The sequence below is a fragment of the Streptomyces solicavernae genome (assembly GCF_029968095.1).
Lineage (GTDB): Bacteria > Actinomycetota > Actinomycetes > Streptomycetales > Streptomycetaceae > Streptomyces > Streptomyces solicavernae.
In genome coordinates this window covers 1-57,671 of sequence record NZ_JASCIR010000029.1, presented here as the reverse complement: position 1 = coordinate 57,671, position 57,671 = coordinate 1, and the positions used below count along the sequence as shown (strand labels likewise).

Genomic DNA, 57,671 nt, shown 5'->3' with positions numbered 1-57,671 from the left:
GGCGTGATGGGCATCGGCATGGGCTACGCGATCGCCGCAGCGGTCGAGACCGGTGACCCTGTTGTCGCCATCGAGGGCGACAGCGCCTTCGGGTTCAGCGGCATGGAGATCGAAGCGATCTGCCGCTACGACCTGCCGATCGTCACCGTGGTCCTCAACAACAGCGGTGTCTATCGCGGTGACGACCCCTCCGCCTCCGACGACCCGGCGCCGACGGCTCTGAAGGCCCGACACGACCTCATGATCCAGGCGTTCGGCGGCAAGGGCTACCAGGCGACGACGCCCGCGGAGGTTGCCACCGCTCTCCGTGAGGCCCTGGCCTCCGGCCGCCCGGCGCTCATCGACTGCGTGATCGACCCGACGGACGGCACGGAGAGCGGCAACATCGCGCACCTCAACCCCAAGGGCATCACTGTCCAGCGCTGAAGACATCCACACAGCGCCCAGAGACGATCCATCATCGAAAAAGGGAAAGCAATCATGACAGAACTGCCTCTCTCCGGGATCAAGGTCATCGACTTCACCGGTGTCCAGGCAGGCCCGGCGTGCACCCAGATGCTCGCGTGGTTCGGGGCCGACGTCCTGAAGGTCGAGCGCACCACCGGTGGTGATGTGACGCGCAATCAGCTGCGTGACGTTCCCGACGTCGACGCGCTGTACTTCACCATGCTGAACAGCAACAAGCGCTCCCTGGCCATCGACACCAAGTCCCCCGAGGGCCGGGAGGTCATGGAGAAGCTGATCCGCCAGGCCGACGTGCTGGTGGAGAACTTCGCGCCGGGCGCCATGGACCGCATGGGCCTGGGCTGGGAGACGCTCCAGGAGTGGAACCCGCGGCTGATCTTCGGCTCCGTCAAGGGCTTCAACGAGGACTCGCCGTGGAACGACCTCAAGGTCTACGAGAACGTGGCCCAGTGCGCCGGCGGTGCCGCGTCGACGACCGGATTCTGGGACGGGCCGCCGACTGTCAGCGGCGCCGCCCTCGGTGACAGCAACACCGGTATGCACCTGCTCATCGGGCTGCTGCTGGCGGTGATCGACCGTGACAGGACCGGGAAGGGCCAGAAGGTGGCGGTGTCCATGCAGGACGCCGTGCTCAACCTGTCCCGGGTCAAGCTGCGCGACCAGCAGCGCCTGGACCGAGTGGGCTACCTGGAGGAGTACCCGCAGTACCCCGACGGGGAGTTCGGGGAGGCCGTGCCGCGCGGCGGCAACGCGGGCGGCGGCGGCCAGCCCGGCTGGGTGCTGAAGTGCAAGGGCTGGGAAGACGACCCCAACGCGTACATCTACTTCACCCTCCAGGAGCAGAACTGGAAGCGGACCGCCGAGGCCATCGGCCACCCCGAGTGGATCGACGACCCGGACTACAGCACTCCGATCGCTCGGCAGCCGCGTATCTTCGAGATCTTCGAGGCGATCGAGAAGTGGCTCGCCGACAAGACGAAGTACGAAGCGGTCGACATCCTTCGCGAGTTCGAGGTGCCTTGCGCGCCCGTGCTGAGCATGAAGGAGATCGCGAACGACCCCGCGCTGCGCAAGAGCGGAACCGTCGTGGAGGTCGAGCAGAAGGGGCGCGGCAAGTACCTGACCGTCGGAAGCCCCATCAAGTTCTCCCGGTTCAAGCCCGAGATCCAGGGCGCCCCGCTGCTCGGCGAACACACCGAGCAGGTCTTGCACGAGCTGGGCTACGACGCGAGTGCCATCGCCGGACTGCGCGCCAACAAGATCGTCGCCTGACCCCGGCACCTCTGAACGCCTCGCGCTGACCTCCCCCTGAGCGAGGTACTGCCAGACGTGCCCACCGCATGGAACCGGCCCCGGGTCAACGGCCCGGGGCCGGTTCCATGGAGCGTCCTGCTCGGAAGCCCGTCGCTCGCAGACTCCGATCTTCCGCTCCAGCCGAACAGCGGCTTCGGGGGGCCGCCCTCGGCACACACACCACCTTCTACCGGTCGCTTGACGACCCATCAGAGCTTGTGTTCGAACCCACGTCCAAGAAGGCAGGGCAACCTCGTGAGCCAAACGGCAGTGCCTCCCGCCGGCACATCGGAGCAGACCCGCGAGCAGGCATGGTACGAGAGCAGGGCGCCGCGCTCGGCCGGCCCCCGTGCCGTCCTCACCTCCACCGCGATCAGCGTCGTCGCCCTCACAGTCCTCGCCGCCATCGGCATATGGATGGACCAGGCCGTACTCATCCCCCCTCTCGCGGCGAGCATGGCCCTGATCGCCGGAGCGAGCACCACCCCTCTTGCCCAGCCCCGTAACGTGGTCGGCGGCCACATCATCGCCGCTCTGACCGGCTACCTCGTCATCGCCATTGCCGGCTCCGGGTTCTGGAGTTCTGCTGTGGCAGGCGGTCTCGCGTTGGGCGTCATGCTTCTCTGCCGCGTCAGCCATTCTCCGGCGGCGGCCACCGCGGTCATCGTCGGCCTCGATCACCCTCCAGCTGCACAGTTCCTTTCGCTCTTGGTGCTGGCTTCGGTGATCCTCGTCGCAATCGGCGTGCTCGGAAACCGTATGAACCACCATCGCTACCCCGTCTACTGGTGGTGACTGCTCTCCCGGGGAAGCCTCATGGGCGTGAGCACATGTCCGGGTGAGCACGTTTCTTGTTCCAGATCGCTTTTGGCCCCACCGGTAGACCTGGCGGGGCCAAAAGCGTGCGCTACATCGAATTTTTATGGTTGTTGACCGCGTCTATCAGCCGAGTCCCAGCCTGGGAATCTCCCGCCCCGGCGAGCGGTCCATCACCATCAGCAGTCCGGATTCACGAGTCCGCTGATAAGCGGACTCATCGATGACGTCCAACTGGAACCACACCGCCTTGGCTCCTACGGCTACGGCTTGGTCAGCTATTTCACCGGCCAGTGCGGAATTGACGAACACGTCCACCACATCCACCGGGAAGGGAATATCGGTGAGCGAGCGGTAGCCCTGCTCACCGTGGACCGTCTCCGACTTGGGGTGGACGGGAACGATCCTTTTTCCTATGCGCTGCAGCTTCTCCGCCACCCGGTAGGCAGCCCGGTCCGGATTATTTGACAGGCCGACGACGGCCCAGACGTCTCCGGCTTTGGTCAGAATTTCGGTCATTGTCGCATCATCGCTATAGAGTGCCATTAAGGCATCATCAACGAATGGCAGAGAAAATGGAACCGTTTCCCGAGAAATGAACCAGGGGCGATGCCACCGGTGCGCCCAGTCTCGATCTCCCAGCCCTGAAGGCACCCGGCTGAAGGCACCCGGACCGGCAAAGCCTCAGCAACCTCCGCACCACACGAGAGTGTACTGTATACAGTATCCCTTGTTGCTGCTGACTCCAGCGGCGAGGAAGGAGAAGCATCATGGGCGATGTCAGGAGTGCGCAATCCGCCGACTGGCTGGCGCAGTTGGTCGTGCAGGAGGCGTCCGAGGCCATCGTGGTGACCGACCCGGAGGGGATCATCCGGTTGTGGAACCCTGGGGCGGAACGCGTGTTCGGCCATACTGCGGCCGAGGCGCTGGGCCGGAGCCTCGACCTGATCATCCCGGAGAAGCTGCGGGAGCGGCACTGGGAGGGCTATCACAGAACGATGGCCACCGGACAAACCCGTTACGGGGACGCGCCGTTGAACGTGCCTGCCACCCACCGGGACGGCCACCGCCTGTCGATCGAGTTCAGCGTGGCCCTGCTGCGTGACGACACAGGCCGTCTCGCCGGGATCTCCGCGATCATGCGTGAGGTCTCGGACCGCCGCAAGGCCGAGCAGGAACTGCGGACCAGGCTCGCCGAGGTCGAGCAGCGCCTCGCCCGCGAGTCACAGATGCACGTGACCGTCGACGAGGACAAGTGCTGTGGCGCGGGCCAGTGCACGCTCCTCGCGCCGACGGTGTTCGACCAACGGGACGACGACGGGACCGTAGTACTGCTGAACGCAGTGCCGGGCAGGTCTGAGCACACCGTTGTCCAGGAGGCGGCCGGCAGGTGCCCCTCCGGTGCGATCCGCGTGAGCAAGTCGGCGTGAGCGCATCGGGAAGCGTCCTGGTGGCCGGTGCCTCGGCCGCAGGCCCGGCCACGGTCGAGGCGCTGCGCCGAGGAGGCCACCAGGGCCGGGTGACGGTGCTCGGAGCCGGGCATGACCATCCTTACGACCGCCCACCGCTGTCCAAGCAGATCCTCTCCGGGGCATGGCAGCCCGAACGCTCGCGGATGCGGGACGACGTCGAAATCGCCGGCCTGGCCGCCGAGTTCATGCTCGGGGACACGGCCGTGGGCCTCGATGTGGCGACTCGTACGGTCGAGACCGCCTCCGGCCGCCGTCCGGGATCGGACACCATCGTCGTGGCCACCGGACTGGAGCCCCGGATGTTTCCGGGGCAGGCCGACCTGCAAGGTGTGCACGTGCTGCGCACTGGACGGTGATCCAGCCGACGGCCGCTTCGTCGCCCTCTACGCCCGTTGCGGCATCGTCACCGGCGTACTCGGCTGGAACATGCCGAAGCAGATCCGTTCCTTTCCGGCACCACGTCGTCTCCGCGACTCCCTGGAACGCGCTCGGCCTGTCCGCACGGCAGGCGAGCTGAGGCGATCACAGGCGCCGGGCGGCGGTGGGCTGTTTCCCTCCACCACACGTAGCCAGGGTGCATTTCGAAGCAGGAGACACGATGTCGGATCCGATTCAGCTCAGGACGTTCCTGACGGTGGCACGGACGCTCAGCTTCACCCACGCGGCCGCCGAACTCGGCGTACAGCAATCGACCGTGAGCCAGCGCATCCGCAAACTGGAACAGTCGCTGGGGCGAGAGTTCTTCACCCGAGACACCCCTACTGTGAGCCTCACTCCCGACGGCGAGAGCCTGGTCGGCCTGGCTCAGCAGATACTCAGGGAACACCTGCGAGCTGCGGAGCACTTCGCCGCCCCGCCGCTGTGCGGGCCGTTGCGCTTCGGCCTGGCGGAAGAGCTCTCGGAGACCGGCACGACGGAGATGCTCGCGGAATTCGTCGAGGACAACCCGGCCATCCGCATAGAACTCACCGTCAGGTCCAGCAGGCAGCTGACGACCATGCTTCACAACGGCGCACTCGACCTCGTGTACAGCGAACGGGCACACGGCGACGACGGGAGCACGAGCAGGCTCGCCTGGCAGGACGAGCTGGTGCTGGTCGGCCAGCCCCACACGCCCATCGACCCCCAGCGCCCCTTGCCCCTCGTTCTCCCGTCGTACCCGAACAGGGCAGTGATGCGCGGCCTTCGCACCCTCAGCGGTCGAGGCCGGCCATGGTCCCCCACGGCGACGAGCAGTGACACCAACGGCGTGTGGGCAGCGGTCCGGGCAGGCCTGGGCCTGGCCGTTTCCGCGCGCAGGCTCGTGCCGTACGGACTGAGCGATCTCACCGGAATCGGCCGGCTCCCTGCCTTGGGGGAGATCGAGTTCGTCATCGCGACGGTGCCGGGTGGTGACCGGGACCTCAAGGCGTCGTTCATCGAGGAACTCCTGCTGTACGTTGCCGATGCACCACACAGGCTGGTCCTACGGCCCGACCGCTCAGGTGCATGCAGCCCGTCGGCCCGCCGTCGTCCGTACCCCTGAACTCCTTTGGCGGGCAGGCGACTTGTGCCGTCGTGTTGACCCGCTCGGGCGCACGCCCGAACGGACACTGAGGCAGGCGGCATGGAGCGACCGTGCCGGTCGTCGCCACTCGTGTCGAGGGCTGCGATCAGCACGGTCGCTCCGATCGGCGGAATCAGCGTGGTGCTGCGACGTCGGGTCCGCCCGCCGCCTCGATGCTGGAGCTCTCGGTTCTGGCTGTCTCGGCCGGCTGGGGAAGGAATCGCGGCGTGAGACTCCCCAGCAGGGCTGCCGTAAAGGTGACCAGCCCGATGACGGAGAGCGGCAACATGTGGTGGACACCACCGACATACAGCAGTGGCAGGCCCATCACGGCCACGAGAGTCGCCCAGGTCTGGATGCGCGCGTTCCGGTTCATCTCGACTACCTCCGGTGCGTTGCCGTCAGTTCAGCAGAAATGTGGTGATCAACCCGACGACGAGGGTGACGCCCACCGCGAACGGCAGCAGGAGCCGTAGCACCTTGCCCTCCTGCCCGGCGATGGCTGCGGTGGTCGTGCCGAGAAGGATCTTGCTGGGCGCGATGGCGCTGGCGGTCGCCGCGCCTGCGGTCTGCGCGCTGAGAACAGCTGAAGTGCTCAGCCCGCCCGCTTGGGCGGTGGCTTGCTGGAAGTTTCCGAACAGCAGGTTGCTGGACATGTTGGAGCCGGTGATGAAGGTGCCGAACAGCCCGACCATGGGCGCCAACAGGAGGTAGATCCCGCCGGTCCACACCGCGACCTGGGTGGCCAGCACGGCCGCCTGCCCTGATGCCTGCATCACCTCGGCCATCCCGACCAGCGTGATGACCGCGATGGTGGGTGCCACCGACTTCTCCACCGTGCTGCTGAGGACGCGGCGCCAGGTGCCGCGGTCGAGGTGCCCGCGCTTGCGGTAGACGACGTAGCTGATCACCGCGGTCACCAGGAGCAGCGTTCCGGCATGCGTGGCGAACTCGAATCGCTCAGTCGATCCCTCGGTGACCACCCCGAGCCCGGTGTTGGTCGATGGGAAGCTCAATCCCACACTCGGCCGTGACAGCACCTCGTTGAGCGGGCCGACCAGCAGAACCACACAGGTGACCACGAGCAGGGTGCCGTACGGGATGAACGCGGCCGACAGTGTCATCGGCATCGCGCCTCCCGGGGCGGCGGCGGGCGCAGGAGGTGACGTGTGTCGTCCGCCCGAGACCGTGTCCGCTGCGCGTGGCGCCGCCACCATGGCGTCGGCCTGGTGCGCCGGCTCCAGTACGCGACTGTTCGTCACGCGCGACGGCCGGCGGTACATCGGCAACCGCGCAAGGCCGGCGGCCACGAGCAGCGCCGCGAGGCCTGCAGCGAATCCGTTGAGGGTCGGATTCCACTTCGCGAGGGCTATCGTGACCCCGCCCTGCGCCACGGATATCGAGAGCACCGCCACGAGACCCTCGCGCAGGCCGCGGAATCCGCCGTACATCCAAGAAATCACGAACCCGCTCGCGACCACGACGACCAAGATCAGCAACGCGGTTTGCCACGCGGTGGTGGCGCTCTGGTCCGCCGACAGCTTGGTGACCTGCTCCAACCCGAGCCAGGCGGCTCCCAGGGTGCCGAACGTGTTGTTCCACGCCTGCCCGATGAGTGCGATGGCCACTGCGTAGGCCGGGCGTACTCCGATGCCGATCAGCAGGGGTGCACACACTGCGACCGGCACGCCGAATCCGGTGATCCCTTGCAGGAATCCTCCGAACACCCAGCCGATTGCCATGATCTGCAGCAGCGGGTGGGCGAAGATGCGCGTCATTCCCCGCTGGAGCGGTTCAAACGCATTGGCCTCCTTCGCCACGTCATAGATCAAGATCGCGGCCAGGATGATGTAGATGATGGTGATCGATTCGAAGAAGCCTTTCACGCTCTTCAATCCGATTGCGTCGACGGGCAACTTGAACACCGTCAGCGCGATCAGCGCGGTCACCATCCAGCCCACGACGCCTGCCTCGGCGGCTCCCCAGCGGCGAAACAGCATGAGGAAGAGCAGCAGTCCCAGCGGCACGAAGGCTATGAGCCAGAGCCAGATGTTCGGTTCGAGCTTCATGGCCGTGCTCCTTTCGCCTGTGTTCCGGTCACCGTCACCAGCCGAGCGCCAGGCCCTCTCCACGCGGGTCTGCGCCGCCCGCGAGTACGCCGTCGGTGATGCGGATGGCTTGGGCATGGCCCATCGTGTCGTCCCAGGCACCGGCCTGTCGGACGGGATGTCCCAGGTTTCCGAGGGTGTCGAGGGTGGCTGCGGAGAATCGGCTCTCCATCCGCAGGTCGCGCCGGGCCTCGCCCCAGGTGCGCCCGTACAGCCAGCGCGGCGCGTCGATGGCGGTCTGCACATCGCAACCGAAATCCACGATCCGGGTGACCAGCGCGGTCGACGTCTGCGGCTGCCCTTCGCCGCCCATCGTTCCGTACACCAGGTACGGCTGTCCGTCGCGGAAGAGCATGCCGGGCATCAGCGTGTGGAAGGTGCGCTTGCCCGGTTCCAGCCGGTTCGGGTGCTCGTCGTCGAGTGAGAAGAACGAGCCGCGGTTCTGGAGGAGGACGCCGGTCTCCCCGCCGATGTATCCGGAGCCGAACTCGTGGTACAGGCTCTGGATCACCGATACCGCGTTGCCCTGGGCGTCCACCACGACACTGCAGGTGGTGTCGCCTCCCAGTCGCGTGGCCGGCATCAGCGGGCTCCCTGGTGCGTCCGTGATCCGGCCGGCCATGTCCGCCGCGTACTCCGCAGACAGCAGCCGGTCCAGTGGGATGTCGGCGAATTCGGGGTCGGTGAGGTAGCGGTCGCGGTCGCCGAACGCCTGCTTGGTGGCTTCGACCAGCAGGTGTACGTAACCGGGTCCGTGGTGGTCCATCCCTGAGATGTTGAAATTCTCCAGGATGTTCAGCGCCATGAGGTGCGCGAATCCCTGAGAGTTCGGTCCGTGCTGGTAGGCGCGGTAGCCGCGATACGTCGTGCTGATCGGCTCGGTCCAGTCGGAGGAGTGCGCGGCGAAATCGGCGGTGGTGAGCAGGCCGCCCTGGCTCTGCAGGGCACGGGTGATTTCATCGGCCACCGGGCCTTGGTAGAAGCCGTCCCGGCCCTTCTGCGCGACCGCTTCCAACGTCTCGGCGAGTTTCGGCAGTGAGAGGACTTCCCCCATGAGCGACGCGCTGCCGCCGGGCAGCATCGTGCTGCGGGTGGCCTCATGGGTACTGAGCATGTCGGTCAACTCGGCCGTGCACGAGGCAAGTCCGGCGCAGACCGCGAACCCGCTCCGGGCGTAGGTGATGGCAGGTGCCAGCAACCGCTCCAGCGGCAGCTTGCCGTACCGATCGTGTGCGGTGCACCAGCTGTCCACGGCGCCGGGCACGGTCACTACCGCCCGTGGACCCCGGGTGGGAATTTCGTGATGCCCCTGTCGGCGGTAGAAGTCGCGGGTGGCGGCCGCGCCGGCCCGACCACTGCCGTTGAGCGCGTGGACGCGCCGTGACTCCGCGTCGTAGATCAACCAGAACGCATCGCCGCCCGGACCGGTCATGTGGGGATAGACCACACCGAGCGTGGCGTTGATCGCGACCGCCGCGTCCACCGCGGAGCCACCCTCCTGGAGGACCTGCAGGCCCGCTGTGGAGGCCAGGTAATGCGGTGAACTCACCATGCCGTTACGGGCAAGCGCCACGGGGCGTGTCGTGCGAGACATAATTCGGACTCCTGATCAGGTCGTTCTAGCCTTTAGCCCGCAATTCACCTCTTAGCGCTGTGCAGTGAGCAGCACAGCAACTATTACGGGAGAGCGCGCGGCCCGGATTAATGCCGAAACGGTAGGAGCTATTTTCGGACAACACAAGGGCTCGCACGACAATTTTTCGACGGAGGAGCATTCATGCATGTAGGCGCGACCTCGCCGGATTCGACGTCGCCATATCACCAGGAGAACGAGGGTATGCCGGTAGTGGAGCCTGGTACATAAATACGCCCCAGCAGGCAGCCTGCCGTTATTGGTCTTTTGTCAGGCGCGGGCAGTGTCTGCTGTCGACGCCGACTGACGCCCACCGTCCGAAAAAACTGAATCATAAATGTGGAATGCCGTGCCCAGAATGCTGACGTCGACTTTGCAGCCGCTGTTCGCCAGAATTTGCTCGATGTCCGGGCCGGCCTCCTCTGCACGCCCCGACCCGCCCGGGGCCCCGCCGGCGCCGGTCTTGTGGGGGATGTGGCCGGGCGGTCGCGTCGACCGCTCCCGAGGGCGACTGGATTTCGGGTCGCGTTGAAGATCGAGCCACCGGAACACTCCCTCTACCTGTGCAGCGTTCGTGTCCCGCCCAAGGCTGCGGCATCAGCGGCCTCCTTGTGCGTCGTAGCGCCCCCGTCCTCCGGTCAGAGTGCGCCGGCGCCCCGGAGCTCCTCGATCTCCTGTGGCGCGTAGCCGAGGGCGCCCAGCACCTCCTCCGTGTGCTCGCCCAGCAGTGGCGAACGTTCCACCTCCACGGGGGAGTCGGACAGTCGCAGTGGACATCCGACCGTCTTGAAGCTGCCCCGCTCGGGGTGGTCCACTTCGACCACGGTGCCCAGCTCGGCCAGGGTGGGGTCGGCGATGAGTTCCTTCGTCGAGAGGATCGGGCCGCACGGGATGTCGTGAGCGTTGAGCCGGTCCATGACCTCCCACTTGGTGAGCCCGGAGGTCCACTCCTCGATGAGCGAGAAGACCTTGTCCAGCCTGGCGACACGAGCCTCGGGGGTGGCCCACTCCGGGTCGTCGGCGAGTTCCGGGCGGCCGATCAGCTCGGTGATCGGCTTCCAGCCGACGGGTTGGACGACGATGTAGACGTAGTCGTTGGGTCCGCCCGGCGCGCACCTCACGGCCCAGCCGGGCTGGCCGCCGCCGGACGCGTTTCCCGAGCGCGGCACCTCGTCGTCGAACGTCTTGTTGGGGTACTCGGCCAGCGGACCGTGCGTCAGCCGTTGCTGGTCGCGGAGCTTGACCCGGCACAGGTTGAGGACGGCGTCCTGCATGGCCACCATGACGCGCTGGCCGCGCCCGGTGTGCGTGCGCTGGTAAAGGGCGGCGAGAATGCCGGCCACAAGGTGAATGCCGCTGCCGGAGTCGCCGATCTGGGCGCCCGTCGCGGTGGGCGGCCCGTCTTCGAATCCGGTGGTGCTCATGGCACCGCCCATGGCCTGGGCCACCACTTCGTACGCCTTGAGGTCCGCGTACCGCCCGGGCCCGAATCCCTTGATGGACGCGTAGATGAGCCGCTCGTTCAGCTCCTGCAGCCGCTCCCAGCTGAATCCGAAACGATCCATCACACCCGGACCGAAGTTCTCCACGAGAAGGTCGGCCTCCTGGACGAGCCTGGTGAACACGTCCTTGCCCTGATCGGACTTCATGTTCACCGTGATGCTGCGCTTGTTGCAGTTCAGCATCGTGAAGTAGAGGCTGTCCGCGTCGGGCACGTCTCGCAGCTGCCCCCGGGTGATGTCACCGCGGCCGGGCGCCTCCACCTTGATCACGTCAGCACCGAGCCAGGCGAGGATCTGCGTAGTCGAGGGCCCTGACTGGACGTGCGTCATGTCGACGACGCGGACTCCCTCAAGTGCTTTGGCCATGGTTCCTCCGTAAGTTGTCAGGCGGCCCGGGAGGGCCGGATGTGGCTTATGGGTCTCTGCCGGTGGTGGCTTCTCAGGAGTGGCCGTCCGGCTCTCCGGGGCGCCCTGGTCCTGCTGACCGGCTACCAGACCCCGGCGGCGATCCGCCGCCGCGGGCGAGCACGGCTGACGGCCTGGCAGGCCAACCGCAGCGTCGGGGGTGCCGACACGGTTGCCACGACCGCTCCGGAGGCAGCACAGGCCCAAGCGCCACAGCCGCCGCCTGCGACGGGTGTTCCACATGTCCGCCCAGACCATCCGCGACGGGCCGAACCGCGACATCTACCTGAAGAAGTGCGACGAGGGCTGCAAGCACGTCCAGGCCGTCATCGCTCTGGCTCGCCGACGCGCCGGCGTCCTGTGGGCCTTGCTGCGCGACAACCGGGTCTTCACCCCCGTCCTGCCGGTCGCGCAGGCGGCTTGACTTCGTCATGGAGACTCCTGAGTGCCGCAATCCCTGCTGATGCGGGATTGCATACGGTATGTGTTCTAGGCCAACCATGGGCCCGCGTTCAGCCCCTGGAGGCGGGGCCCCATTCCGCGGCGTATCGGCTCCGGCCGGATGTCGTGGGGGTCGCCTGACCTGTCCGCCTGTCCGCCAGTCCGCCTGTTTCCGTGACACCCTCACGGCGAAATCTCCGTATACTGTATGCAGTCTTAGTTTCGGTGTCCAGAGGGACTTGTGTCGGGGAGGCAGGAGGCGACGTGGAGGTCCTGCCGCTGCCCGGACCCTGATCCGGGCCACAGACGGCCGTTGACAGGCCACTGCAGATGCCGGGGGTCAGCAACTGCTCCGCTGTCATCCCTCCACGCGCAACACGCGCAGCGAGTCTGTCGAACCCGGCACGCCACTGATGCTCCCCGACACCACCACGACAACATCGCCTGGACGGCACGCGCGCATGGAGAGCAGCAGTCGGCTTACTTCGGCCGGCATCGTCTCCGCGGTGGTGGCGGGTGCCAGCACCGCGGACGCGACCCCCCAGGAGAGCGACAGCTGCACCCGGACAGAGTCGTCGTGGGTGAGCGCATAGAGCGGCAGCGGCGGCCGTCGGCGTGCCAGGCGCCGGGCGGTGTCGCCGGTTCGGGTGAGGCAACACAGGGCAACTGCGCCAAGACGCCTGCCGACCGCGCACGCCGCCGCTGCGATCGCGTCACCAGCGCCGGATGCGGCTTGCCCTTGTACGTCAGTGCCCCATTCCGGCCCGTCGGCCGGGAGCGTCTGCGGCACGGCGAACTCTGCTTCTTCGACGATCCGCGCCATCGTGGCCACCGTGTGTGCGGGATGGGCGCCCACACTCGTCTCCGCGGACAGCATCACGGCGTCCGCTCCGTCGAGGACCGCATTGGCGACATCCGACACCTCTGCCCGGGTGGGTCGACGGTCGCTGACCATCGAGTCGAGCATCTGGGTCGCGACGATCACCGGCTTCGCCGCGTCGCGGCACAGGCGGACGGCCCGTTTCTGCACGGTGGGTATCTGCTCCATCGGCATTTCCACACCCAGGTCGCCGCGCGCCACCATCAGGCCGTCGAAGGCCTCCACGATCTCTGGGAGGTCTGTGACGGCCTCCGGCTTCTCCAGCTTGGCGATGACGGGCACCCGTCTGCCGACCTCGTCCATGACTGCGCGTGGGAGCTCCACCTCGTGCGGAGCGCGGACGAAAGACATGGCAACCATGTCGACCCCCGCGCGCAGCGCGAACCTCAGGTCCTCGGTGTCCTTGTCCGACAGCGCGGGAACGCTGACGGCGCCCCCTGGCAGCGTGATGCCCTTGTGGTTGCTGACCGGGCCGCCGTGCACGACACGGCATCGGATGTCGCTCCCGGCGGTGTCGAGCACGCACAGTTCGACCCTTCCGTCGTCGACCAGCAGGCGATCGCCCGGCTGCACGTCGGCCGCCAGATGACGGTACGTGGTGGAGACGCGGTCATGGTCGCCCGGGCAGTCGGCCGTTGTGATCACGATCCGCTCGCCGGTCGCCCAGACAACCGGGCCGGCGGCGAACCGCCCCAGCCGGATCTTCGGGCCCTGCAGGTCCGCAAGTACGCCGACGGCGCGGCCGCGTTCGGTGGAGACCTGGCGGACCATGTCGTAACGGGCCTGGTGGTCGGAGCGCGTGCCGTGACTGAAGTTGAGCCGCGCCACGTCCATTCCGGCGTCGATGAGCTGTGCGAGCAGCGGCGCCTTGTCAGTGGCAGGCCCAAGGGTGCATACGATCTTTGCTCGGCGGTTCACCGTGCTCCCTGGGTTGTGGGTGCCTGCCGGGCCCGGGAGCGTCCCACTCTCGGGGCCCGGCAGGCGGTTCAGGAGAGGAGGTTCGGAAGATGCTCATGACCGAACCGGTCCTTGGTTTCGGAGGTTTCCGCGGACGGTGCTGCCGTGCAGCCAAGGTGATCGCGAAGAGTGCCCGCTGGGGCCGTGAGGGCGAAGGTGGTCGGCTACCACTGGCCAGCATGGAGGTGGACGACGAGACACCAGGTCACGACCTGCTGCACGTCTGAGCAGCGATCAGCAGAACACCTGCCGGTGGGCTGCTAAGCGGATACGGTCTGCGCCTCCTTGCCGGCAACTCCCTTGTCCCGCGTGACCGCTGGCGCGCAGGTCCGCGCGAGGAGGTCTGTAGCCGCGTGCACGGCACGCAGCGTCGGGGCATCAGCGCCCGTGATGTCCGCCATTTCCACCACGGCCGTCACGATGGCGTCGAGCTCCAACTGCTTGCCGGCCTCAAGATCCTGCAGCATCGAGGTTTTGTGGTGTCCGACGTTCTCCGCGCCGCGCAGCCGCTTCTCGATGGAGATGTCCGGGGCGCTGCCGACCCTGGCGGCGATGTCGAGGGTCTCCTCCATCATCTGCACCACGAGTTGTTTGGTGTGCGGGTTCTGGCAGATCTCGACCATCGTCGCCCTCGTCAGCGCGCTGAGCGGATTGAAGGCAACGTTTCCCATCAGCTTGATCCAGATGTCGTCGCGCAGGTCAGCCTCGACCGGGCTCTTCAGTCCTCCAGCGATCATCGCCTCGCTCAGCGCTGTGCAGCGCCCGGAGATCTCGCCCGATGGCTCGCCGATAGAGAAGCGTGTGCCCTCCAGATGCCGGATGACGCCGGGCGCCTCGATGACCGTGGCCGGGTAGACCACGCAGCCGATGGCCCGCTCTGGTGGCAGCACGGCGCTGGTGGCACCGCCAGGGTCGACCGTCTCGATGCGGTGGCCCCGGTACGGCCCGGGAAGGTCGTGGAAGTACCACCACGGGATTCCGTTCTGTGCCGCGACCACGGCCGTGTGCTCACCGAGCAGGGGTTCCACGAGGGGGGCGCAGGAAGGGTAACTGTGCGCTTTCAACCCGAGAAAGACGTAATCGACAGGCCCGACCTCGGCCGGGTCGTGCGTTGCGTTCGGGCGTGCCACGAAGTCGCCGCGCGGACTGATCACGCGCACTCCGCTCTCTCGCATCACACGCAGGTGCTCTCCTCGCGCGATGAGGTGCACTTCGGCTCCACCCCGGTGCAATGCGGCGCCCCAGTAGGCGCCGATCGCTCCGGCGCCGACGACTGCGATCTTCACTGTGGCTCCTCCCTGTAGGTATTTGGATACTGTATACACTTCGTTTTTGCGTGTCCAGCCCTGCCGCAGGGCACGATGCCAACCTCGGCACATCCGGCCGTATCTCAACTTCTGTCTTTCGTCGACCGTATACTCAAACCAATCGGGCCCCGGTCTTCGCGTCCGGGCCGAATCGACCAAACCGGGGAGTTGGGCATGACGAATGGAGGCCGCTCAGTGGCGGCCGGGCGCAAGGCGCCCGCAGGGACAGCCGTACGCCGCGAAGTGCGCGCGGTGGAGCGGCCAGTGCCTCTGAGGCAGGCCGTCTACGACGCCATTGCCGACATGATCATCAAGCGGGTGCTGCAGCCCGGCGAGCACATCGTGGAGGCCGAACTCGCCGCCCAGCTCGGGGTGAGCCGGCAACCCGTAAGGGAAGCACTGCAACGCCTCTGCACCGAGGGGTGGGTGGACCTGAGGCCGGCGCAGGGAGCGTTCGTCCACGTGCCCACGAAGGAGGAAGCCGACCACCTGATGGCAGTGCGCGCCCTGTTGGAGTCGGAGTCCGCTCTACTGGCGGCGGAGCGAGCCACACCGAAGGACATCGAGCGCCTGTGGGAGCTGCAGGAGGCCGGCGAGAGGGCTCTCGCCGCCGATGATTCCGAGGGCCTCGTCGCAGCCAACGCAAACCTGCACGCCGAGCTGATGCAGATCGCGGGCAACTCCGTACTCATTGAGCACATCGCCATGGTCGACCGGCGCATGCGCTGGTACTACGCGCCGATCGCCCTCGTACGCGGGCGCAAGGCCTGGGACGAGCACGCCTCCCTCATCAGGGCCGTCGCCGCTCACAATGCCCAGCACGCCTGCGAGCTGATGCGCCGTCATACGGAGACGACGCGCACGATGTACGCCGAGCAGCACGAGGCCTCAGTCTGACGCCTCCGGTCAGGCGTCTCCGTCTTCTTGACCGGGTCGACCGGACCGTTCACAGGGTTGGGCCCCAGGGGTGCTGCCTCCCTCTTGCGGGCCCTCCTCCGCTACCGATGCTGCTGCTCAGCCCGTCCAGTGCCCGGGTGGCCGCTGCCGCGACGGCCCTGTTCTCCCGGAGCTGCCGCGAAGTGTAAGTAGCTCTCTGCAGCGGATCTGGGGTGCGGTTGTCAGCGTTTTCGATCTTCTGGGGTCATCGGGGGCCGTGCTCGGCGACGTTGGTCCGGTCATGAGGACCGGAAGGAGCTTGGGGTGCGGCAGGAGTGGGAGCCGGAGGACACGGGCGAGGGTCTGCACCATGAACTTCACGGTGAACAGCAGTTCTCCGGTGCGCGGGTGGCGTGCGGTGAGGTCCATGCCGGAGAACGCGCCGTCGTGGATGCGCAGGGCGAGATGGTCTCGGTGCAGGACGTCGAGCACGTCAAGGATGTGTCCGGTGCCGCGCACCAGGCGGAGCATCTCGGAGATGTGCACGGTGTCGCCCGGCCGCGCGTACGCCAGCAGTTCGCCGAACTTCGGCCGCTGAAGCGGGTGAAGGCGGCTGGACGTTCCGGCATCCTCCTCGAAGACAACCGGGTCCTCGATCCCGGCCTCGTCCAGGACAAGGTCCTGACGGTCGGTCGACTGCTGGTCGGTCGACACTCGCTTGTAGACGAGATTGGCCGACAGGCAGCGCCCCGTCGGCACCGCTAAACCGTCGAGGTCTTTTCCCGGTCAGGTGGGAGACCACCCTTCGCTGCTCGTCGGTCCCTCCCGATGCGCGGGAATGCTCCATGAAACTTGTCAGTTTCCCTGATGATATGTATATTGCAAGTATGTCGAATGCCGTGGATCCTGCCGAGCTGTCCGAGGACATACGTGCCCTGATATGGGCATACACCCGCCGCCTGAGTGGTGAGTCGCAGGCCGTCGGCGATCTCACCCTGTCGCAGCAGACCGTGCTGGCCCGGCTGCATCAGGCACCAGGTGCGACCAGTGCCGAGCTGGCCCGGGCGGAGTACGTGAGCCCCCAGTCGATGAGCAGCACGGTCTCCACTCTGGTCGACGCGGGTCTGGTCGCCGTGTCGCCTGATCCGCGCGACGGCCGTCGCCGCAGGCTGGACCTGACGGACGAGGGGACCGCCGCCATCGAGGCGGTGCGCGCCCACAAGGCGGACTGGCTGCGCGGCCGGCTCGTCGCCGAGCTCACCCCGGCCGAGCAGCGGCAGCTGGCCGACGCGGTCGTCCTGCTGCGGCGTCTCCTCGGCCCCGATACGACCCCGACCACCCCGTCATCGAAGGGACCATCATGAGCATCACCAGGATCGACCCCGTCAGTGCGCTGATCGCGATCGACCTCCAGAACGGCATCCTCGCGCTGGCCGGGGCCGAGGACGCCCGGCGGATCGTCGAGCGGACCGCGGAGCTGGCCGACGCCTTCCACGCGGCCGGGCTGCCGGTCATCTGGGTGACCGCCCTCGGGCGTCCCGCAGGGCGCACCGAGGTGCCGCTGCCCGGCGGCGAGCCCCCGGCCGACTTCGCCGTCCTGGACGAGCGGCTGCCGGTCGCCGAGAAGGACCTGCAGGTGGCGAAGAAGGCCCTGAGCGCCTTCACCTCCGCAGAGGTCACCGGGCTGCTGGCCGACCGGGCCGTGACGAACGTCGTGGTCACCGGCATCGCGACCGGGATGGGTGTGGAGTCCACGGCCAGGGCGGCCTACGACGCGGGGTACTCCGTCACCGTCCCCACGGACGCGGTCACGGACCTGAGCGTCGAACGCGGCCGGCTCAGCCTCACGCTCGCGCTGCCGGCCATCGCCGAGACCGGCACCACCGCGGACGTCCTCGCGGCCCTGCGCCGGACGCGGGACTGAGCCATGCCGCGCACCACCACCCCGGAAAGCCGCGTCTTCAGCCGCGGGTTCACCTGGACCCTCCTGTTCGGAGTCACCCTCAACCCGATCAACTCGTCCATCATCGCCACCGCGCTGGTGAGCATCGCGGACGACCTCGGCGTGACCGCGGTCCAGACAGCCCTGCTCGTGTCCGCGCTGTACCTGGTCAGCGCGATCTGCCAGCCGCTGATGGGGAGGCTGGCCACCCGCTACGGGGCACGGTCGGTGTTCATGGCCGGCATCGTGCTGGTCGGGATCGGCGGTGCGGTCGGCTGGGTGGCGCCGAACATCTCCTGGCTGGTGGTCTCCCGCCTGATCATCGGTCTGGGAACCTCCGCGGCCTATCCGACGGCGATGATGATGATCAACCTCAAGGCCGAGGCTGCGGGGGTTCCCCTCCCCAGCCGGATCCTCAGCCTGGTCGCGGCCGCCGGCCAGGTGACAGCGGCCATCGGGCTGCCGCTCGGCGGAGCCCTGGTCTCCGGCTTCGGCTGGCGGTCGGTGTTCGTCATCAACGTGCCGCTGGCCGTGGTGAGCCTCATCGCCACCCTGGTGTTCGTACCTCGGGGCGCTCTCGACCGCCGGGACCACAGCGCCTCGTTCACCCAGCACATGGATCCGGTCGGAATCCTGCTGTTCGCCGTCCTGATGACCGCCCTGCTCGGCTTTCTCAGCGACCTGGCCGATCCCCGCTGGTGGCTGCTCGCCGTCTTCGCGGGAGTCGCTCTCGCGCTGACGTACTGGGAGCGGCGGCAGCGTTCCCCCCTCGTGGATGTGCGGATGCTCGCGAGCAACGGAGCCCTGCGGCGCACCTACGTGCGTCTGATCATGACCTTCACCGTCATGTACGGCGCGCTGTACGGCGTGGGGCAGTGGCTGGAGGAGGCCCGCGGCGTCGATCCGGGCAGGATCGGCCTGCTGATGCTGCCGATGTCGGTCATGAGCGCCGTGGTCGCCCTGATGCTCGGCAAGAGCCACTCGATCCGGCTGATGCTCGTGGGCACGGCTGTCTTCGTCGTGGCCGGCGGGGGATGCCTGTGGCTGTCCGGCGCCCAGGACTGGCTCGTCTGGCCCGTGATCGCGATGACCTTCCTGGGCGTCGCGATGGGACTGGGAAACGTCGGCAATCAGGCCATGCTCTACCTGAAGAGCGCACCCGACCAGATCGGCGTGAACAGCGGGTTCTACCGGACCGCCTCCTACATCGGAGGGTTCATCGCCACCGGCCTCATCGGCGCCACCTTCGCCGGCGGCGCGACCAACGGCGGCATCATCCTGTTCGCGATCGTCTTCGCCGCCCTGGGCGCGGCACTCCTCCTGATCAGCCTCGCCGACCCCCGCATCCCCAGGACCTCGCCCACGGCCAACAAACCCGCGGACTCCATGCAGAGCTGAGGCAAAGCTCCCGCACGGTGCGGCGAGCACATCACCGCACCAGCCCACCAAGCACCCCGGCCTCGAACCCGGAACCCCACACCCCCTCGAAGGATCAGCACCATGACGACATACGCTGTCACCGCTGCGACCGGACAGCTCGGCACCCTGGTCACCGACCAGCTGCTGGCCAAGAACGTCGAGTCCGCCTCGATCACCGCCGTCGCACGCGACGCGGACAAGGCTGCCCCGTTCGCCGCACGCGGCGTCACCGTCCGCACCGCGGACTACGACGACCGGGAAGCACTCGAAGCCGCCTTCGACGGCGTGGACCGCCTGCTGTTCATCTCCGGCAGCGAGGTGGGGAGGCGTGTACCCCAGCACCGCAACGTCATCGAAGCGGCGAAGGCCGCCGGTGTCGGCCGCGTCTACTACACATCGGTCCTGCGCGCGACGGACAACCCGATGGTTCTCGCGCCCGAGCACAAGGCCACGGAGGAGATGCTGGCCGAATCCGGTATCGCCCACACGATTCTGCGGCACGGCTGGTACACCGAGAACTACACCGCCGAGGTACCCCGCCACATCGCTCGTGGAGTACTCCTGCACGCCGGCGGCGACGGACGCATCGCGGCCGCGACGCGGGCGGACTTCGCCGAGGCCGACGCCCAGGCCCTGCTGACCGACTACGAGGCCAACGTGACGCTGGAGTTGGGCGGCGTCTCATTCACCTACGCCGACCTGGCGCGCACCATTTCCGAGGTGTCGGGCACGGCGGTCGAGCCCCAGCCCGTCACGCCGCAGGAGTTCCGGCAGATCCTCCTCCAAGGCGGCATGGACGAGAACACTGCCGGTTTCCTCGCGCGCCTGGAGAGCGATGTCGCCGCCGACAGGCTCGACGGCGACTCGACGAACCTCACCGATCTCCTCGCCCGCCCGGTGACCCCCCTCAGCATCGCGGTGCGAGCGGCCTTGTGAACTGACCCGGCCCCGTGGCTCGCACCGTCAGCACGGGCGGCCGATCCCCGGGTTGTCTTGCCAGGTGCCATGGCCCCGATAGTCAGTTGAGTTCAACTCACCGTCCAGGCGGACAATGACGACGGGTTGCTGTGCGCTGCCGCCGAGGAACTCGCGGCGGCCGGACAGCTCGAGGTGGCGGCCGTGGCCCGCAGGGCCGGGGTCAGTGTCGGCCTGCCCTACCGCTACTTCGGCACCCGCAGAGGCCTGCTCATCGCCCTGGCGGAGGACTTCCACGAGCGCCTTGGCAAGGCCAGCGCGCTGAGCAGTTACCTTCGACAACGGCGCCACGGTGGTCCTGCCCGGCAGTCACCGCTGGAACGAAGGACGCCGCCCCACCGACAGCGACCCGCGGCTGCCCGCGACCATGCCCGCGGGATCCTGCGTGTTCTTCCTCGGCACCCTCCGGCACGGCGGCGGAGCCAACCGCTCCGACACCGACCAGCTCGCCGTCACCGCCCAGCACTGCGGGCGGTGGCTACGCCCCCAGGAGACCTACACCCTCTCCACCGACCGCGACACCGCCAGGGCGTCTCCGAGGACATCCGCCGCATGCTCGGCTACAGCATCCACCCCCCTTCGTCGGCGCCGTCAACGGCATGCACACCAGGCGCCTCCTCGAAACGCGGATGCCGTCAACGCCGGACCCGGCCGCCGCCGGCGCCATCAAAGCGGCAGGCGGAGAACACTGACGCACCGCCACCCGTCAGCTCCACGAGCACGTTCACTCGCGGCGAGGGCCGAATGGGCGGCCAGCCGAACTGTTCGAAGGCGCCCCCGCGCGAGGACAGGCGCGCACGGCACCGAACCGGTCACGACTTCGGACCGGCCAAGGCGGGCCGGGGGCCTCTGCGGTCCCCCGAAGCAACGAGGGCCATCAGCGTCGAGGTGGCTACCGTGCACCGTGTCAGAGATAGGGGGCACCGACGGTCGTCGCTGGCATGCCGCTCGACGTAGTAACCCGGGATCCTGCGAGCCTGCTCACTCACTCCTCTTTCGAAGGCACCCGGTAGAGGCTGTCAGCGTTGCCGGAAAGGATGGCACGGATGTCCTCGGCGGGCAGGCGGGCGTTGCGGATGTAGTCGAATGCCCTGACGTACTTCTCCTCCTGGAAGTAGGGGTGGTCTGAGCCGGCCAGGACGCGGTCGGCACCGAAGGTCTCGACGGTGAGCCGGAGCGAGGGTTCGTGGAAATTCGCGGCGTCGAACCACATGGTGCGCAGGGTGCCGAGGGGCGATGCCGGGAAGGCCTGCCAGTCGGTGTAGTTGTCCTCGATCCGCTGGACGAGGAAGGGGAGATCTCCGCCGAGGTGGGCGATGTGGAAGCGCAGGTTCGGGTAGCGGCGCGGGATGTCTGCCTTGAGTAGGTGGAGCACTGCCGTGGCGTCCTCCACGGGGGCGCCGTTCACCCATTCCAGATGACGCGAGTTGATCATCGGGGACAGGGCGCCGGAGCCGGTGGGGTGCACGTTCACTGTCGCCGCGCGCTCGTCGAGCGCTTCCCATATCGGGTCGAACCTCTTGTCTGCCGGTGAGAGCCCACCGGGCAGCACCGTCGTCAGGGAGATGCCGATGCATCCGAGTTCGTCGAACAGGCGCGGAATCTCGGCGAGGGACTCCTCCACATGGGGGAGGGGGACGGCACCGTAGGCGAGGAAGCGGCCGGGGTGGCGTCTTACGAGCGTGGCGTATTCGTCGTTGATGCGGCGCGCGGCGGCCAGTGACGAACTGCTCTGGGGGCCCGACGGCGACTGGGGTGTCACGGCGATGATCTGGGTCTCGACGTTCGCGCGGTCCATCCAGCGCAGCCGGGCCGAGAGGTCCGCATCGGTCGAGTCGGCGGCGATCCCGCGGGCGATCGCGGTGCTGGCCGCGGGGACGCCGCTCTCCTCCAGCAGGTCGAGATACCCCGCCGGGTAGATGTGCGCGTGGGTGTCGATAGCGCGCCCGCCCGGACCGGACACGGTGGCGGTGGTCGCTGCCCGGGCGGGGGCGGCTGCGGCAGAGGGGACGAGGAACCCTCCGGCGGTGGCTCCCGCTCCGGCTGCGAGCAGGCTTCGCCTAGTAAGCTTCGGCATATTTTCTCCAGGTTGAGGTCGGGGATAGGAGGGGAAGGGGGAGGTATCGGGCCGGGCGGGCCAGCTCGTCGTCACGCCCGTTCGGGCAGGGCCTTCGACGGCGCCTCGTTCGAGGCGCGGGCGAGCGCGGCGAGGACGATGGTGGCCGCGCCGAGGGCGAAGCCGATGGATCCGATCGTGGTGAGTGCCTCGGCCGACGATCCGCCGCGGGCGCCTCCGGAGGGTGCCATGGCCGCGGTGAGCGCGGCGACGAGGGCGCTGGCGATCGCGGTGCCGATCGCGCGCAGGAGTGCGTTGACCCCGTTCGCGGATCCGATCTCCCGGTCGGGGGCGTAGCGGACGACAAGCATGGGCAGTGCCGCGTAGCCGATGCCGACACCGGCGCTGATGACCGTGGTCCACACGATCGCCAGCGGCGCGTTCAAGGAGGCAACGAGGCCCAGGCTGTAGCCGACGGCTGTGACGGCCGCTCCGATGGTGAGAACGCTGCGCGGACCGAAACGCTGGGCGATCCCGGCGCTGAGAGGGGCGACGGCGAACATCACCAAGGCGGTCGGGATCATGGCCAATCCCGCCGAGCTCGCGCTCCACGAGAATCCGTCCTCTGCCTCGGAACCCTGCAGCCGCAGCGTGGTCAGCAACAGGTTCGTGAACATCAGGATGCCCAGCACCAGCGAGGCCAGGTTGGTGAACAGCAGCGGGCGTGAGGCGGAGGTGCGCAGGTCCACGATGGGCGAGGTCCGTCGCAGCTCGAGGAAGCCCCAGCCGAGGGTGACGACGATTCCGATGCCGAACGTGGTGAGCGTGGCGACGCTCCCCCAGCCCCAGATGCCGCCCTGCGACAGGCCGACCAGCAGCGCGGGCAGGGCCACCGACAGCAGGATCGCGCCCGTGAGGTCAAAGGAACCGCTGTCGTCGCTCGGGCGGTTGCGCGGGAGGACGACGGCGATGAGCGCGATGGACGCGACGGAGAGGGCCGCCGACAGCCAGAACATCGACTCCCAGCCGAGCGCCGAGAGCATCACGCCACCCAGCGGGATGCCGATCGACCCGCCCACACCCAGTGTCGAGCTCAGCACCGCGAGTGCTCCACCGACCCGTCGCCCGGGCAGGATGTCCTTCATCTGAGCCATCGCGACCGGTACGAGTGCGGTGCCCACGCCCTGCATGGCGCGGCCCGCGATCAGCGTCTCGATCCCTCCGAGCGGGGCGAGGACCGAGCCCGCGAGGACGAACGACATCGCAATGATCATGATGCGACGCTTGCTGAACAGGTCGGAGAGGCGTCCGAAGATCGCGGTGGTGACCGCGCCGATCAGCAGGGTGGCGGTCACCAGCCAGGATGTCAGCCCGGTGCTGGTGTCCAGGAGCCTCGGGAACTGCGGAACCGCGGGCACGACAAGCGTCTGCTGCAACGCCACGACGAGGCAGCAGAAGGCTGCGACCGCGATGAGGCGGGTGTCGGACGATCGCGGCATCTCAGGATCACGCGTACGTGTGAGGTCAGGGACAGACATCGGGCTCTCCTGTGGAATTGCGTCACCTTCAGGAGCACGCGAGCGGCCCCTGCTGCGGTCACTTCAGCAGGGCGCCACCGAGATCGGTTGCGTGATGCATGTATGCAGCATATTTTGGGGTTCTGAGCCGCGGAGACAAGTGTTTCTCGTCAAGATCTGCATGGATTCGGCATCGTGTGGGAGGTGCTGTGCCGGACACAACGGCGGATGCCCCGGGTGTCGTGCTCGACCCACTGGACCGACGGCTCCTCACTGTCCTCGACCGCGATCCGGCGGGCAGCATCGCAAGCTTCGCCGAGCAGCTCGGGGTGAGCGCCCGGACGGTCGCCCGCCGTCTGGCCCGCCTCCAGGCCACGAGGGTCGTCCGCGTCATGGGGCGGACCCTGCCGGGGTTCGGTGGCCGCTTGGCGCAGCTCGTACGTGCGGAGGGCGCCCCGGACAGGGTCGCCGCCCTCGCAAGGCTGATGGCTGAGCAGGAGCACACCCGCTGGGTACGGCTCTCTCGCGACGCGACCGAGCTCATGTGCGGCTCTGTGACCCCTGCGGCGCAGGCCGACGAGGCGCTCCAGCGGCTGGTGCATGATCCCCGTCTGCGGCGCGTCCGCGTCCACGAGCTGCTGCAGGTCTGGGGCGAGACCTCGAGCGCTGTCGTCTCACCGCCGCGCGACCTCGACCTCACCGACCGTCGGCTCCTCGAACTGCTCGAGCGCGACGGCCGGATGGAGACCTCCGAGCTGGCGCGGAACCTCAATGTCGATCCGAGCACGGCGTCCCGTCGGCGCCGCCGGCTCCTCGAGGACGGCGTCCTCTATTTCGAGGCCGACATCCACCCGGCGGCCTGGGGCACCACCGCCGACGCCATGCTGTGGATCCGCATGAGCCCCGGCCGCATCGGTGAACTCGGCGCCGCTCTGCGGACACATCCCGGCATTCGCTTCACCGCCGCGACCAGCGGGGAGTGTTCGCTCGTCGCGCACGTCGTACTGCCGGACGGCGGCACCCTCCTCGCCTTCGTCGACGAACACCTCAGCAACTACGGCGTCCAGGACATCGACATCGTGCCGATGAGCCGGGTACTCAAACGCACCCGCTGATCGGCGGGACACCGGGCGGCGGCCGACCGCACATCCGCGGCACACCAGCGATGACTGCGACTAGCAGAGACAGGACAGTTGCCAGGGCGACGAGCAAGAGACGCGTCAAAGGTCCGGAACTCAACGGCCGACATCCTTCTGTGAAGGTGGCCGTTCCGAGACATGCCGCCTCAGCCCGACCACCGAAGCACGATGGTTGGCTGAGACGGTGTAACCCCTGGGAAGCGGCGGGCCGTTACAGGTCCGCGCAGCCGCGAGGTCACGCCCTCAATCAGTTCTCGGATGATAAGCGACCCCAGGAGAGCACGCCAGAGTGTGGTCATGAGCGAGAGCCATCGGCCATCGCTCAGGGTGACCACAGGGATGACCCTGGCAGGAATACGCGACGCCTCAACATGCGAGCCCACCAGTCTCAAACCCCTACCCCAGCACCGCAACGTCATCGAAGCGGCGAAGGCCGCCGGTGTCGGCCGCGTCTACTACACATCGGTCCTGCGCGCGACGGACAACCCGATGGTTCTCGCGCCCGAGCACAAGGCCACGGAGGAGATGCTGGCCGAATCCGGTATCGCCCACACGCTTCTGCGGCACGGCTGGTACACCGAGAACTACACCGCCGAGGTACCCCGCTACATCGCTCGTGGAGTACTCCTGCACGCCGGCGGCGACGCCCAGGCCCTGCTGACCGACTACGAGGCCAACGTGACGCTCGAGTTGGGCGGTGAGCCCTTCACCTACGCCGACCTGGCGCGCACCATTTCCGAGGTGTCGGGCACGGCGGTCGAGCCCCAGCCCGTCACGCCGCAGGAGTTCCGGCAGATCCTCTTCCAGGGCGGCATGGACGAGAACACTGCCGGTTTCCTCGCGCGCCTGGAGAGCGATGTCGCCGCCGGCAGGCTCGACGGCGACTCGACGAACCTCACCGATCTCCTCGCCCGCCCGGTGACCCCCCTCAGCATCGCGGTGCGAGCGGCCTTGTGAACTGACCCGGCCCCGTGGCCCTCACCGGCGCATAGAGCCGAGGGCCTGAGCCTCACGCAGAGCTACTTGTCACTTCGCGGCAGCTTCGGGAGAACAGGGCCGCGGCGCGCGGGGAAGGATTGCATACAGTATCCCAAGCGTTTATTCTCCATGCATGCCGCAGGACATCGACGCCAGCGGCTGGGAGGCAGACAGATGGATCTGTACGAATACCAAGCGCGCGACCTCTTCGCCGCGCACGGCGTCCCGGTACCCCCTGCGATCGTGGCCGAGACCCCGGAGCAGGCCCGTGCCGCCGCCGAAATGATCGGCGCTCCGGTGATGGTCAAGGCCCAAGTGAAGACAGGCGGCAGAGGCAGGGCCGGCGGCGTGAAGATGGCCGCGACACCGCGCGAGGCCGCGTCCAGGGCCGGAGACATCCTCGGCATGGACATCAAGGGCCACACGGTCCGGCGGGTGCTGATCTCACCGGCCAGCGACATCGCAGAGGAGTACTACGTCTCCTTCTTGCTCGACCGCGCGAGCCGTACCTTCCTCGCGATGGCCTCGGCGGAGGGAGGCATGGAGATCGAACAGCTCGCGGCGGAGAAGCCCGAAGCTCTGGTGAGGATCCCCATCGGCCCCGCCACCGGAGTCAACGAAGCGACAGCGCGCGCGATCGTCACTGCAGCGGGGTTCCCGGCACCGGTCGCGGAGTCAGCCGCTGAGACGATCGTGAAGCTGTGGGAGACGTTCGTCAGCGAGGACGCCCTGCTGGTAGAGGTCAACCCGCTGGTGCGTGACGCGAACGACCGCATCGTGGCGCTGGACGGCAAGGTCACACTCGACGGCAACGCCCGCTTTCGGCACAAGGAACACGCGACTCTCGCGGTCACCGACTCCGCGGACCCGTTGGAGGCCAGAGCGCGGGAGAAGGACCTCAACTACGTCAAGCTCGACGGCCAGGTCGGGGTCATCGGCAACGGCGCGGGCCTGGTGATGTCCACACTGGACGTCGTCGCCTACGCCGGTGAGCGCCATGGCGGGCTGAGGCCCGCGAACTTCCTCGACATCGGGGGCGGCGCCTCCGCCGCGGTGATGGCGAACGGGCTCGAAATCATCCTCAGCGATCCGGACGTCCGCAGCGTCCTGGTGAACGTCTTCGGCGGGATCACGTCCTGCGACGCGGTCGCCGACGGCATCGTCCAGGCGTTCCAACTCCTTGAGGGGCAGGGAGATCCGGTGAACCGGCCCGTGGTGGTCCGCCTGGACGGCAACAACGCCGAGCAGGGCCGGGCGATCCTCGAACAGGCGGACCTGCCGGGCGTACGCCAGGTGCATTCCATGGACGGCGCGGCCGAGACGGCCGCCGAACTCGCGGCCGCAGGAGCGTGACAGGCGATGGCCATCTTTCTGACCGAACACAGCAAGGTGATCGTCCAGGGCATGACCGGCGCCGAAGGCATGAAGCACACCGCCAAGATGTGCGCCGCCGGAACGACCGTCGTCGGTGGTGTGAACCCCCGTAAGGCCGGTCAGAAGGTCGATGTCGGCGGCACACCCGTCCCGGTCTTCGGCACGGTGGCGGAGGCGATGGACGTCACCGGGGCCGATGTCTCCGTGGCGTTCGTGCCGCCCGCGTTCACCAAGGACGCCGTCGTCGAAGCGATCGACGCGGGTGTCGGCATGTGCGTCGTGATCACCGAGGGTGTCCCCGTTCACGATGCGGCCGCCATCTGGGCCCACACCACTGCGAAGGGCAACGTGACGCGCGTCATCGGCCCGAACTGTCCCGGCGTCATCAGTCCCGGCAAGTCCAACGCGGGCATCATCCCAGCGGACATCAGCGGTCCGGGACGGATAGGCCTGGTCTCCAAATCCGGCACGCTCACCTACCAAATGATGTACGAGCTGCGTGACATCGGGTTCTCCACCTGCGTCGGGATCGGCGGGGACCCGGTCATCGGCACGACCCACATCGACGCGCTCCGTGCCTTCCAGGACGACCCGGAGACCGACGTCATCGTCATGATCGGTGAGATCGGCGGCGATGCCGAGGAACGCGCCGCCGCCTACATCCACGAGCACGTCACGAAGCCAGTGATCGGCTACGTCGCCGGCTTCACCGCTCCGGAGGGCAAGACGATGGGCCACGCCGGTGCCATCATCTCCGGCTCTTCGGGTACCGCGCAGGCCAAGCGGCAGGCGCTGGAGGCCGCGGGCGTGCTCGTCGGAAGGACACCGAGCGAGGCCGCGACACTGGTCCGTCGCGTGGTGCAACGGCCATGAATCGACTGGACAGTTGGACCACTCGGGCGGCTGCCGAGCTCGGTCTGCGTGGGGACGTACTTGACCGCGACGCGCTGCTGGACCTCGCGTCGGTCGTGGCGCACCAGGTCGCACGGCCCGCCGCGCCGCTCACCACATACCTGCTGGGTGTCGCCGTCGGACGCGGCACAAGCCTGCCGGTCGCGGCCGAGACGATACGTGCTCTCGCGGCCGCCGTGCCGGCCTCCGGCGACACCACGCCGTCGACGGCGAAACGCCCTGCCCACTCATAGCCAGGAAGAAGAAACATGACGCTGATCGGAGTCCCTCGGGAGACCGCGACAGATGAATGCCGCGTCGCACTAGTGCCCAAGGTGGTCGAGCGGCTGCACGCCCTGGGACTCGCCGTGGTGGTCGAAGGCGGGGCCGGTGGTGGGGCGCTGATCCCCGACGCGAGTTACAAGGAAGCAGGAGCCACGATCGGTGATCCGTGGTCGGCTGACGTCGTGGTGAAGGTGAACCCACCCACGGCCCACGAGATCGGCCTGCTGAAACGAGGGTCCACCGTGGTCGGTTTCCTGGCGCCACGCACCAGTCCCGAGATCGCGGACGAACTGCGCCGGGCCGACGTCACCGGACTGGCGATGGAGGCAGTGCCCCGGATCTCCAGGGCGCAGTCCATGGATGCGCTCTCCTCCCAGGCCAACGTCGCCGGCTACAAAGCGGTCCTGCTCGCCGCAGAACGCTCCACCCGCTTCTTTCCCATGCTCACCACGGCCGCCGGAACGGTGAAGCCGGCAACCGTCCTCGTACTGGGCGTGGGAGTCGCGGGCCTCCAGGCGCTGGCCACAGCAAAGCGCCTGGGCGCACGCACCACCGGATTCGACGTGAGGCCGGAAGTCGCCGAACAGGTCCGGTCGCTGGGTGCGCAGTGGCTTGAGTTGGGCGTCGAGGCGGCCGGCGACGGCGGCTATGCCCGCGCACTGACCGCAGAGGAACAAGCAGAGCAGCAGAGGCGGTTGGCCGAGGCCATCTCCGGCTTCGACGCCGTGATCACCACCGCGCTCGTCCCGGGGCGCCCGGCACCGAGGCTGGTCACAGCCGAGGCCGTGCGGCAGATGCGGCCCGGCAGCGTGGTCGTCGATCTTGCTGGGGACACCGGCGGCAACTGCGAACTCACCGTTCCCGGCGAGACGGTGGTGCGGCACGACGTCACTGTCTGCTCACCCCTGAACCTGCCGGCGACGATGCCCGAGCATGCCAGCGAGCTGTACGCCCGCAATGTGCAGGCACTGCTCGAACTCATGGTGGCCGACGGAGAGTTCAAGCCGGACTTTTCCGACGAGATCCTCGCCGCGTGCCGCGTGACAGAAAACAGTGACCAGTTGACGGAGACCCGATGATGCTCCTTGCCTACCTGGCGATCCTGGTGCTGGCCGGCTTCGTCGGCCACGCCGTGATCTCCAAGGTTCCCAACACCCTGCACACCCCCCTGATGTCCGGTACCAATGCGATCCACGGCATCGTCCTGCTCGGCGGCCTGGTCCTCGCCCGCACCGCGTCGAGCGTGTTCGACCAGGTGCTCATGGTCGTCGCCATCGCCTTCGGCACCATCAATGTGGTCGGCGGTTTCCTGGTGACGGACCGGATGCTCGGAATGTTCAAGAGGAAGCCGAACAGCGGTACCGAAACCGCCGCTACGGCCGGAGCAGCAAAGGTGGTTGGCCATGAGTGAGCTGATCACGATTCTCTACATCATCGCGTTTTCCTTGTTCATCCACGGGCTCGCGGGTCTGACCGGGCCGCGTACGGCAGTACGCGGCAATCTCACGGCAGGCATCGGCATGGTGATCGCCGTCGTGGCCACCCTGTTGACCCCGGGGATGCGGAACTGGTGGCTGATCGTGCTCGGCCTGGTGATCGGGACGGTGGTCGGGGTGCCCGCGGCGCGACGCGTGAAGATGACCGCCATGCCGCAGATGGTGGCCCTGTTCAACGGAGTCGGCGGCGGGGCCGTCGCCCTGATTTCATGGGTGGAGTTCCGGCACAGCCACGGCTACGCGACAGTGGCCGAGTATGTCACCGTCACCTCGCTGTTCGCCGCAATCGTCGGCTCGGTGTCGTTCTGGGGATCGCTGATCGCCTTCGGCAAGCTGCAGGAGATCCTGCCCGGCAGGCCGATCAGCCTCGGCCGGGGCCAACAGCTGCTCAACCTGGTCCTGCTCGTCCTCTCGGTCGGATGTGCAGTAGCCATAGGTTCCGGAATGAACCAGGGATCCGAGCTTCTCATCGTCGGGCTCCTGGCCGCGTCGGCGGTGCTCGGTGTGATGGTGGTGCTACCGATCGGTGGTGCTGACATGCCGGTGGTGATCTCGCTGCTGAACGCGCTGACGGGGCTGTCCGCCGCGGCCACCGGCCTGGCGCTGGACAACACGGTGATGATCGTGGCGGGCATGATCGTCGGTGCGTCCGGCACCATCCTGACCAACCTGATGGCCAAGGCGATGAACCGGTCGATTCCTGCCATCATCGCTGGAGGGTTCGGTGGAACGGGTGCCGCAGCGGGCCCGGGTGACGGGCCGGCGGATCAGACGGTCCGGCAGACCAGTGCCGCCGACGCGGCGATTCAGATGGCCTACGCGAGCCAGGTGGTCGTCGTTCCCGGCTACGGCATGGCCGTGGCACAGGCTCAGCACGCCGTGCGCGAGATGGCCGGCCTTCTTGAGCAGCGCGGTGTGGAGGTGAAGCACGCCATCCACCCGGTTGCCGGGCGGATGCCGGGGCACATGAACGTGCTGCTTGCCGAAGCCGACGTGCCGTACAAACAGCTCAAGGAGATGGATGAGATCAACGGAGAGTTCGGCCGGACCGATGTGGTCCTCGTGATCGGTGCCAACGACGTCACCAACCCCGCCGCCCGCTCAAATCCCAGCTCGCCCATCTACGGGATGCCGATCCTCGACGTGGACCACGCACAGTCCGTCATCGTACTCAAACGCTCGATGAACCCCGGATTCGCCGGCATTGAGAACGAGTTGTACTACGACCGAAAGACATCGATGCTCTTTGGTGACGCGAAGTCCTCCGTGGCCGAGATCACCGAGGAACTCAAGGTCCTGTGAATTAGGGGTACGGCCAGACATCCGGCCACGCACCGTACGGTGTTGAAAGGGCGGCGGCGGCACTCGTCTGACACCACTTGGCCCTACGCCTGTGCGCTGTCCCCATGTACACAGCCACTTCGGATCGACGGAGCGTCTCACCGCCGCCCGGCTGGACAAATCAGGGAAAGATGCAGCGCCCGCCCAGAGGGTGGGCGCTGCGGCTTCGTTGATCGAAACGGTTCCAGACGTCGTTCAGGTGAGCAGCGCCTCTCGTGCGAGTTCCACATGCGCCACGCCTGCCCTGTCTACGCTCTGCGCGCACCGCACCGGCGAGCCTCGGTGGTCTCGTGCTGCTTGCTCTTCCTCCACCCAGGCCCGTTGGAACTCGACGGTTGCCGTTCCGAACCTGAGGGCGGCGTTTTCTGCTGGTCAGGCATAGGGCCGGGGTCCTGGTGGGAGTGGTGGCCTGTCGTGTCATCCCGCGTGGGCGGCTACCTGCTGCAATGGCACTCTGGCGGCTCCTACTGGTCGAGGCCGCCGATCACGAGGTCGGCAATCCGTACCGCCAGGTCGTGGAGTTCGGCGGTGGTCTGGCCCGGTCGCGGCTGGAACCACATGTCGGTGGCGTTGAGGCAGCTCAGCAGTACCCGTGCAGCCAGCTTCGGGTCCTCGGCGCGCAGGGTTCCGTCTGCCATGCCCTCAGTCACCACGTGCCGGAACATCAACTCGTAGTCCTCGCGCGTGCGGTTGAGCTCTGCGAGCCTTTCGAGTTGCCGGGGCTTGAGTGCGGTTGTGGCCTGGCCGTGCACGCCCTGGTGGATCGTGTTGTGGTAGCCCGGGTAGACCATCAGGTTCTCGATGTGCGCGACGGCCATGGCCCTGAGGCGGTCGCGGCCGGTGCCGGGGCTCTCCGCCAATGGTTCAACGGCTTCGCGGACTTTCCGCATGCCGTGTTCGTACACGGCCAGGAAGATGTCGAACTTGGACCGGAAGTAGTAGTAGACCCGTCCCTTGGTGGCGTCGATTGCATCGGCGATGTCGTCGACGGTGGTGCGTGTGAAGCCCTGGCGTTGGAAGACGTCCGCGGCGGCGTCGAGGATGATGGTGCGGGCTGCGTCGTGCGCTCCTGCATCGACCCCGAATTGTTCAGTTTTCATACGTCTTTCTCCAGGAACGATGCCGTGGCCGGCGCTTCGACGCAGCATAGCCGTGCCCGATTCTGCGCTGGCCGGTGGCGCGGCCATGCGTAGTGCTCTACGGGTCTAGAGCTCGAAGAGTCCGGCCGCGCCCATGCCACCGCCGATGCACATCGTGATCACGACGTACCGGGCTGACCGGCGTCGCCCTTCGCGGAGCGCGTGCCCGACCATCCGGGCGCCGCTCATTCCGTAGGGATGGCCGATGGCGATCGCGCCGCCGTTGACGTTGTACTTCTCCGGGTCGATGCCCAGCCGGTCGCGGCAGTACAGGGCCTGCGAGGCGAAGGCTTCGTTCAGTTCCCACAGGTCGATGTCGTCGACTCCGAGCCCGTGCTGCCTGAGGAGTTTCGGAATCGCGAACACCGGACCGACGCCCATCTCGTCCGGTTCACATCCGGCGACCGCGATGCCCCGGTAGGTGCCGAGGGGTGCAACGCCGCGCCTGGTCGCTTCGCCGGCTTCCATGAGTACGACCGCGGCGCCGCCGTCGGACAGTTGCGAGGCGTTGCCGGCCGAGACCGTGGCCGCATGACCGGGACGGTCCGGCAGCACGGCCCGGAGCGAGGCAAGGCCCTCGGTCGTAGTCGATGGGCGGTTGCCCTCATCCAGCTCAAGCCGGAAGTCCTCGACGGCTGGTTGGCCGTCGGCACCGGTGACCAGCTTGGTGCCGGAGAAGGGCACGATCTCGTCGGCGAACAGCCCGGCCTTCTGGGCAGCCACGGTGCGGCGCTGTGATTCCAGGGCGTACGCGTCCTGCGCCTCGCGGGAGATGCGGTAGCGCTCGGCCACGTTCTCTGCGGTCTCCAGCATGGAGACGTACACGTCATGGCCGTGCTCCATGAGCCACGGATCCTGTGCACGGAAGGAATTGCGGTGGTCGTTCTGCACCAGGCTGATGGACTCGACTCCGCCGCCGACCGTGATCTGCAGGCCGTCCGTGACGATCTCCTTGGCCGCGGTGGCGATGGCCATGAGGCCGGATGCGCACTGGCGGTCGACGCTCATGCCGGGCACCGTGACCGGAAGTCCCGCGCGCAGCGCGGCCTGCCGAGCCACGTTGTAGCCGGTGGAGCCCTCCTGCATCGCGCAGCCGAGAACTACGTCTTCCACTTCACCGGGTTCCACGCCTGCCCGCTCCACTGCGGCGGCGATGGCGTGTGCCGCCAGGGTCTGTCCCTGGGTGTCGTTGAACACCCCGCGGTATGCCCGGCCGATCGGGGTTCGAGCGGTGGACACCACTACTGCTTCACGCATGATTCAGGCTTCCTGGGTCGGGTCGAGGGCGACGGACATGGTCGTGGTGAGTCCGCCGTCGACCGGGATGACGGTGCCGGTGATGTACGAACCGGCCCGGGAGAGGAGGAAGGTGACGACGCCGGTGAGGTCGTCCGGATGCCCGATCCGGCGCAGCGGGTTGGCGGCGGCGATCGCGTCGCCCCGCTCCTTGAGCGCCCACTTCATCATCTTGGTCGGGAACGGCCCGGGCGCGATCGCGTTGACCAGGATCGACGGCGCCAGGTTCGCCGCCATGTGCCGGGTCAGGTGGTGGATCGCGGCCTTGGCTGCCGAGTACGAGTAATTCTCGTAGTTCGGGACCGCCAGTCCGTCGATCGACCCGATGTTGATGATCCGCGCCGGTGCCCCGCCGGCCGCCGCGGCTTCCAGCATGGGGCGGGCCAGCTTGGCGAGGACGAACGGTGTCTTGACGTTGACTCCGAGGACCTTGTCCCAGGCTGCGTCGGGGAATTCATCGAAGGGCGCTCCCCAGGTGGCGCCCGCGTTGTTCACCAGTGCGTCGAGGTGGTCGGTGTCCGCGGCCACGGCATCGATCAGGTCGCGGCAGCCCTGTTCGGTGGCGATGTCGGCGGCGTACGCGTGGACTTCTCCAAATTCGGACAGCGCGTGGGCGGCTTCGTCCGCCGCCTCCGGCTTCCGGGTGGATATGTGGACGACGGCGCCGGCGCGCAACAGGCCCTCCGCGATCATCCGGCCGATGCCGCGGGCGCCGCCGGTGATCAGGACCTTCTTGCCGGAGACGTTGAACAGATCGGGTGTGCTCATGGCGAGACCTTCGTGATGCGTTCGGCGCGCAGTGCCGATCGCCGGACCTTGCCGGCATCGTCGCGCAGGGACTGATGGACCAGTTCGATGGTCGCGGGCTGCTTGTACCGGGAGAGCCGGTCGGCGAGGAAGCCGCGCAGCTCTGCCTCGGTGGCACCCCCTGATTCCGGTGTTTGCACGATCGCGTGCAGGCGGTTGCCGGTATCGGCGTCGGGCAGACCGATCAGCACAGCGGTCAGCACCTGCTCGTGCTCGATCAGGGCGGCCTCGACCTCGGCCGGGTACACGTTCACACCACCCACGGTGATCATGTCGGAACGACGATCATGCAGATAGAGGTAGCCGTCGGCGTCGAACCGTCCCATGTCGCCGAGCGAGGACCAACCGTCGCGCGTGTGCGGCTCGGCGCCGATGTAGTAGTACGTGGCGTCGGTCCCCGGGGAGACCCGCATGAAGACTTCACCGGAGGTCTCCGGGGAGGTGATCTCGTTGCCGTCGGGATCGAGCAGCTTCATCTCACCCCAGGTGACCTGACCCACCGAACCGACATGCGCAAGCCACTCGTCGCCGCGGATGGTGCAGCCGGCCTCGGCTTCGGTTCCGGCGTACAGCTCCCAGAGCCGCTCCGGCCCCAGCCATTCGATCCATTTCCGCTTCAGCCATGCGGGGCAGGGTTCGGCGCAATGCCAGGCCGAGCGCAGGGAGTGGAGCGAATACCTGCGCCGTACCTCGTCCGGAAGGGCCATGATCCGGCGCATCATGGTGGGTACCAGATACACCCAGGTCACCTCGTATTCATCGATGGTGGCCAGGGTGCGTTCGGCGTCGAATCTGGTCAGCAGGGTCACCGATCCGCCGAGGAAGATCGTCGACATTGCGGTCCCGAACGGCGCGTTATGGTGCAGCGGTGCGGTGATCAGCGAGTGGTCACCGGGCTCGATGCCCCACACGTCCGGGTCGAAGCCAGAGGTCACTGCCGGGCGCCCGGAGATGATGATCTTGGGCCTCCCCGTGGAGCCGCCAGAGGTGGGCGCCTTCCATGACGTCGCGAGTCGTGGCTCCATGTCGGCGTCGGGCTGTCCGTCGCTCAGATCCAGGACGGTGACCGCACCGGCCGGATCATCCACTGGACCGTCCGGTTCGACGACCACGACGGCCGGCGCCCCGATCTTGAGGATGGCATCGCGTTCGGCCGGAGTCGTGCGGGGCGAGAGGACCTGCGGAGTGGCCCCGGCCTTGTAGCAGGCGAACACGGAGACGATCAGATCGGTGGAGTTGGGCAGCAGCAGGGTCACGATCCGGCCGGGCGCCGCTCCTGCGGCGATCAGCCCCCGCGCCATGCTGTTACTGCGTCGATACAGCTGTTCCCACGTCAGGGTGTCTGCATCGGCGCGTACTACGACGGTGTCGCCCATGTCGGCGGCATACGTCTTCGGAATCTCGGACAGCGGGAAACCGTCCTCGGGGCGGAAAGTCACAGCCGGACCTCCGGCTCACGCCCGGCAACGGGCTCCTGGCGACCGACGACGCTCTCGGCTGCCGCGGTCTTGTCGTCCTCGTGGCGCAGCGCCCGGTGCAGGGCCACTGCGAGAACGCCACCGATGAGGGACACGACGATCACGATGTAGAAGCCTGAGGCCGGATCCTTGGACTCGGACTCAGCGATTCCGAACAGATACGGGCCGACGAAACCGCCGGTCAGGCCAAGGGTGTTGATGAACGCCAGGCCCGCGGCGGCCACCACTCCGGACATCCGGGCCATGGCCACCGCCCAGAAGATCGGCAACGTGCCGATCATCAGCACCGCAAGCACGCCTATCAGCAGGATGCGGATCACGGGCGAGGGGACCGCGAGGAAGACCGCTGCCCCCACTCCGCAGCCCACGGCCAGGGCGCCGATGGTGAACGCCTCGCGGGGCCGGCGACGGAAGAGCGCCGGCATGAGCAGCACGCCGATGGTTCCGCCGATGCCGGTCACACCGCTGAGTAGACCGATGAGGAAGGAACCGCTGATGCCGAGCGACTCGATGATCGACGGCACGTTAAAGGTGACGCCGTTGATGGTGATCTGGTTGAAGAAGTAGATCAGCCCGATGAGCAGAAGGAACGGCCGGCCGAATGCCTTCCCCATGTTGCCGCGGAGAGAATGCCCACCGTCCGCGTCCGCACCGGCGCCCGCCCGCTCGGTCAGGGCGGCCGCCTCCTGCGCCGTGAGCCACTTCGCGTCCGCGGGCTGCTCGGGCAGAACCACGAGAACGACGAGCCCCACGACCATGGTGACCAGCCCCTCGATCAGGAACATCCACTGCCAACCCTGCAGACCGCCCAGGGAGTCGAGCTCCATCAGGCCGCCACCGAGCGGACTCCCGAGGAAGATCCCCAACGTGGCTGCGAGGTAGATGTAGCCGATCGCTGTCGCCCGGTCCTTCTGGGCGAACCACTGCGTCACCATGAACATCATCGCCGGATACAGGCCGGCCTCGGCTGCGCCGAGCGCGATCCGCCCGATGTAGAAGGTCACCTCGTTGCTGATGAACATCATCAGCGCGGTGACCATGCCCCACGTGATCGCGATCCGGGCGATCCAGCGCCGCGGCCCCACCCGGTACATGATCAGGTTGCTGGGCACCTCAAGGAAGGCATACGTGACGAAGAACAGCCCGGCGCCGAGACCGAAGGCAGCGACGCTGACCCCGACATCCGCCTGCAGATGAGTCTTCGCCAGCGCGATGTTCGTACGGTCGACGTAGGACATGAAGTAGGCGAGGCACAGGATCGGCACCAGCCGCAGCATCGCCTTCCGGGTCGCCGTGGCGTGGATGCGCCCGGCGGTGGTCATCGGCATCAGGACACTCCAGAGATCAGGCCGGGATTTCCGCGCTCGCGCGTTCCGCCAACTCCACGTACAGGTTCGTCTGGTCGAAGGCGGACCCCAGCGTGTGCGGGTCACTGACGTCGGAGATCTCGTCCCAGCGGGCCGCAATGTGCTCCGCGGTGCGTTCCGCCTCGGGCAGGAAGACGGGGCTGGCCTCCAGCATTCGCGACACCGCGAAGACGCCTGCCCCGGCACCGAGGACCACGCCGTTCGGCGCCTGCTCGGATACCAAGAAGACCGCACCCGGAGCGATGGTCTCCGGCCCGAGCTTGGCGGCGTCCTCGTCCGAGATCAGCCCGTCCGTCATCCGGGTTGCGGCGGTAGGCGCCAAGGCGTTCACCCGGATGCCTTTGCGCTCCCCCTCGATGGCGAGCACGTTGGTCAGGCCCACCAGCGCTGACTTGGCCGCGCCGTAGTTCGCCTGCCCGAAGTTGCCGTAGATCCCGGACGCCGACGTGGTCATCAGAATCCGGCCGTAGCCCTGCGCGACCATGTGCGGCCAGACCGCCTTGGTGCAGTTCACCGAACCCATGAGGTGGACGTCGACCACCTTGCGGAAGTCCGCCAGATCCATCTTGGCGAAACTCTTGTCCCGCAGGATTCCAGCGTTGTTGATGAGGATGTCGACCCGGCCCCAGCGCTCCACGGCGCCGTCGACCATCTCCTGAACCGCGGCGACATCGGTGATGTCGGCCTCGCAGGCAACCGCCTCGCCGCCGGAACCGACGATCTCGGCCACCACTGCCGCGGCCCCCGAACCGTCACCGTCGACGTCGTTGACGACCACCTTCACTCCGCGTTCGGCGAGGGCGAGCGCATGCGCCCGCCCCAGGCCCCCGCCCGCCCCGGTGACGATCGCTACCTGTCCAGCCAACCCAACCACTGCAATACTCCCTCTGACCAGCAATACTACGGCGTATCATGTGGTCTGGGTCGCTAAAGGTCAAGGGTTCTGCCGCGTCATGACTTCGGGCCGCGTCGACGAGCCCGCCCGGCAGCGACCGAAGCGACCCAGACCAACTCGACGCCGAACAGGCTGAGTACGAGCGCCACAAGGCGGCGCACCTCCGTTCTCTGGAGCGTGACCCGCTCAGCTCGGCGAGCGCCCGCCTCGGTGTCGCTCGCGATCCTTGACACAATGCGTGCCGTCGAGGCCGCGCTCACCACGCGACGTGCAGCGCACCCCTTCGGGCATGCCGTCTGCGCGCCGCGCCACCTACACGAGCGAGCGGGAGGCGCGCACGCCTGGCGCACAAGGACCGGCGGCGCCAAGCCACCCTGGCCCAAGCCGACTTGGCGGACCCGAAGCGATGGCGGCACACCGGCCACCGCGACGCCGTACGGACCGCCCTGTGGCTCCTCGCCCGCGTCGAGCACCAGCCCGGCCCCTGCGCGCCCATCACGCCAGCGCACGCGCGCCGCATCGAGACCGTCGGGCCCGGCGCCGCAGACCGAGTGGAGCGCGCCCTCGACATCGCCTCGCAGCGCCGCACCATCGAGCGGCCGTGCCCATGCGGAGGCGCCATCGACGTCCACGGCGGTGAAGGACGAACCCCGGTGGCGCACTGCACCGGGTGCGGGCACATCTGGACCGAGGGTGGTCTCCTGGGCGCGGCCTAGGTGTATTGGCTCGCAGGGAGACGCCCTGAGGAGGAGTGAGATGCCCCGCGGGGCATCTCACTGCTCCTCGGTGTCTCGCTGAGCCGGGTCGTTGGGTGCGGGGTCCGCCTCCAGTGCCGCGAGCGCGAGCCACAGCTCCATCCGGTCGGCCAGGCGGTCGAGGTCACGGCCCAGTGAACTGCTCGATCAGCCGCAGGCGGTAGCGCAGGCTGTTGCGGTGGAGGGTCAGCTCGTCGGCGGTCGCGCCGGGCGAGCAGTCGTGGGCGAGGTACGGACGTGAACGACCTGCCCGACCCCATCGGCCTTCTGCTCTGGTCCGAGGACCCCAGCGCCCAAACGGCCACCCTCGGTCGCCCTCGCGCGGCTCTGTGGCCGCGCACAGACCCCCACCCCGTCGAACAGCCCGACGCCGTCATCAAGCCCAGGCCGATCCGCATCCGGGCCCAGCAGCAGCCGCACACCATCCGCCTCGCACCCACCGCCCTCACCTGACCAGAACCGCACACCTACCGCCTCCGCCAGGGCAGGGCAGGGCAGGGCAGGGCAGGGCAGGGCAGGATCGCACCACGGTGTGAGCTGCCTTGCCACCTCCGCCCGGCAACGGGGCCTACGCAGACCCGGTCGTTGCCTGTGACCATGAGGGCTGCATGTTAAGGGCTGGCTACCACCGTCGGCCGAAGTACAGGCTCCGGGTGTATTCGTTGAGCTGTCCATCGGGCGCCGAGTTGTAGGACATGGTGGCGCTGATCCGCGGTGTTGCGCCCTCGACCGGGGTGACGCGGTGCATGGAGATCCTGCCGGAGTGCAGGACGAGCGTGCCGGGGACAGTGGGCAGGCCGTGGACCAGAGGGTGCCGCTCACCCCCGGCGATAGCACGCAGCGCAGCTTGGTCCTGTTCGGCCTGTGCGCGGGAGCGGGGCACGTACTCGAGTACGCCACCGCTCTCGGGCGCCAGGATATGCAGGACGATCGTGTACTGCGACACATCGAAGTGCCAGTCCTGCTCGTCACCGTCGTGATGCACGTGGACGGTCATGGCGCCCAGCGGATCTGCGGAGCGGTACACCGGTCCGCCCACGACCCGGCGGACGAACGCGAGCACCGGCTCGCTGCAGAAGAGCGCCTTGAGCGGTGAGGACTCGTCAATGCGGTCGTAGGCCAGGGTCGTCTTGGTGTGCTCGCGGCCCACTTGTGTGTGCACCGGGGCGTCGGGCTCGCCCGTGCCCAGGAACACGTCGTTGCTGCCGGTGAACCGGAAGCCGAGGCTCTCTGCGTCCTTGAGAGACCGTTTCGCCACCTGCCGGACCGCCTCCGGCCGGAGGAAGTCGTCCAGGACCACCAGACTGGTGTCGTTGAACGATGCCCGTGCCTCGTCAACCAGCGCTTGTCCGGCAGGGCCGTCCAGTTCCGAAACGGGATACTTCTCCAGATTGACCACGGGGGCCAGATTCGTAACGGCGTGTGTCATGAGAGCCTCCTCCAGCCGTTGGCGGAACGCCCGGCCTGTTCCATACCGGGGTCTCCTGACTGCTCCATGCAAGTACCGCAGCCCTCTGCGCCCCAGGCGTCCCCTCGTGCTCCGAACGGGTGACCAGGGTCGCCTCTGTCGCCGAATGCGCGACACCCCGCCAGTAACTGGCCTTGGAGGCCCCGCACAGACACCAGCCGCACAGTAGCGGGGGATCACGCGCTTGCCACCGTGGCGCCCTCCTCGTCGTGCTCGCGCAGCATCCGCATGACAGTGGCGGGTGAGAGGTGCTGGCCCATTCTTCACGCCGGCGGTGACGACGAGCCGCTTGGCGACACCGCACAGGCTCATCTCCTGGACGCGCAACTGGAGGGCCAAATCGGCCCGACACTCCCCTCCTGCCTGAACGGGTGAGACGCTCCGGCGGGGTGGTGGGCCTTGAGCCACGCGGACTGCACCGCGGGAACCGCGAAGGCGACCGCGTGCGCGCGGCAGAACCCGTACGCCCCGAACTCCCGGATGACGGCCCAGACTTCGGCGGTGACGGTGTCGGCGTAGCCGCGCTCGCGGCTCGTAGTGAGGAACCAGGTCTCGACCTTGGGGAGACGGTCGGGGTCGGCGAGGGCGCGGCGGGCGACGTCGGCGGCCGCGCGGTCGCAGCCGGTCATCGTGGACAGGATCGCCATGATCTGCTCGTGCCAGATCACCACCCCGGAGGTGTCGTCGAGGATGGGCTTGAGGTCGGGGTGGGGGTAGTGCGGTGGCTCGACGCCGTGTCGGGCGGCGATGAATTTCGCGAGCCTGCCGCCGGCGACGGGGCCCGGTCGGAAGAGGCTGATGTCGGCGATGACGTCCTGCATGTTCTGGGGCTGGAGGCGGGCGATGAGGTCCTGCTGGCGGAGCTTTGTCACGAGCGTTGGTGGGTAGCAACCTGTCCACGACGCACTCCCGGCCAGGGGGCGCCCTTCTCGTTTCGGGAGTGCCGACGGCGACCACGGTCTCCAGCAATCCCGGCCCCATGACCTGGTACGCGGACCCACATACCACCGGTCCGGACGCCGCTCGGGCGGACATGCCGGGCCTGCAGGGCCTCCCGCCCCTTCCCGACCCCAGAGCATCGACGGGCCCGATGCCCGCGCGCTGCCGAAGACGCTCTTCGCCCGCCTCGACGAGCTGGAGGAGGGCACACCGGAGCATTCCTACGTACGCAACTGCCTCGTCCAGCACAACCTCGCGCTCGTCCACCACGCCCTGGGGCGGATGAACGTGCGCAACGAGTCCTACGAGGGCGTGCTGCAGGTCGGCGCCATCGGGCTGATCAAGGCCATCGACCGGTTCCTGGTGCAGCGCGGCACCGAGTTCCCCACCTCCGCGATGCCGACCATCTTCGGCGAGATCAAGCGGTTCTACCGCGCCACCACCTGGTCCGTGCACGTCCCGCGCCGCCTGCAGGAACTGCGCATCGACCTGACCAAGGACACCGCCCAACTCGATCAGACCCACGGGCGTGTGGGAGACACTGATCCCACTGGCCTTGATCCTCGACCGGCAGCGCACCCTGGCACCCAACGCGTTCGTCGTCCAACTGCCACCTGACGCGCACCGCCAACTCATCTCCTGCAGCGGCCAGTTGGGAAGGCAACTGGCCAACCAGGTCCGAAGACACGCCGCGGAACAGGGATACATCTTCGCAGGCCCCGTGGTCGTCCACCTGGCCGGAACACCTGGCGCGGGCGTAGGCCGCTTCCGTATCCACAGCCGCATCGCTCCCCTCCAGCGTCGCACCGGGCGCCTGCAGTTCCCGCCCGCCGACAGGCGGCAGGCGGCATCGGTCGCGAAGGTCGAAAGGGCTGCACAATCACCGCGAGCACAAGTAACAGCGCCGCCCACTCGCAGCGGCTCGACCGCCCGCCAACACCGCCTCAGCAGGTGAACAGCACGTCGTCGTGGAGATACGGTTCGACGATGAGTCACGTGAAGGGAACTACTGAGCCCGAAGCCGTCGTGGCCCGTGGCAGGAACACCTGAGGGCCCCTTTCCCCGCTGCGACGTGGTGCGGAACTGGCAGGCATCGACATGGTCCTGCTCGACGCCGAGACCGCAGGGTGCGTGTCCGTCTGGTTGCACAACGGCGGTTCTCTCGACGTATGACGCGACAGGATCCTGCACATGTGCATCGCAGACCTGGACCGAATCCTGCCGTTGCTCAACGAGGCAGAGGGTCTCCCCTGTCACCAGCGCATCGTCGGCCGGCTCAACTCGTATCGGACACTGGCCGACAACCCACCAAATGAAGCGACCTCTCAGGGCTTTCCCGTAAATGATCTTTGGCCGGGAACTCACTCCGTCCGCGCGCGCGACGGTGCGGGATCACGCGTCCCGTGCCTCGGCAGCCGCCGTGGCACACTCGTCGCCCGGCCTCGGCGGAGAGCCATGGATACGGCAGCCAGGCGCCGTACGGGCGCGGTCCGGTGCGGCAGGGACGTGCCCCGACCACCCTGGCCGGGCCCGGCCGGCCGGAACACCCCCTCCGCGGCCTGGACTTGAGGCCGTGCCCGTGCTCCGCGGTCCCGCCGGTCGGTACACGCGGACTGCCCACGAGAGCACCGGCGCCCCGGCGTGGTTGGCATGCGGCGAAAGCCCATAGAGTCGGGGCATGGTCGAGAAGCAGGGTCGGGGCGAGGTACGGGGACCGGGGCGCCCGCGGGAGGAGCGGGTCACCCGGGCGGTGCTCGACGCTGTCGTCGCGCTGGTCGCGGAGCAGGGGATGAGCGCGGTCACGATGGACGCGGTGGCCCTGCGTGCGGAGGTGAGCAAGCCTGCCATCTACCGGCGCTGGCCCACCAAGCAGAACCTGATCATCGCGGCCGCCGAGTCGCGTATCGGCCCGCTGTCCGTCCCCGACCTGGGGGACTTCCGCGCCGAGCTGCGTGAGGTGCTCACCGCGCGTATGGAGGCATACCGCAGGCCTGGGACCGACCGCCTGATCGCCGGCGTCGTCGGCCTGGCGGCCGAGGCCGGAGCCGGGCGCAGCGCGTACGGGGCCTACACCGCCCGGGTCATGGGCGAGACCCGGCGCATCCTGGAGCGCGGCATCGACCGCGGGGAGGTACGGCCCGACACCGATATCGGGACCGCGGCGACCCTGGTGGCCGCGCCCCTGGTGTTCCGCCTGGTGAGCGAGCAGGAGCTGCCCGACAGGCGGCTGGTGGACGAGCTGGTCGAGCTGGTCGCCCGCGCTGTCGGCGTTCGGCCCTGAGCGTGGGACTCACTCCTGACCGGAGTCGGCTGCCTTAGACGGTCCTGAAATTTTCCGTGCACAGACCCTTGCTCCGACGCGGCGCAATATCGATACTCCCGTTAACGAAATTGGTTTCGTCACCGCGGAGGAGCCCTCATGGCAACGACCGTCGTCACCCCGAAGCCCGCCCTCGACAAGCCCCTGATGCACTACGGGCACCGTGTCCTGAACCGCACCGCTCCCGGCACCCGCAAGACCGAGTACCGGGTTCTGGACATCTCCCCGCTCACCCCTCACGTCGGTGCCGAGATCACCGGCCTCGACCTCTCGCAGCCGATCGGCGACGGCCTCGCCGACGAGCTGCGGCAGGCCCTGCTGGAGTGGAAGGTCATCTTCTTCCGCGGCCAGCACCGCTTCACCCCCGAGCACCATGTCGCGCTCGCCGGGGTCTGGGGCGAGCGGGAGGCGAACCCGTTCTTCCCCCAGGCCGACACCGCCGGTGTCTCCCGCCTGGCCAAGGACGCCGCGGTGATCGGCAACGAGAACATCTGGCACAGCGACCACTCCTTCATGGCCGCGCCCGCCCTGGGTTCCGTACTGCGCGCCATCGAGGTGCCCCCCGCCGGCGGCGACACGATGTGGGCGGACATGGAGGCCGCGTACGACAACCTCTCCGAGTCCCTGAAGGACCGGATCGAGGGACTCACCGCGGTGCACGACTGGGTGCCCAGCTGGGGGTCGACCATGACCGAGGACCAGATCGCCCCGCTGCGCGAGAACCTGCCGCCGGTGGAGCATCCGGTGGTCGTCCGCCACCCGCAGTCCGGGCGCAGGGTGCTCTACGTCAACGAGCCCTTCACGACGCGGATCGTCGGCCTGTCCGACACCGAGAGCCGCGAGCTGCTCGACGAGCTCGTCCTCCAGGCCCGCGTCCCCGAGTACCAGGTCCGCTTCCGCTGGCAGCCTGACTCCATCGCAATCTGGGACAACATCGCGGTCCAGCACTACGCGATCAACGACTACTTCCCGCAGCGACGCGTCATGGAGCGCATCGCGATCGCGGGCGTCCCCCTCTCCTGATCCGCTCCTCCGCCGCCCGCACCATGTGCGATGCCGGCCCCAGCACGCTCCTTGGAAGCAGGCCCGCTTCCACGTGCGTCCACCTCGTGACCGGCAATCCCTTTCGGAGGACCTCGTGACCGCCGCCGGAACCGCGCCCAGACGGTTCGACAAGACCTCACCGGCAGGCCGGGGCGTCGGTGCCCGCGCCTGGACCGTCACCGCCCTGCTCGTGGTCTTCATGATGGTCAACTTCGCGGACAAGTCCGTGCTCGGCCTCGCGGCCGAGCAGATCCGCACGGACATGGGCCTGTCGGCCACCGACTTCGGACTCGCCAACAGCGCCTTCTTCCTGCTCTTCTCCGTCGCCGGCGCCGCGGTAGGGCTGCTCGCCGACCGCGTACGACCGAAGTGGCTCCTCCTCGCCATGGCCCTGCTCTGGTCGGTCGCGCAGACACCGGCAGCCCTGGGCGGCGGTCTGGCCGTGCTGATCGGGTCACGCGTCATGCTGGGCGCGGCAGAAGGTCCCGCCTTCCCCGTCGCCCAGCAGGCCGCGATGTCCTGGTTCCCCAACCATCGGCGCAACCTCCCCGGCGCCCTGGTCACCCTCGGCGTCACCCTGGGCGTGATCACCGCCGCACCCGGCCTGACCTGGGTCATCAACCACCACGGCTGGCGTGCCGCGCTCTGGGTGCTGGCCGCCATCGGGGTGCTGTGGGCCGTCGTCTGGGCCCTGCTGGGCGCCGACGGACCGTACCGGGCCGACACCCCAGAGACACCGTCCTGCACAGGGCCCGTCTCCGACGGCGCTGCGGCCAGGCCCGCCTACCGGCGGATCCTGGGCACCCGCACCTGGCTGGGCACCACCACCGCGTACTTCACCAGCTACTGGACCATAGCGCTGATGCTCGCCTGGCTGCCCTCCTATCTGCGCGGCGGACTGGGCCACTCCGCAAGCGCCTCCGCCTACATCGTGGCCCTCACCTGGGTGCTGGGCGGGCTCGCGCTGCTCGGCCAGGCGGCCCTCACCGGATGGCTCATGCGCCGCGGCGTCAGCAGCCGTTGGGCGCGCGGCAGGGTGGGCGGCGGTCTGCTGTTCGTCGGTGCGGCTGCCTGCCTGGCCGTACCCCTGGTGGACGGTGCGGCGGCGAAGACCGCGCTCCTTGCCGTCGGACTCGGCCTGGGCGGATCCTTCGCGGCCGTCGCGGTCACCACCATCACCGAGCTGGCCCCGCCAGCCCGGCGCGGCGGCGCCCTCGGCACGATGAACGCCACCGTCACCACCGCGGGCCTCATCGCCCCCGCCGTCGTCGGACACCTGCTCGACACCCAGGGCGGGACGGGTTACCAGAGCGCCATCGTGCTCTCCGGAGCCCTCCTGCTGCTGGGCGCCCTCGCGGCCCTCACCCTTGTCGACCCGGCCCGCGACGCCGCCCGCGCCGGCGCCTGACACACCGGCATCCCGCCGACGGCGAGACGCGTCGGCCGCTCCTGTCCCACATCCGACCGAAGGACAATGACAGATGCTCAACCTGGCCATGCTGCTTGAGGATTCCGCGCGGGAGCAGCCGTCTCGCGAGGCGGTCGTGTGCGGGGAAACACGGATGACCTACGCAGCGGTGGAAGCGGCTGCCAATCAAGTGGCGAATCTGCTGGTCCAGTCCGGTATCGAGCCGGGCGACAGGGTCGCGCTCGCCTGCCCCAACGTGCCGTACTTCCCGATCGTCTACTACGGCATCCTCAAGGCGGGCGGCGTCGTCGTACCGCTCAACGTCCTGCTCAAGTCTCGTGAGATTGCCTACCACTTGGAGGACTCGCGGGCGAAGGCGTTCCTCTGCTTCGAAGGCGGCGAGCAGCTCCGGCTCGGGGACGAAGGCTGGGCCGGCTTCCAGGCGGCGGAGAAGTGCGAGCACTTCTTCCTCCTGACCGCGGATCCCGCAGGCCCCTCGCGGATCGCTGGCGCGCGGACGCTCGGTGCCGCGCTGGAGGGACGACCGACGACGTTCGAGACAGTGCCGACCAAGCCGCAGGACACCGCGGTCATCCTCTACACCAGCGGCACCACCGGGCAGCCCAAGGGCGCCGAGCTCAGCCACGTGAACATGCTGCTCAACGCCCGGCTCTACGACTCCATGTACGAGCGGCACCCGCACGACGTACACCTCATCACCCTGCCGCTGTTCCACAGCTTCGCCCAGACCACGCAGCTGAACACCGGCTTCTACTCCCGCGCGACGCTGGTCCTGCTCCCCCGCTTCTCCGCGGCCGACGTGCTGACGCTGACGCAACGCGAGCAGGTCACCTTCTTCGCGGGCGTCCCGACGATGTACTGGGAACTGCTCAACGCCGACACCGACGGCATCGACCTCGACGCCGTCCGCGCAACGCTCCGGGTGGCCGTGTCGGGCGGCGCCCCGCTGCCGCTGGAGGTACTGCGCGGCTTCACCGAGAAGTTCGGTGTGCAGATCCTGGAGGGTTACGGCCTCTCGGAGACCTGCCCCACCGCCACCTTCAACCGCCAGGACCGACCCGTCCGGCCGGGCTCGATCGGCCTGCCTGTATGGGGCGTCCAAGTCCGGGTCGTCGACGAGGACGGCCGGGAGGTACCCGTCGGCGAGCCGGGTGAGCTGGTCATCAGGGGCCACAACGTCATGAAGGGCTACTTCGGACGCCCTGTGGAGACAGCCAAGGCGCTGCGGGACGGCTGGTTCCGCACCGGCGACATCGGCCGCCGCGACGAGGACGGCTACCTCTACATCGTCGACCGGGTCAAGGACCTCATCATCCGCGGCGGCTTCAACGTCTACCCGCGCGAGGTCGAGGAAGCCCTCATGGCCCACCCCGCGGTCAGCCTGGCCGCCGTCGTCGGCGTACCGCACGACCGCCACGGCGAGGAGGTCAAGGCCTTCGTGATCCCCACACCGGACAGCACGGTCACCGAGGACGAGCTGGTGGCCTGGAGCAAGGCGACCATGGCCGGCCACAAGTACCCCCGGCTCGTGGAATTCCGCGAAGCCCTGCCGCTCGGTCCCACCGGAAAGATCCTCAAGCGCGAGCTGGCCTGACGCCGTCCCGACTCCCAAGGAGAGCAAACCGATGAACCACCGCAGCAAGATCTACGTCGACGGGGCCTGGTACCCGTCCACCGGCAGCGAGACCACACAAGTTGTCAACGCCGCGACCGAACAGATCACGGGCAGCACCCCCGCCGCCACCGCCGAGGACGTCGACCGCGCGGTGAGCGCAGCCCGACGGGCCTTCGAGGACTGGTCGCAGACCCCCGCCGAACAGCGTGCGAAGCTGCTCGACCGCGCCGTCGAGGCGCTCCTCGACCGTCAGACCGAGCTGGCCACCCTGATCAGCCAAGAGGTCGGCATGCCCTACCTCCACAGCAACCTCATCCAAGTCGGCCTGCCCGTCATGTCGTTCGCCACAGCCGCCGAACTCGCCCGCTCCTACGCCTTCACCGAACAGCTGCACAACTCCCTCGTCGTACGCGAACCGATCGGCGTGGTCGGCGCCATCACCCCGTGGAACTACCCGCTGCACCAGATCGCCGCGAAGGTCGCCCCGGCCCTGGCCGCCGGCTGCACCGTCGTCCTCAAACCCAGCGAGGCAGCACCCCTCAACGCCTTCGTCCTCGCCGACATACTCCACGAAGTCGGCCTGCCCGATGGGGTGTTCAACCTCGTAAGCGGCACGGGCGCCGTCGTCGGCGAAGCCATCACCGCGCACCCGGACGTCGACATGGTGTCCTTCACCGGGTCGACACGGGCCGGGCGCCGGGTCGCGGAACTCGCAGCCGCCACGGTCAAGCGGGTCGCCCTCGAACTGGGCGGAAAGTCCCCGCTCGTCGTCCTGGACGACGCCGACCTCACCACCGCCGTGACCCGCGGCGTGACGGCCTGCTTCCTCAACACCGGACAGACCTGCTCCGCACTGACCCGGCTGATCGTGCCCCGCGCCCGCCTTGCGGAGGCCGAGCAGATCGCCAAGACCATCGCCGAGGCCATCCCGGTCGGCGACCCGTTCGAGCCCGGCACCGTTCTCGGCCCGGTCATCTCCGACCGGCAGCGCGAGACCGTGCGCGACTACATACGCCGCGGCATCGCAGAGGGCGCCCGGCTGGTGACCGGCGGAACGGAACCGCCCGAGGGCCTCGACGCCGGCTACTACGTACAACCCACCGTCTTCTCCGACACCACCCGCGACATGGCCATCGTCCAGGAAGAGATCTTCGGCCCGGTACTCGTCATCCAGGCGTACGACGACGAGGACGACGCGATCCGCATCGCCAACGACACCTCTTACGGACTCAACGCCGGCGTGTTCTCCGCCGACCTCGACCGCGCCCAGCGCGTCGCGCGCCGCATCCGCAGCGGCCAGGTCGAGATCAACGGCGCCCCCTGGAACCACCACGCCCCCTTCGGCGGCTACAAGCAGTCCGGCGCCGGACGCGAACTCGGAACCCACGGTCTCGAGGAGTTCCTTGAGACCAAGGCCATCCAACTGCCCTGACCGCTTTCCCGATCCCAGAGGCGATATCCAGATGAGCACTTCACTCACCGACATACAGCGGGCCGGCATCGCGGCGCTGGCCACCACGCTGGGCGCGGCCGACGATGCCGCCGCACAATCCGCAGCCGCCCTGCCTCAACTCCCCGACCACCAGCGGACCGGTCTGCTCCAACTGCTCGACGCCATGGAGTCCCTGGGCCTGCGGCACCAGCCGCCCCACCTCCGTCGGATCCTCGTCCGCATCATCGAGAACACCTCCCCCGAGACCAAGGCCGGCATGGACGGCTGGCGCCACCTGACCGGCGCTCCGTAAAGGCCTGCCGTCCTCGTCGACGTGACCGGTGCGCTCGCCGCTCTCCTCGGCATCTCCCCGGCGAGCGCGGTGCCGCCGGCCCGCCCACGCAACTCCGTCCACCTGCCTCACCACAGCCGCCGTGTTGCGGTGCGCTCCCGCCTTGGCCGCGGCGATCACGCGATTGGCCGTGCGGGCGACGAGGACGGTGATCCGCGTCCCTACGTCCCTGGCTGCGGCGTTCCGCGCTGGATCCCCCCGATGCCGGTCACCAGAGTGGGCCCCAGACGCTGTGCGGCCGAAGCCGGCCTGGTTCGTTCGCCGGGCGGAGGCGGGGCGCGCCCGGGAGCGCCGCCGACGGGCCTTCGGAACAGCGGCCGTACTGGACGTGGTCGAACCGGACATGACCGTTCCCGCCTTCCGGTCGGACGACATGTTGTTGCGCTGCCGGTCGGGGGCTTGCTGTCGCACCAGTGCGAGGATCTCGTTCTCGAGCTCCTTCGCCTCGGCCTGCAGGACTTGGATGCGCTGAGCGGTTGACCGCATGGCCCGCGTCGTCATCCGGTGCTTGAGGGCCTGGGCCGGACGGTCACCGACGGCGGCTGCGGTGAGGGTGTCGCGGTGGGTGTCGACGCCGATGACGCCGTCGACTTGTTCTGAGGCCGGCAGTGCGGCAACATCCTCCCAGCCCTCCCACGCCCCCGATCGTCCGGAAGGCCGGCCGTGACGCCGAGACGGGCCTCGCATGCCACGCAATGATCAAGTGGAGCAGCACGACAAATGGGCGGGCGGAGAGCGATGACGTTCACCTTCCCGTGTAGAGAACTCACGAACTTCTGACGATCAACTTCGTGCGCTCTTGCGAAGTACCCGGGTCGATGAACGAGATCCTGGCTGGCGAGGCAAGCAGCGCGCAGGCGATGTTGGGCACGGCGGCCTGGGAGGATCCGCGTTCCGCCGGGGCGCAGACAGCGGCCGCGCTGTCCATCCGCCATATGAGTCAATGCGTGCTCGGGTGGGTGCCGCCGAGTGCACGATCGAGGTGCAGTTCGGCCGTGATCATGGCGCTTCGAGCGCCCTCCGCGAACGAGGGAAAGGCGATCCTCTCGGCAGCGAAGGCCTTGCGGAAGTCAACAATGGTGCGTGCGGGGATGGCTCTTGCCGCGGTCAGCAGAGCGCGGGCGGCTGTGGTGCGGTGAGTGCGATGGGCCGAGGCCGCCCGGCTGATGAGGAGCAGTCGGCGGACGGCCGGCGGCAGGTCCCCCGGGATGACCGAGAGCAGGGCCGCTGCGGTCTCGTGCTGTCCGACGTCGGACAGCCGGTCGGCGGCGAAGATCCGTACGACGGCGGCGTGGGACGGGGCGTCGATCGCTGTGTAGTGGTCGGCGGCCTGGTTCGCCGCGGCCACGATGCCCTCGAAGTCGTGCAGGTACTGCGCCACGTTGCTGCGGTGGCACGCGACGTCGGCGCGGGCTGTCTGCTGTGCTCGGTGCAGGCTGGTTGCCCGTATCGACGGAAAGCAGGCGTCCACCCGGTCCAGGATCTGGTCCGCCAGCTTGAGGAGCCCGGTGACGGACGAGTGGTCGAGTCTCACGCGCTCACCCCAGACCAGATGCCAGTACACGCCCGCGGTGGCGACCGAGGATTCGGCACTGAGCTGGGCCAGAACCGCCGTCATCCGCGGCAGTGAGTAGTCCCAGGGGCGAGGTATCAGCCACCACCTGCGTCGGTAGAACGTGTCGGACACCCATTGGTCGAGCAGTCGCTCCCGCCCACCGGACGGCGCCTTCAGCAAGAGCATCACGTCCGCGATGTGCCGGTTGCCGGTAGTTGCATGGACCGCGGTCAACGCCCCGCGGAAGAACCCGATGGCGAGAGCCAGGGCTGAGGCCTCCATCAGTTTCCGCGTCGGGTGGAACACGCCGCCGACAAGGAAGGGGAAGGCCGCGGCCACCAGAATGAGCTGGTGGGCGCCGAAGAGGAACCGCGTAGAACGAGTGAGCAGCCAGGAGCGTCGTCTCCCGTCGAAGCGCGGCTCGGCCAGCGGGTGAACCATCGCCAGGACGAAGGCGAACAGAGCCACCCACCACTGGTCGACCGATGGATGGGACGACCACCACCGCGCCACCAGCTCGCCGAGCGGCCCGGCGGCCACTACGAGAAGCACCAGGAACACGCCGGTGTCGGTGATGCGGGCCAGGCGGCGATGCGGCATCAGCAAGGGCCGTCGGGCCCGGTCATAGGCGAGAAGCATGGCCCACAGGAGCAGCCCGCCGCCGATCCTCGCGCTCAGCTCCCCGTCTCCGGGAATCAGGAACACCAGCAGCAGAGGGACGACGCAGACCAGTCTGGCCGTCACTGCCCAGAACACGTCGGACGGGCCCGGAAGGGCGGGAGTCATCCCACCCGGCAGTTCCCGGACCATGCCGCGGGATGGTTGGAACAGTCCTGTCTGCAACAACGGATCCAAGCGGGGCGGGATTTCCGGCTTGTGGCGAACGGTGCGCAATGCCGCGCCGACCAGGAGGGGCGAGACGACCCAGGCGAGGGTGCTCGTCCCGCCACCGTCCAGGGCGAACACCGCGGCGGCGGCCAGCCCCGTGGTGGCCATACCCGCAAGTCCCGCGACCAGACCGGCCGCGAGCGGGATCAGCGCCGACTGCCGGGCGAGTGAGGTCACCAGATCGTCGAACCGTCCGGAGAGCGGCACCAGGGCGACCGCGAGGACCAGGTCGGCTCCGAGGAGGAACCGTCCACGTGGAGTCCCTGTTCGTGCCTCGCGCCACCGCAGCAGTGCGAAGACGAGGCCGGTGCCCACCAACAACGCCCGAATGAACTCGGACGGGTCCGAGCCGGCGCTCTCGATGATCACGTCAGCCTCCGCCGCCGCCCTCCGCGTCATCCGATCCTCAGCAACGTACCGGCCTCATTGTGAAGTTGACAGACCGTCGGGGATGATGAGCGGCGTGGGACGCGGCGTGCGACACCTTCTGGGACTGCCTGCGGGCGTGCTGCTCGGCTTCACGGGCTGGGCCGAGACATTCCAGGGCGACGTGACGGGACGCGTCCTGTTCGTCGTCTCCGCCGTCATGGCGGGTTTGTGGGCACCCACGTTCGCTCTCGGGTACGCCGTGGTCGCCGTGGTCCGGCACTCCGTCCCGATGGGGTGGGAGTGGTGGGTGTATCCGGCGGCCGGTGCGTTCGCCGCGCACCTGCTGGGGACCAGCGCCCCGGGGTTGCGGGTGTCGCGGTGGTTCGCCTACGAGCGCCGTCTGAAGGCCGCGCTGTCCGGCGAGACGGGCCGGCCCGTGGAGGCATGGGGCCGACTGGTGTCGGCGGTGTCGTGGCTGCTGGTCTGGACGCCGCTGGTGACAGCGGTGTCTGTGGTCGTCCTCGACCGGCCGACTCCCCGGATATCCCCTGCGCACGCACTGTTCGTGGGGGTATTGGCGACGGCGGTGTGCTGGGCCGGCCGAGCCGGTACCCGGCGGATGAGCCGCTACGACCGGCGTCGGTATCTGACGACGGACATCGTCATCCACGTGGGCATCCTCCTGGTGGTGGTCGCAGGTGATCGCCACGCCCTGCCCGACGACTGGTCCGAGTTCTCCGCCACCCTCGTCGCGATGGTGGCGACCCAGGTGATGGTCACCATCGTGCTCGGCTTTCCGGTCCGGTCGGCCTGGCCATGGGCCCAGATCGTCGGCAGTTTCGCCAACGGCACGGTGCTGGCCTACGGCTACCTGGTGCAGCCTTCGAACACGGCATGGCTGGTATCCATCGTGACCTCGGTGTCCGCACTGGTGGAGCTGGGCCGCCGGATTCCCGCGGACGCCTCGCCGCTGTGGTGGACCAGAGTGCTGTCCGCCCAGAACTTCCACCGGGACAACACCTCCTACGACGCCCACGTCGCCGAAGCCTGGCTGAACGACGAGGTGCGCGGGCCGACCGGGCTGGCGCTGCCGAACACCATGGCCGCGCTGGCCGTCGTATGCCTGACGGGGCAGTACGGGAAATACCGTTGGCCGGAGTACGCGCAACGCCGCTGGCCCCCGGCGGACGCGGCCGTCGCCGAAGGGAATGCCTGGCTGGACGCGGCCGAGGAACTGGTCGACGCGGCCGAGCCGTACGCGGCGGCGGACGTGGTCGCACGGGCGCGGGCCAACTGCTCCTTCAGCAAGGGGCAGGTGCTGGAGGCCGAGGCGGACTGGACGGGAGCCGAGGCCTGCTATCGCACGGCGACGGCCGCGTTCACCGACGCGGGGCTGCCGGACTTCGCCGCCCTCGTGCGGCTGTACCGCGCCCGCGTCCTGGCCGAACGGCTGGACCGCATCGGCGAGGCCGCGGCCGAACGCAGGGCCCTCGCCGGTGATACGGGGCTGCTGACACCGACCCGCCGGTGGGCGGGCGCGACGCTGTGCACGGCGGACGAACAGGAGTACCGGAGACAGGAACGAGCCGCCGACCGGCCCCCGATCATCGATCTCCACAGTGCGCACCCGCCCTGGTCTCCGCTGGTGGGCGGCCCGCCACCGTCCCCCGAACCGGCCGGGGACGACGCACCCGGCCCGTCCCGGATGCCGGGCGACGGTCCCGCCCGGCGGCTGGTCGAGCGCGGCATGGAACGCTGGCGGCGGGGGCGGCGCTCCGAGGCCGCCCAGGATCTACGCGCAGCCGCCAAGCTGCTGGAAGCCAACTCCCAGCAGCTGATGGCCATGGACATCCTGATGGAACTGGCCCGGGTGCAGACGAAGGACGCCCCGCAGGCCGCGTTCGACACACTGGGCGACGCACTAGGGCTGCGGGAACGCTTCCGCGACGAGGTCGTCGACGAGCAGCTGCGCCTGCGGATCAACGGCTGGTTCGAAGATCTGCACACGCGGCAGATCGCCCTGCTGGCCACCGCGTCCGGTGCGGGGTGGCCCGAGCGACCCGCGAGGGCCGTGTTCGACCTGGCCGAGCGATCCCGGTCCCGGCTCCTCCTCGAACAGCTCGGGGACACCACGGTGCTGCGCGCCGATGCCGTCCCGGCCGAACTGGTGAGCCGCGAACGTGATCAGCTGGCCCAGGTGCGGCGCCGACGCGCGGCCATGGGCACACCCGGCGAGCGGATCCAGGCGCTGGAGGCGTTCCGTGCCGCCCGTGACCGACTGGCGCGAACCTGGCGGGAGATGGCCGCCACCGGCGCGCACGGCGCCGAGTACGCCCAGCTGCGCCGTGGCGACCCGCTGAGCTTCCCAGAAGTGGAGCCGCTGCTCGGACAGGCGCTGCTGGCCGAGTACCACGTGACCGAGGACGCCGTCGTGCTCCTGCTGGCCCGGTCGGGTGCCGTCGAGCCGACGCTGGTGCGGATACCGATCGGCCGCCCCGCACTGGCACGCGCGCTGGGCGACCGGTACGACGCGGCCCACACCGCCGGACCGTACGACGGAAACCCGCTGAGCCCGCTGGTCGAGCCGCTGGTGCGACACAGCGCGCCGGGGCAGGTGATCTGGATCGTGCCGCATGACCTGCTGCACGGTGTGCCTCTGCACGCGGTCGACGCCGAAGGGGGGCCACTGGTGGAGCGCAACCCCGTCTGCTACACCTCCGCCGCCACCGTGATGCGCTACTGCCAGGCGAAGCACCGGCCCACGGCCCGCACTTCGGTGGTGCTGGCCGACTCCCGTGCCGAGCGGCCGCTGGCCCACTCCCGCGCCCAGAGCAGCCTGGTGTGCACGCTGCTCGACCGTCCCCGACGGCTGGTGGGCCCGGACGCGACCGTCGCCGGGATGACCGCGGCCGCCCGCGGTGGCGTCTCGGTGCTCCACATCGCCTGCCACGGCGAGTTCGACGCCGAGCAGCCCGAACGATCCCGGGTGCTGCTCGCGCAGGACGGAAAGGACGACGGTCAGCTGACCGCCGAACGCGTCCTGGGATTGGCGCTCCCGGCCGACCTGGTCACCCTGAGCGCCTGCCGGAGCGGGCTCGCACACCGCAGGCCGGGCGACGAACTGTTCGGCCTGACCAGGGCCCTGATCTACGCGGGCGCCTCAGCCGTGCTGGTCAGCCTGTGGGCGGTGGACGAGGTGGCCACCGGGCTGCTGATGTACTCCTTCTACCGGGCGAGGAAAGCGGGGATGGGCAAGGCGGCGGCGCTGCGCACGGCCCAGCTCGCGGTTCGGGACGCCACACTCGACGACGTCGTCGCCTACTGCACCCGGGTCGGAGGCGAACACCGTGTGCTCGCCCGGGAGTTGGCCGACGCCCGGTTCCGCGCGAGAGACTTCGCCGCAGCAGCCGATGGCTACGCGGAGCTGCTCGACACCTCCGAGGGCGACCCCCAGGACGACCGGGAGCTCCAGGCCGCCCACGCCAGAGCCGCACTGGCGCTGCGCGGCCATGCCGACGGGCCCGACTACACCAGGAGGATCTATGCCCACCCCCGTCACTGGGCCGGATTCGTGCTGATCGGAGACTGGAATTGAGGCCCACGGATCCGCTCGCACAGCACGCCGACCATGACATAGCCGTCCTGCCCGCCGACCTCACCCCGGCCGACGCGAAAGCACTGCTGACGGGAACCGGAGTGGTCGTCGCCGACGACGGCGGTGTGCTTGGCACAGTGACGGCCGCCGACCTGGCCGACGCCGACGCCGACGCCGAGATCCTGGCCGACTTGCGGGGGCTGCCCTCGGTGATCGCGGTGGACGCCGACCTCACCCTCGTCGACCTGATCAACTCTCCCGCCGTCACTCTCCTGCTGCTGGGAATCCCGCGCCTGGTGCTCCTGCGTGCGCGCACGCCGGTCGCCGTGCTCGCGGTGTCGCGCCTGACGGACTACCTCGCCTCGGGCGAACACCCGCTGCCCGACAACGAGATGGGCCCGATGGGCGCCTCCGCCGACAGCGCGCTGCCCGGCCGTGTGCGGCTGCCCAGAGCACAGGTGGCCTGTGCGGAGTGCGGCCACCGCAATGCGCTCGACCACTGGAATCCGCGCAGGCCGCCGCGGTGCGCAAATCCCGAAGGCCCTGCGCACGACCTCACGCTGGAGGGCTGAACGTGCTCACCGCCGTCGTCAGGGAGACCAGCAGCCTGTTCGACCGCCGCTTCCTTCTCAATGCCCTTCTGCCGGTCCTCATCACCCTGAGCCTGCTCACCGGGGTGGTCATCAGCACGCTGACCGATCCGGCCAGGATGTGGCGCGAGTGGAACAACCTCGACGCCACGCTGCGGGTGCTGGCCGGCACCGGCGCGGTCGTTGTCTCCGTGGTGCTCGCGGCCGTGGTGTCCGGACGCTCACAGTCACTCATCCGCTGTTACGAGGGACTGTGGCCCGGGCGGCTCGGCGACGCCGTGATGCTGCCCGGCCGCCGCTGGCACCGCAGGCGGGCTCGCCGTCTGGGCTTCGATCGAGCAGTCTCGGACTATCCGGCGGACATGAGGGACATCATGCCCACCCGCTTGGGCAACATCCTGCGAGCCGCCGAGAGCTACCCGCACGAACGCTACGGCCTGGACGCTGTGGTCACCTGGCCGCGGTTGTTCCCGCTGCTCCCGGAGGGACTCGCCGCCGCCCTGGTGGCGGCCCGCGCCGAGATCGAGTTCCATGTGACGATCTCCGCTCTGGCATCGCTCGTCGCAGTCGGCGCCGGCGGGTGGCTGGCCGCGGTCAACGGTCCGGCGTGGCTGTTCCTCACCTGCTACTGGGCCGGTGCCGCCACCGCCTGGCTCACCTACCGCGGCGCGCTGGCGCCGGCCCGTTTGTACGGTGAACATGTGCGGGTCGCCTTCGACCTGTACCGGCAGGAACTGCTGACCCACCTGGGCATCGAGGGCGATGAGCGAGATCAGTGGGCGCGGCTCAACCACTTCTGGTACCGCAACATCCCCATGGAAACGCCGCTCCTGCCGCACCCCGATGGCCCAGAGGACGACGTACCGGAAGAACCGTCCTGGCCGGCATTTCCACCACAACTGCCCACCTGGTCGTTGATCATCTTGAGTGGACTCCTGGTGGTGTGGCTGCGGTGAGTCAAGGCTGCGACACGCTGGAAGGCCGTGCGTGACCCGAGCAACTCGGTGGCGGCACAACGGAGCTGTGCCGCAGGCCCTCGGCCAGGTGGTGAGGGCCGCGCGCCGGCCAGATGGGCAGCTCCCCGCATTGGTTGCTGGAGGTCTGGGTGGACGGCCGGTTCCGCGCAGCATCACGCCGACCCTCTCTGCAGAGCATCGCACAGATCTTAAGAAGGCACGCCAGAAGCGGAGTGTGATCATGCAGCTCCGACTTCGTCCGACACCG

General features: G+C 68.5%; 50 protein-coding genes and 5 pseudogenes (1 of these 55 running past the window's edge). 35 read left to right on the top strand and 20 right to left on the bottom strand.

The features are described from left to right. The 3 genes from oxc to QIS99_RS25735 all read left to right on the top strand — a co-directional run. Positions 1–426 carry the end of an oxalyl-CoA decarboxylase gene (oxc, locus tag QIS99_RS25745; RefSeq protein ID WP_282516027.1) on the top strand. 1,305 nt of this gene lie to the left of the window's left edge, so the window shows 426 of its 1,731 coding nt (coding positions 1,306–1,731); the start codon falls outside the window, past its left edge; its stop codon occupies positions 424–426. 54 nt (positions 427–480) lie between these two features. Then, complete coding sequence (frc, locus tag QIS99_RS25740) at positions 481–1,737, top strand: formyl-CoA transferase (RefSeq protein WP_282516026.1); 1,257 nt, start codon at positions 481–483, stop codon at positions 1,735–1,737. Positions 1,738–2,013: 276 nt separating this feature from the next. Next, complete coding sequence (locus QIS99_RS25735) at positions 2,014–2,553, top strand: HPP family protein (RefSeq protein WP_408909635.1); 540 nt, start codon at positions 2,014–2,016, stop codon at positions 2,551–2,553. A gap of 147 nt (positions 2,554–2,700) precedes the next feature. On the opposite strand, the gene QIS99_RS25730 is transcribed toward QIS99_RS25735, so the two are convergent. After that, on the bottom strand, positions 2,701–3,120 hold the full coding sequence (locus QIS99_RS25730) for a CoA-binding protein (protein ID WP_282516025.1): 420 nt from the start codon (positions 3,118–3,120) through the stop codon (positions 2,701–2,703). A 224-nt stretch (positions 3,121–3,344) separates the two neighbouring features. Between QIS99_RS25730 and QIS99_RS32225 the strand changes: the two genes are divergently transcribed. From QIS99_RS32225 to QIS99_RS25710, 3 genes are all read left to right on the top strand, one after another. Next, entirely contained in the window at positions 3,345–4,004 is a 660-nt protein-coding gene (locus QIS99_RS32225; RefSeq protein ID WP_349017329.1) for a PAS domain S-box protein, read from the top strand. After that, positions 4,001–4,402 carry an FAD-dependent oxidoreductase gene (locus QIS99_RS25715; RefSeq protein ID WP_349017328.1) on the top strand — a complete coding sequence of 134 codons (402 nt, stop codon included), beginning with the start codon at positions 4,001–4,003 and terminating at the stop codon, positions 4,400–4,402. Before QIS99_RS32225 ends, QIS99_RS25715 begins: the two co-directional genes overlap by 4 nt. Positions 4,403–4,620: 218 nt before the next feature. Next, the gene (locus QIS99_RS25710; protein WP_282516024.1) at positions 4,621–5,571 is read left to right on the top strand and encodes a LysR family transcriptional regulator; all 951 of its coding nucleotides are present in this window, start codon (positions 4,621–4,623) and stop codon (positions 5,569–5,571) included. A gap of 154 nt (positions 5,572–5,725) precedes the next feature. Here QIS99_RS25710 and QIS99_RS25705 read toward each other — a convergent pair whose 3' ends face one another. The 4 genes from QIS99_RS25705 to frc (QIS99_RS25690) form a co-directional block, all read right to left on the bottom strand. Further along, the gene (locus tag QIS99_RS25705) at positions 5,726–5,968 is read right to left on the bottom strand and encodes a hypothetical protein (protein WP_282516023.1); all 243 of its coding nucleotides are present in this window, start codon (positions 5,966–5,968) and stop codon (positions 5,726–5,728) included. A 25-nt stretch (positions 5,969–5,993) separates the two neighbouring features. After that, entirely contained in the window at positions 5,994–7,661 is a 1,668-nt protein-coding gene (locus tag QIS99_RS25700) for an L-lactate permease (protein ID WP_282516022.1), read from the bottom strand. 34 nt (positions 7,662–7,695) lie between these two features. Then, on the bottom strand, positions 7,696–9,273 hold the full coding sequence (ggt, locus tag QIS99_RS25695) for a gamma-glutamyltransferase (RefSeq protein ID WP_282516021.1): 1,578 nt from the start codon (positions 9,271–9,273) through the stop codon (positions 7,696–7,698). A 698-nt stretch (positions 9,274–9,971) separates the two neighbouring features. After that, positions 9,972–11,201, bottom strand: coding sequence for a formyl-CoA transferase (frc, locus tag QIS99_RS25690; protein ID WP_282516020.1), 1,230 nt, complete (start codon positions 11,199–11,201; stop codon positions 9,972–9,974). 96 nt (positions 11,202–11,297) lie between these two features. Here frc (QIS99_RS25690) and QIS99_RS25685 point away from each other — a divergent pair. Continuing rightward, positions 11,298–11,664 (top strand): annotated as a pseudogene (locus QIS99_RS25685) (hypothetical protein); the annotation flags it as partial. A gap of 375 nt (positions 11,665–12,039) precedes the next feature. Here QIS99_RS25685 and pyk read toward each other — a convergent pair. After that, positions 12,040–13,479 (bottom strand): pyruvate kinase, encoded by a 1,440-nt coding sequence (pyk, locus tag QIS99_RS25680; RefSeq protein WP_282516019.1) that lies wholly within the window; start codon positions 13,477–13,479, stop codon positions 12,040–12,042. A 299-nt stretch (positions 13,480–13,778) separates the two neighbouring features. Further along, entirely contained in the window at positions 13,779–14,804 is a 1,026-nt protein-coding gene (locus QIS99_RS25675) for a 2-dehydropantoate 2-reductase (RefSeq protein WP_282516018.1), read from the bottom strand. Between the two features lie 285 nt (positions 14,805–15,089). Between QIS99_RS25675 and QIS99_RS25670 the strand changes: the two genes are divergently transcribed. Next, positions 15,090–15,722 (top strand): GntR family transcriptional regulator, encoded by a 633-nt coding sequence (locus QIS99_RS25670; RefSeq protein WP_282516017.1) that lies wholly within the window; start codon positions 15,090–15,092, stop codon positions 15,720–15,722. Positions 15,723–16,055: 333 nt separating this feature from the next. Here the strand turns inward: QIS99_RS25670 and QIS99_RS32220 are convergent. Further along, a pseudogene (locus QIS99_RS32220) lies at positions 16,056–16,442 on the bottom strand (recombinase family protein); the annotation flags it as partial. Between the two features lie 146 nt (positions 16,443–16,588). On the opposite strand from QIS99_RS32220, the gene QIS99_RS25660 reads away from it, so the two are divergent. The 6 genes and pseudogenes from QIS99_RS25660 to QIS99_RS25635 all read left to right on the top strand — a co-directional run. Then, positions 16,589–17,065 (top strand): MarR family winged helix-turn-helix transcriptional regulator, encoded by a 477-nt coding sequence (locus tag QIS99_RS25660; protein ID WP_282516014.1) that lies wholly within the window; start codon positions 16,589–16,591, stop codon positions 17,063–17,065. Beyond that, positions 17,062–17,625: a cysteine hydrolase family protein gene (locus QIS99_RS25655; RefSeq protein WP_282516013.1), complete on the top strand. Its 564-nt coding sequence runs from the start codon at positions 17,062–17,064 to the stop codon at positions 17,623–17,625. Before QIS99_RS25660 ends, QIS99_RS25655 begins: the two co-directional genes overlap by 4 nt. 3 nt (positions 17,626–17,628) lie before the next feature. Then, positions 17,629–19,041, top strand: coding sequence for an MFS transporter (locus QIS99_RS25650; protein ID WP_282516012.1), 1,413 nt, complete (start codon positions 17,629–17,631; stop codon positions 19,039–19,041). Positions 19,042–19,143: 102 nt separating this feature from the next. Next, entirely contained in the window at positions 19,144–19,998 is an 855-nt protein-coding gene (locus QIS99_RS25645; protein ID WP_282516011.1) for an SDR family oxidoreductase, read from the top strand. 126 nt (positions 19,999–20,124) lie between these two features. Continuing rightward, positions 20,125–20,247: pseudogene (locus tag QIS99_RS25640) on the top strand (TetR family transcriptional regulator); the annotation flags it as partial. 82 nt (positions 20,248–20,329) lie between these two features. After that, positions 20,330–20,413: pseudogene (locus tag QIS99_RS25635) on the top strand (hypothetical protein); the annotation flags it as partial. Between the two features lie 609 nt (positions 20,414–21,022). Here QIS99_RS25635 and QIS99_RS25630 read toward each other — a convergent pair. Together QIS99_RS25630 and QIS99_RS25625 are read right to left on the bottom strand one after the other, a co-directional pair. Further along, entirely contained in the window at positions 21,023–22,000 is a 978-nt protein-coding gene (locus tag QIS99_RS25630; RefSeq protein WP_282516010.1) for an amidohydrolase family protein, read from the bottom strand. A gap of 185 nt (positions 22,001–22,185) precedes the next feature. After that, a complete protein-coding gene (locus QIS99_RS25625) occupies positions 22,186–23,592 on the bottom strand; it encodes an MFS transporter (protein WP_282516009.1) in 1,407 nt (468 codons plus the stop codon). A gap of 227 nt (positions 23,593–23,819) precedes the next feature. Between QIS99_RS25625 and QIS99_RS25620 the strand changes: the two genes are divergently transcribed. From QIS99_RS25620 to QIS99_RS25585, 8 genes are all read left to right on the top strand, one after another. Continuing rightward, complete coding sequence (locus tag QIS99_RS25620) at positions 23,820–24,725, top strand: AsnC family transcriptional regulator (RefSeq protein ID WP_282516008.1); 906 nt, start codon at positions 23,820–23,822, stop codon at positions 24,723–24,725. A 363-nt stretch (positions 24,726–25,088) separates the two neighbouring features. Beyond that, positions 25,089–25,706 (top strand): NAD(P)H-binding protein, encoded by a 618-nt coding sequence (locus QIS99_RS25615; RefSeq protein WP_282516007.1) that lies wholly within the window; start codon positions 25,089–25,091, stop codon positions 25,704–25,706. 195 nt (positions 25,707–25,901) lie between these two features. After that, entirely contained in the window at positions 25,902–27,080 is a 1,179-nt protein-coding gene (gene sucC / locus QIS99_RS25610) for an ADP-forming succinate--CoA ligase subunit beta (protein ID WP_282516006.1), read from the top strand. A gap of 6 nt (positions 27,081–27,086) precedes the next feature. Next, positions 27,087–27,974 carry a succinate--CoA ligase subunit alpha gene (gene sucD / locus QIS99_RS25605; RefSeq protein ID WP_282516005.1) on the top strand — a complete coding sequence of 296 codons (888 nt, stop codon included), beginning with the start codon at positions 27,087–27,089 and terminating at the stop codon, positions 27,972–27,974. Then, a complete protein-coding gene (locus tag QIS99_RS32215) occupies positions 27,971–28,246 on the top strand; it encodes a DUF6457 domain-containing protein (RefSeq protein ID WP_349017327.1) in 276 nt (91 codons plus the stop codon). The genes sucD and QIS99_RS32215 overlap by 4 nt, the downstream gene beginning before the upstream one ends. Positions 28,247–28,261: 15 nt before the next feature. Beyond that, positions 28,262–29,356 carry a Re/Si-specific NAD(P)(+) transhydrogenase subunit alpha gene (locus QIS99_RS25595; protein ID WP_282516004.1) on the top strand — a complete coding sequence of 365 codons (1,095 nt, stop codon included), beginning with the start codon at positions 28,262–28,264 and terminating at the stop codon, positions 29,354–29,356. Beyond that, the gene (locus QIS99_RS25590) at positions 29,353–29,688 is read left to right on the top strand and encodes an NAD(P) transhydrogenase subunit alpha (RefSeq protein ID WP_282516003.1); all 336 of its coding nucleotides are present in this window, start codon (positions 29,353–29,355) and stop codon (positions 29,686–29,688) included. The genes QIS99_RS25595 and QIS99_RS25590 overlap by 4 nt, the downstream gene beginning before the upstream one ends. After that, positions 29,681–31,075 (top strand): NAD(P)(+) transhydrogenase (Re/Si-specific) subunit beta, encoded by a 1,395-nt coding sequence (locus QIS99_RS25585; RefSeq protein WP_282516002.1) that lies wholly within the window; start codon positions 29,681–29,683, stop codon positions 31,073–31,075. Before QIS99_RS25590 ends, QIS99_RS25585 begins: the two co-directional genes overlap by 8 nt. Positions 31,076–31,578: 503 nt before the next feature. Here the strand turns inward: QIS99_RS25585 and QIS99_RS25580 are convergent. The 6 genes from QIS99_RS25580 to QIS99_RS25555 all read right to left on the bottom strand — a co-directional run bounded on the left by QIS99_RS25580 (position 31,579) and on the right by QIS99_RS25555 (position 38,066). Then, a complete protein-coding gene (locus QIS99_RS25580; RefSeq protein WP_282516001.1) occupies positions 31,579–32,214 on the bottom strand; it encodes a TetR/AcrR family transcriptional regulator in 636 nt (211 codons plus the stop codon). A 105-nt stretch (positions 32,215–32,319) separates the two neighbouring features. Beyond that, the gene (locus tag QIS99_RS25575) at positions 32,320–33,510 is read right to left on the bottom strand and encodes an acetyl-CoA C-acyltransferase (protein ID WP_282516000.1); all 1,191 of its coding nucleotides are present in this window, start codon (positions 33,508–33,510) and stop codon (positions 32,320–32,322) included. 3 nt (positions 33,511–33,513) lie between these two features. Then, positions 33,514–34,317: an SDR family oxidoreductase gene (locus tag QIS99_RS25570; RefSeq protein WP_282515999.1), complete on the bottom strand. Its 804-nt coding sequence runs from the start codon at positions 34,315–34,317 to the stop codon at positions 33,514–33,516. After that, on the bottom strand, positions 34,314–35,795 hold the full coding sequence (locus QIS99_RS25565) for an AMP-binding protein (RefSeq protein WP_282515998.1): 1,482 nt from the start codon (positions 35,793–35,795) through the stop codon (positions 34,314–34,316). Before QIS99_RS25565 ends, QIS99_RS25570 begins: the two co-directional genes overlap by 4 nt. After that, positions 35,792–37,162, bottom strand: a complete 1,371-nt coding sequence (locus QIS99_RS25560) for an MFS transporter (protein WP_282515997.1) — start codon at positions 37,160–37,162, stop codon at positions 35,792–35,794. The genes QIS99_RS25565 and QIS99_RS25560 overlap by 4 nt, the downstream gene beginning before the upstream one ends. A 16-nt stretch (positions 37,163–37,178) precedes the next feature. Next, entirely contained in the window at positions 37,179–38,066 is an 888-nt protein-coding gene (locus QIS99_RS25555; protein ID WP_408909634.1) for an SDR family NAD(P)-dependent oxidoreductase, read from the bottom strand. A gap of 419 nt (positions 38,067–38,485) precedes the next feature. Here QIS99_RS25555 and QIS99_RS25550 point away from each other — a divergent pair, with 419 nt between their 5' ends. Further along, positions 38,486–38,812, top strand: a complete 327-nt coding sequence (locus QIS99_RS25550) for a hypothetical protein (protein ID WP_282515995.1) — start codon at positions 38,486–38,488, stop codon at positions 38,810–38,812. 163 nt (positions 38,813–38,975) lie between these two features. Here the strand turns inward: QIS99_RS25550 and QIS99_RS25545 are convergent, their stop codons facing one another. Beyond that, positions 38,976–39,041, bottom strand: a complete 66-nt coding sequence (locus QIS99_RS25545; protein ID WP_282516045.1) for a helix-turn-helix domain-containing protein — start codon at positions 39,039–39,041, stop codon at positions 38,976–38,978. Between the two features lie 47 nt (positions 39,042–39,088). On the opposite strand from QIS99_RS25545, the gene QIS99_RS25540 reads away from it, so the two are divergent. Beyond that, positions 39,089–39,304 carry a hypothetical protein gene (locus tag QIS99_RS25540; protein ID WP_282515994.1) on the top strand — a complete coding sequence of 72 codons (216 nt, stop codon included), beginning with the start codon at positions 39,089–39,091 and terminating at the stop codon, positions 39,302–39,304. Between the two features lie 169 nt (positions 39,305–39,473). Here QIS99_RS25540 and QIS99_RS25535 read toward each other — a convergent pair whose 3' ends face one another. Next, the gene (locus QIS99_RS25535) at positions 39,474–40,280 is read right to left on the bottom strand and encodes a HalD/BesD family halogenase (RefSeq protein WP_282515993.1); all 807 of its coding nucleotides are present in this window, start codon (positions 40,278–40,280) and stop codon (positions 39,474–39,476) included. 422 nt (positions 40,281–40,702) lie between these two features. Beyond that, positions 40,703–41,176, bottom strand: a pseudogene (locus QIS99_RS25530) (DNA polymerase III subunit alpha); the annotation flags it as partial. A 364-nt stretch (positions 41,177–41,540) separates the two neighbouring features. On the opposite strand from QIS99_RS25530, the gene QIS99_RS32395 reads away from it, so the two are divergent. The 8 genes from QIS99_RS32395 to QIS99_RS25495 all read left to right on the top strand — a co-directional run bounded on the left by QIS99_RS32395 (position 41,541) and on the right by QIS99_RS25495 (position 49,411). Beyond that, on the top strand, positions 41,541–41,876 hold the full coding sequence (locus QIS99_RS32395; RefSeq protein ID WP_408909633.1) for a sigma factor: 336 nt from the start codon (positions 41,541–41,543) through the stop codon (positions 41,874–41,876). Then, the gene (locus QIS99_RS32390) at positions 41,788–42,213 is read left to right on the top strand and encodes an FhaA domain-containing protein (protein WP_408909632.1); all 426 of its coding nucleotides are present in this window, start codon (positions 41,788–41,790) and stop codon (positions 42,211–42,213) included. The genes QIS99_RS32395 and QIS99_RS32390 overlap by 89 nt, the downstream gene beginning before the upstream one ends. A 723-nt stretch (positions 42,214–42,936) precedes the next feature. Next, positions 42,937–43,539 (top strand): TetR/AcrR family transcriptional regulator, encoded by a 603-nt coding sequence (locus QIS99_RS25520; protein ID WP_282515992.1) that lies wholly within the window; start codon positions 42,937–42,939, stop codon positions 43,537–43,539. Between the two features lie 138 nt (positions 43,540–43,677). Next, a complete protein-coding gene (locus QIS99_RS25515; protein WP_282515991.1) occupies positions 43,678–44,601 on the top strand; it encodes a TauD/TfdA dioxygenase family protein in 924 nt (307 codons plus the stop codon). Between the two features lie 115 nt (positions 44,602–44,716). Next, positions 44,717–46,030: an MFS transporter gene (locus tag QIS99_RS25510; RefSeq protein ID WP_282515990.1), complete on the top strand. Its 1,314-nt coding sequence runs from the start codon at positions 44,717–44,719 to the stop codon at positions 46,028–46,030. Positions 46,031–46,103: 73 nt separating this feature from the next. After that, on the top strand, positions 46,104–47,645 hold the full coding sequence (locus QIS99_RS25505; RefSeq protein WP_282515989.1) for a long-chain-fatty-acid--CoA ligase: 1,542 nt from the start codon (positions 46,104–46,106) through the stop codon (positions 47,643–47,645). Between the two features lie 31 nt (positions 47,646–47,676). Continuing rightward, positions 47,677–49,098: an aldehyde dehydrogenase family protein gene (locus QIS99_RS25500; protein ID WP_282515988.1), complete on the top strand. Its 1,422-nt coding sequence runs from the start codon at positions 47,677–47,679 to the stop codon at positions 49,096–49,098. A 31-nt stretch (positions 49,099–49,129) separates the two neighbouring features. Beyond that, entirely contained in the window at positions 49,130–49,411 is a 282-nt protein-coding gene (locus tag QIS99_RS25495; RefSeq protein ID WP_282515987.1) for a hypothetical protein, read from the top strand. Between the two features lie 979 nt (positions 49,412–50,390). On the opposite strand, the gene QIS99_RS25490 is transcribed toward QIS99_RS25495, so the two are convergent. Then, positions 50,391–52,262 (bottom strand): hypothetical protein, encoded by a 1,872-nt coding sequence (locus QIS99_RS25490; protein WP_282515986.1) that lies wholly within the window; start codon positions 52,260–52,262, stop codon positions 50,391–50,393. Between the two features lie 106 nt (positions 52,263–52,368). Here QIS99_RS25490 and QIS99_RS25485 point away from each other — a divergent pair, with 106 nt between their 5' ends. From QIS99_RS25485 to QIS99_RS25475, 3 genes are read left to right on the top strand one after another with little or no spacing between them, the layout of a single operon-like run. Next, positions 52,369–55,857, top strand: a complete 3,489-nt coding sequence (locus tag QIS99_RS25485; protein ID WP_282515985.1) for a CHAT domain-containing protein — start codon at positions 52,369–52,371, stop codon at positions 55,855–55,857. Continuing rightward, positions 55,854–56,429, top strand: coding sequence for a CBS domain-containing protein (locus tag QIS99_RS25480; protein ID WP_282515984.1), 576 nt, complete (start codon positions 55,854–55,856; stop codon positions 56,427–56,429). Before QIS99_RS25485 ends, QIS99_RS25480 begins: the two co-directional genes overlap by 4 nt. 2 nt (positions 56,430–56,431) lie before the next feature. Continuing rightward, positions 56,432–57,403 (top strand): hypothetical protein, encoded by a 972-nt coding sequence (locus QIS99_RS25475; protein ID WP_282515983.1) that lies wholly within the window; start codon positions 56,432–56,434, stop codon positions 57,401–57,403. Positions 57,404–57,671 lie beyond the last annotated feature (268 nt).

What these genes read in the sequence shown, in the direction of transcription:
- frc (WP_282516026.1), top strand. Translation starts at nt 481, where the DNA reads ATGACAGAACTGCCTCTCTCCGGGATCAAGGTCATCGACTTCACCGGT.
- QIS99_RS25730 (WP_282516025.1), bottom strand. Translation starts at nt 3,120, where the DNA reads ATGGCACTCTATAGCGATGATGCGACAATGACCGAAATTCTGACCAAA.
- QIS99_RS32225 (WP_349017329.1), top strand. Translation starts at nt 3,345, where the DNA reads ATGGGCGATGTCAGGAGTGCGCAATCCGCCGACTGGCTGGCGCAGTTG.
- QIS99_RS25705 (WP_282516023.1), bottom strand. Translation starts at nt 5,968, where the DNA reads ATGAACCGGAACGCGCGCATCCAGACCTGGGCGACTCTCGTGGCCGTG.
- QIS99_RS25700 (WP_282516022.1), bottom strand. Translation starts at nt 7,661, where the DNA reads ATGAAGCTCGAACCGAACATCTGGCTCTGGCTCATAGCCTTCGTGCCG.
- frc (WP_282516020.1), bottom strand. Translation starts at nt 11,201, where the DNA reads ATGGCCAAAGCACTTGAGGGAGTCCGCGTCGTCGACATGACGCACGTC.
- QIS99_RS25660 (WP_282516014.1), top strand. Translation starts at nt 16,589, where the DNA reads ATGTCGAATGCCGTGGATCCTGCCGAGCTGTCCGAGGACATACGTGCC.
- QIS99_RS25655 (WP_282516013.1), top strand. Translation starts at nt 17,062, where the DNA reads ATGAGCATCACCAGGATCGACCCCGTCAGTGCGCTGATCGCGATCGAC.
- QIS99_RS25650 (WP_282516012.1), top strand. Translation starts at nt 17,629, where the DNA reads ATGCCGCGCACCACCACCCCGGAAAGCCGCGTCTTCAGCCGCGGGTTC.
- QIS99_RS25645 (WP_282516011.1), top strand. Translation starts at nt 19,144, where the DNA reads ATGACGACATACGCTGTCACCGCTGCGACCGGACAGCTCGGCACCCTG.
- QIS99_RS25625 (WP_282516009.1), bottom strand. Translation starts at nt 23,592, where the DNA reads ATGCCGCGATCGTCCGACACCCGCCTCATCGCGGTCGCAGCCTTCTGC.
- QIS99_RS25615 (WP_282516007.1), top strand. Translation starts at nt 25,089, where the DNA reads ATGACCCTGGCAGGAATACGCGACGCCTCAACATGCGAGCCCACCAGT.
- sucC (WP_282516006.1), top strand. Translation starts at nt 25,902, where the DNA reads ATGGATCTGTACGAATACCAAGCGCGCGACCTCTTCGCCGCGCACGGC.
- sucD (WP_282516005.1), top strand. Translation starts at nt 27,087, where the DNA reads ATGGCCATCTTTCTGACCGAACACAGCAAGGTGATCGTCCAGGGCATG.
- QIS99_RS32215 (WP_349017327.1), top strand. Translation starts at nt 27,971, where the DNA reads ATGAATCGACTGGACAGTTGGACCACTCGGGCGGCTGCCGAGCTCGGT.
- QIS99_RS25595 (WP_282516004.1), top strand. Translation starts at nt 28,262, where the DNA reads ATGACGCTGATCGGAGTCCCTCGGGAGACCGCGACAGATGAATGCCGC.
- QIS99_RS25590 (WP_282516003.1), top strand. Translation starts at nt 29,353, where the DNA reads ATGATGCTCCTTGCCTACCTGGCGATCCTGGTGCTGGCCGGCTTCGTC.
- QIS99_RS25585 (WP_282516002.1), top strand. Translation starts at nt 29,681, where the DNA reads ATGAGTGAGCTGATCACGATTCTCTACATCATCGCGTTTTCCTTGTTC.
- QIS99_RS25580 (WP_282516001.1), bottom strand. Translation starts at nt 32,214, where the DNA reads ATGAAAACTGAACAATTCGGGGTCGATGCAGGAGCGCACGACGCAGCC.
- QIS99_RS25575 (WP_282516000.1), bottom strand. Translation starts at nt 33,510, where the DNA reads ATGCGTGAAGCAGTAGTGGTGTCCACCGCTCGAACCCCGATCGGCCGG.
- QIS99_RS25570 (WP_282515999.1), bottom strand. Translation starts at nt 34,317, where the DNA reads ATGAGCACACCCGATCTGTTCAACGTCTCCGGCAAGAAGGTCCTGATC.
- QIS99_RS25560 (WP_282515997.1), bottom strand. Translation starts at nt 37,162, where the DNA reads ATGCCGATGACCACCGCCGGGCGCATCCACGCCACGGCGACCCGGAAG.
- QIS99_RS25535 (WP_282515993.1), bottom strand. Translation starts at nt 40,280, where the DNA reads ATGACACACGCCGTTACGAATCTGGCCCCCGTGGTCAATCTGGAGAAG.
- QIS99_RS32395 (WP_408909633.1), top strand. Translation starts at nt 41,541, where the DNA reads ATGAACGTGCGCAACGAGTCCTACGAGGGCGTGCTGCAGGTCGGCGCC.
- QIS99_RS25520 (WP_282515992.1), top strand. Translation starts at nt 42,937, where the DNA reads ATGGTCGAGAAGCAGGGTCGGGGCGAGGTACGGGGACCGGGGCGCCCG.
- QIS99_RS25515 (WP_282515991.1), top strand. Translation starts at nt 43,678, where the DNA reads ATGGCAACGACCGTCGTCACCCCGAAGCCCGCCCTCGACAAGCCCCTG.
- QIS99_RS25505 (WP_282515989.1), top strand. Translation starts at nt 46,104, where the DNA reads ATGCTCAACCTGGCCATGCTGCTTGAGGATTCCGCGCGGGAGCAGCCG.
- QIS99_RS25500 (WP_282515988.1), top strand. Translation starts at nt 47,677, where the DNA reads ATGAACCACCGCAGCAAGATCTACGTCGACGGGGCCTGGTACCCGTCC.
- QIS99_RS25495 (WP_282515987.1), top strand. Translation starts at nt 49,130, where the DNA reads ATGAGCACTTCACTCACCGACATACAGCGGGCCGGCATCGCGGCGCTG.